At 72.6% G+C, this 57,123-nt stretch carries 55 protein-coding genes and 1 pseudogene (2 of these 56 only partly in view); 25 read left to right on the forward strand and 31 right to left on the reverse strand.

The genetic code is table 11. From position 1 onward, the window contains the following. Positions 1-821: the 5' portion of a PP2C family protein-serine/threonine phosphatase gene (locus C569_RS0110745; RefSeq protein ID WP_018785785.1), read on the reverse strand. It extends 448 nt beyond the left edge of the window; only the first 821 of its 1,269 coding nucleotides appear in the window; the start codon lies at positions 819-821; the stop codon falls past the left edge of the window. Positions 822-1,019: 198 nt separating this feature from the next. On the opposite strand from C569_RS0110745, the gene C569_RS0110750 reads away from it, so the two are divergent. The 6 genes from C569_RS0110750 (at position 1,020) to C569_RS0110775 (ending at position 6,560) form a co-directional block, all read left to right on the forward strand. Beyond that, complete coding sequence (locus tag C569_RS0110750) at positions 1,020-2,618, forward strand: ABC transporter substrate-binding protein (protein ID WP_026267979.1); 1,599 nt, start codon at positions 1,020-1,022, stop codon at positions 2,616-2,618. Beyond that, the gene (locus C569_RS0110755) at positions 2,600-3,619 is read left to right on the forward strand and encodes an ABC transporter permease (protein WP_231394756.1); all 1,020 of its coding nucleotides are present in this window, start codon (positions 2,600-2,602) and stop codon (positions 3,617-3,619) included. Before C569_RS0110750 ends, C569_RS0110755 begins: the two co-directional genes overlap by 19 nt. Continuing rightward, the gene (locus C569_RS0110760) at positions 3,612-4,478 is read left to right on the forward strand and encodes an ABC transporter permease (RefSeq protein ID WP_018785788.1); all 867 of its coding nucleotides are present in this window, start codon (positions 3,612-3,614) and stop codon (positions 4,476-4,478) included. Before C569_RS0110755 ends, C569_RS0110760 begins: the two co-directional genes overlap by 8 nt. After that, positions 4,475-5,473: an ABC transporter ATP-binding protein gene (locus C569_RS0110765; protein WP_018785789.1), complete on the forward strand. Its 999-nt coding sequence runs from the start codon at positions 4,475-4,477 to the stop codon at positions 5,471-5,473. Before C569_RS0110760 ends, C569_RS0110765 begins: the two co-directional genes overlap by 4 nt. After that, positions 5,470-6,180, forward strand: a complete 711-nt coding sequence (locus C569_RS0110770; protein WP_018785790.1) for an ABC transporter ATP-binding protein — start codon at positions 5,470-5,472, stop codon at positions 6,178-6,180. Before C569_RS0110765 ends, C569_RS0110770 begins: the two co-directional genes overlap by 4 nt. A gap of 206 nt (positions 6,181-6,386) precedes the next feature. After that, positions 6,387-6,560, forward strand: coding sequence for a hypothetical protein (locus C569_RS0110775; protein WP_231394757.1), 174 nt, complete (start codon positions 6,387-6,389; stop codon positions 6,558-6,560). Positions 6,561-6,649: 89 nt separating this feature from the next. Here the strand turns inward: C569_RS0110775 and C569_RS0110780 are convergent, their stop codons facing one another. Continuing rightward, positions 6,650-7,942 carry a GAF domain-containing protein gene (locus C569_RS0110780; RefSeq protein ID WP_018785792.1) on the reverse strand — a complete coding sequence of 431 codons (1,293 nt, stop codon included), beginning with the start codon at positions 7,940-7,942 and terminating at the stop codon, positions 6,650-6,652. Between the two features lie 210 nt (positions 7,943-8,152). On the opposite strand from C569_RS0110780, the gene C569_RS0110785 reads away from it, so the two are divergent. The 3 genes from C569_RS0110785 to C569_RS0110795 all read left to right on the forward strand — a co-directional run bounded on the left by C569_RS0110785 (position 8,153) and on the right by C569_RS0110795 (position 11,552). Continuing rightward, positions 8,153-9,538, forward strand: coding sequence for a glycoside hydrolase family 6 protein (locus C569_RS0110785; protein WP_018785793.1), 1,386 nt, complete (start codon positions 8,153-8,155; stop codon positions 9,536-9,538). Between the two features lie 164 nt (positions 9,539-9,702). Then, entirely contained in the window at positions 9,703-10,635 is a 933-nt protein-coding gene (locus C569_RS0110790; protein ID WP_026267981.1) for a LysR family transcriptional regulator, read from the forward strand. Continuing rightward, positions 10,632-11,552: a serine hydrolase gene (locus C569_RS0110795; RefSeq protein ID WP_018785795.1), complete on the forward strand. Its 921-nt coding sequence runs from the start codon at positions 10,632-10,634 to the stop codon at positions 11,550-11,552. Before C569_RS0110790 ends, C569_RS0110795 begins: the two co-directional genes overlap by 4 nt. 94 nt (positions 11,553-11,646) lie before the next feature. On the opposite strand, the gene bla is transcribed toward C569_RS0110795, so the two are convergent. The 5 genes from bla to C569_RS0110820 form a co-directional block, all read right to left on the reverse strand. Beyond that, positions 11,647-12,552, reverse strand: a complete 906-nt coding sequence (gene bla / locus C569_RS0110800) for a class A beta-lactamase (RefSeq protein ID WP_026267982.1) — start codon at positions 12,550-12,552, stop codon at positions 11,647-11,649. A 240-nt stretch (positions 12,553-12,792) separates the two neighbouring features. Beyond that, positions 12,793-14,166, reverse strand: a complete 1,374-nt coding sequence (locus tag C569_RS0110805; RefSeq protein ID WP_051090476.1) for an acyltransferase — start codon at positions 14,164-14,166, stop codon at positions 12,793-12,795. A 47-nt stretch (positions 14,167-14,213) separates the two neighbouring features. After that, positions 14,214-16,046 carry a long-chain fatty acid--CoA ligase gene (locus tag C569_RS0110810; protein ID WP_018785798.1) on the reverse strand — a complete coding sequence of 611 codons (1,833 nt, stop codon included), beginning with the start codon at positions 16,044-16,046 and terminating at the stop codon, positions 14,214-14,216. A gap of 229 nt (positions 16,047-16,275) precedes the next feature. Then, complete coding sequence (locus C569_RS0110815) at positions 16,276-17,064, reverse strand: ABC transporter permease subunit (RefSeq protein WP_018785799.1); 789 nt, start codon at positions 17,062-17,064, stop codon at positions 16,276-16,278. After that, positions 17,057-17,971: an ABC transporter ATP-binding protein gene (locus C569_RS0110820; protein ID WP_018785800.1), complete on the reverse strand. Its 915-nt coding sequence runs from the start codon at positions 17,969-17,971 to the stop codon at positions 17,057-17,059. Before C569_RS0110820 ends, C569_RS0110815 begins: the two co-directional genes overlap by 8 nt. Positions 17,972-18,055: 84 nt before the next feature. On the opposite strand from C569_RS0110820, the gene C569_RS0110825 reads away from it, so the two are divergent. Together C569_RS0110825 and heR are read left to right on the forward strand one after the other, a co-directional pair. Then, complete coding sequence (locus C569_RS0110825; RefSeq protein ID WP_026267983.1) at positions 18,056-18,508, forward strand: GbsR/MarR family transcriptional regulator; 453 nt, start codon at positions 18,056-18,058, stop codon at positions 18,506-18,508. Between the two features lie 71 nt (positions 18,509-18,579). Then, positions 18,580-19,347, forward strand: coding sequence for a heliorhodopsin HeR (gene heR / locus C569_RS0110830; RefSeq protein ID WP_018785802.1), 768 nt, complete (start codon positions 18,580-18,582; stop codon positions 19,345-19,347). Between the two features lie 348 nt (positions 19,348-19,695). On the opposite strand, the gene C569_RS0110840 is transcribed toward heR, so the two are convergent. Further along, positions 19,696-20,139, reverse strand: coding sequence for a MerR family transcriptional regulator (locus tag C569_RS0110840; protein ID WP_018785804.1), 444 nt, complete (start codon positions 20,137-20,139; stop codon positions 19,696-19,698). After that, positions 20,139-21,638 (reverse strand): SulP family inorganic anion transporter, encoded by a 1,500-nt coding sequence (locus tag C569_RS0110845; protein ID WP_026267984.1) that lies wholly within the window; start codon positions 21,636-21,638, stop codon positions 20,139-20,141. Before C569_RS0110845 ends, C569_RS0110840 begins: the two co-directional genes overlap by 1 nt. A gap of 460 nt (positions 21,639-22,098) precedes the next feature. Between C569_RS0110845 and C569_RS30080 the strand changes: the two genes are divergently transcribed. The 3 genes from C569_RS30080 to C569_RS30085 all read left to right on the forward strand — a co-directional run bounded on the left by C569_RS30080 (position 22,099) and on the right by C569_RS30085 (position 23,954). Then, positions 22,099-22,644: a hypothetical protein gene (locus tag C569_RS30080; RefSeq protein WP_018785806.1), complete on the forward strand. Its 546-nt coding sequence runs from the start codon at positions 22,099-22,101 to the stop codon at positions 22,642-22,644. Positions 22,645-22,771: 127 nt separating this feature from the next. Further along, positions 22,772-23,272, forward strand: coding sequence for a sigma-70 family RNA polymerase sigma factor (locus C569_RS0110855; protein ID WP_026267985.1), 501 nt, complete (start codon positions 22,772-22,774; stop codon positions 23,270-23,272). Beyond that, the gene (locus C569_RS30085) at positions 23,265-23,954 is read left to right on the forward strand and encodes a hypothetical protein (protein WP_018785808.1); all 690 of its coding nucleotides are present in this window, start codon (positions 23,265-23,267) and stop codon (positions 23,952-23,954) included. The genes C569_RS0110855 and C569_RS30085 overlap by 8 nt, the downstream gene beginning before the upstream one ends. Positions 23,955-24,170: 216 nt before the next feature. Here C569_RS30085 and C569_RS0110865 read toward each other — a convergent pair whose 3' ends face one another. Further along, positions 24,171-24,548: a helix-turn-helix domain-containing protein gene (locus C569_RS0110865; RefSeq protein ID WP_018785809.1), complete on the reverse strand. Its 378-nt coding sequence runs from the start codon at positions 24,546-24,548 to the stop codon at positions 24,171-24,173. Positions 24,549-24,626: 78 nt separating this feature from the next. Between C569_RS0110865 and C569_RS0110870 the strand changes: the two genes are divergently transcribed. Next, complete coding sequence (locus C569_RS0110870) at positions 24,627-25,037, forward strand: RidA family protein (RefSeq protein ID WP_018785810.1); 411 nt, start codon at positions 24,627-24,629, stop codon at positions 25,035-25,037. Between the two features lie 57 nt (positions 25,038-25,094). Here C569_RS0110870 and C569_RS0110875 read toward each other — a convergent pair whose 3' ends face one another. Genes C569_RS0110875 through C569_RS0110920 form a run of 10 tightly spaced genes read right to left on the reverse strand, consistent with a single transcriptional unit; the run spans position 25,095 to position 35,819 of the window. Next, positions 25,095-25,475: a DUF4913 domain-containing protein gene (locus tag C569_RS0110875; protein ID WP_018785811.1), complete on the reverse strand. Its 381-nt coding sequence runs from the start codon at positions 25,473-25,475 to the stop codon at positions 25,095-25,097. Then, positions 25,469-26,908, reverse strand: a complete 1,440-nt coding sequence (locus C569_RS0110880) for a glycoside hydrolase family 19 protein (protein ID WP_018785812.1) — start codon at positions 26,906-26,908, stop codon at positions 25,469-25,471. The genes C569_RS0110875 and C569_RS0110880 overlap by 7 nt, the downstream gene beginning before the upstream one ends. Before the next feature lie 6 nt (positions 26,909-26,914). Next, complete coding sequence (locus C569_RS0110885; RefSeq protein ID WP_018785813.1) at positions 26,915-28,663, reverse strand: type IV secretory system conjugative DNA transfer family protein; 1,749 nt, start codon at positions 28,661-28,663, stop codon at positions 26,915-26,917. Continuing rightward, the gene (locus C569_RS0110890; RefSeq protein WP_018785814.1) at positions 28,660-30,423 is read right to left on the reverse strand and encodes an ATP/GTP-binding protein; all 1,764 of its coding nucleotides are present in this window, start codon (positions 30,421-30,423) and stop codon (positions 28,660-28,662) included. The genes C569_RS0110885 and C569_RS0110890 overlap by 4 nt, the downstream gene beginning before the upstream one ends. Then, positions 30,420-31,919 (reverse strand): SCO6880 family protein, encoded by a 1,500-nt coding sequence (locus C569_RS0110895; protein WP_018785815.1) that lies wholly within the window; start codon positions 31,917-31,919, stop codon positions 30,420-30,422. Before C569_RS0110895 ends, C569_RS0110890 begins: the two co-directional genes overlap by 4 nt. A gap of 20 nt (positions 31,920-31,939) precedes the next feature. Further along, complete coding sequence (locus C569_RS33660; protein WP_018785816.1) at positions 31,940-33,472, reverse strand: hypothetical protein; 1,533 nt, start codon at positions 33,470-33,472, stop codon at positions 31,940-31,942. 1 nt (position 33,473) lies between these two features. Continuing rightward, a complete protein-coding gene (locus C569_RS0110905) occupies positions 33,474-34,187 on the reverse strand; it encodes a hypothetical protein (protein ID WP_018785817.1) in 714 nt (237 codons plus the stop codon). A gap of 23 nt (positions 34,188-34,210) precedes the next feature. Next, a complete protein-coding gene (locus C569_RS0110910) occupies positions 34,211-34,573 on the reverse strand; it encodes a hypothetical protein (protein WP_018785818.1) in 363 nt (120 codons plus the stop codon). Positions 34,574-34,629: 56 nt separating this feature from the next. After that, positions 34,630-35,319 carry a hypothetical protein gene (locus C569_RS31735; RefSeq protein WP_018785819.1) on the reverse strand — a complete coding sequence of 230 codons (690 nt, stop codon included), beginning with the start codon at positions 35,317-35,319 and terminating at the stop codon, positions 34,630-34,632. Then, positions 35,316-35,819, reverse strand: coding sequence for a hypothetical protein (locus tag C569_RS0110920; protein ID WP_051090473.1), 504 nt, complete (start codon positions 35,817-35,819; stop codon positions 35,316-35,318). Before C569_RS0110920 ends, C569_RS31735 begins: the two co-directional genes overlap by 4 nt. A gap of 288 nt (positions 35,820-36,107) precedes the next feature. Here C569_RS0110920 and C569_RS0110925 point away from each other — a divergent pair, with 288 nt between their 5' ends. Beyond that, on the forward strand, positions 36,108-37,055 hold the full coding sequence (locus C569_RS0110925; protein WP_018785821.1) for a hypothetical protein: 948 nt from the start codon (positions 36,108-36,110) through the stop codon (positions 37,053-37,055). A 62-nt stretch (positions 37,056-37,117) separates the two neighbouring features. Here the strand turns inward: C569_RS0110925 and C569_RS0110930 are convergent, their stop codons facing one another. The 3 genes from C569_RS0110930 to C569_RS0110940 form a co-directional block, all read right to left on the reverse strand. Further along, complete coding sequence (locus tag C569_RS0110930) at positions 37,118-38,275, reverse strand: ricin-type beta-trefoil lectin domain protein (RefSeq protein WP_018785822.1); 1,158 nt, start codon at positions 38,273-38,275, stop codon at positions 37,118-37,120. 263 nt (positions 38,276-38,538) lie between these two features. Further along, positions 38,539-39,567: a zf-HC2 domain-containing protein gene (locus C569_RS33665; RefSeq protein ID WP_196806711.1), complete on the reverse strand. Its 1,029-nt coding sequence runs from the start codon at positions 39,565-39,567 to the stop codon at positions 38,539-38,541. A 99-nt stretch (positions 39,568-39,666) separates the two neighbouring features. Further along, a complete protein-coding gene (locus C569_RS0110940) occupies positions 39,667-40,233 on the reverse strand; it encodes a sigma-70 family RNA polymerase sigma factor (protein ID WP_026267988.1) in 567 nt (188 codons plus the stop codon). Between the two features lie 406 nt (positions 40,234-40,639). Here C569_RS0110940 and C569_RS0110945 point away from each other — a divergent pair, with 406 nt between their 5' ends. Next, positions 40,640-42,232: a ricin-type beta-trefoil lectin domain protein gene (locus C569_RS0110945; RefSeq protein WP_026267989.1), complete on the forward strand. Its 1,593-nt coding sequence runs from the start codon at positions 40,640-40,642 to the stop codon at positions 42,230-42,232. A gap of 67 nt (positions 42,233-42,299) precedes the next feature. On the opposite strand, the gene C569_RS0110950 is transcribed toward C569_RS0110945, so the two are convergent. Further along, entirely contained in the window at positions 42,300-43,787 is a 1,488-nt protein-coding gene (locus C569_RS0110950) for a S8 family serine peptidase (protein ID WP_018785824.1), read from the reverse strand. Positions 43,788-43,927: 140 nt separating this feature from the next. On the opposite strand from C569_RS0110950, the gene C569_RS0110955 reads away from it, so the two are divergent. Beyond that, positions 43,928-46,024 (forward strand): hypothetical protein, encoded by a 2,097-nt coding sequence (locus C569_RS0110955; RefSeq protein WP_231394760.1) that lies wholly within the window; start codon positions 43,928-43,930, stop codon positions 46,022-46,024. Here the strand turns inward: C569_RS0110955 and C569_RS31740 are convergent. Continuing rightward, positions 45,985-47,712 (reverse strand): hypothetical protein, encoded by a 1,728-nt coding sequence (locus C569_RS31740; RefSeq protein WP_155945522.1) that lies wholly within the window; start codon positions 47,710-47,712, stop codon positions 45,985-45,987. The genes C569_RS0110955 and C569_RS31740 overlap by 40 nt on opposite strands. A 349-nt stretch (positions 47,713-48,061) precedes the next feature. On the opposite strand from C569_RS31740, the gene C569_RS34210 reads away from it, so the two are divergent. The 3 genes from C569_RS34210 (at position 48,062) to C569_RS33125 (ending at position 49,072) form a co-directional block, all read left to right on the forward strand. Next, positions 48,062-48,223 carry a hypothetical protein gene (locus C569_RS34210; RefSeq protein ID WP_018785826.1) on the forward strand — a complete coding sequence of 54 codons (162 nt, stop codon included), beginning with the start codon at positions 48,062-48,064 and terminating at the stop codon, positions 48,221-48,223. 182 nt (positions 48,224-48,405) lie between these two features. Next, positions 48,406-48,693, forward strand: coding sequence for an IS110 family transposase (locus tag C569_RS34215; protein WP_231394759.1), 288 nt, complete (start codon positions 48,406-48,408; stop codon positions 48,691-48,693). Between the two features lie 175 nt (positions 48,694-48,868). Then, positions 48,869-49,072, forward strand: a complete 204-nt coding sequence (locus C569_RS33125) for a hypothetical protein (protein WP_155945523.1) — start codon at positions 48,869-48,871, stop codon at positions 49,070-49,072. A gap of 27 nt (positions 49,073-49,099) precedes the next feature. On the opposite strand, the gene C569_RS0110975 is transcribed toward C569_RS33125, so the two are convergent. The 3 genes from C569_RS0110975 to C569_RS0110985 form a co-directional block, all read right to left on the reverse strand. After that, positions 49,100-50,347 carry an ATP-binding protein gene (locus C569_RS0110975; protein ID WP_026267991.1) on the reverse strand — a complete coding sequence of 416 codons (1,248 nt, stop codon included), beginning with the start codon at positions 50,345-50,347 and terminating at the stop codon, positions 49,100-49,102. Between the two features lie 189 nt (positions 50,348-50,536). Continuing rightward, entirely contained in the window at positions 50,537-50,659 is a 123-nt protein-coding gene (locus C569_RS33130; RefSeq protein ID WP_018785829.1) for a hypothetical protein, read from the reverse strand. A 96-nt stretch (positions 50,660-50,755) separates the two neighbouring features. Beyond that, positions 50,756-50,950: a hypothetical protein gene (locus C569_RS0110985; RefSeq protein ID WP_018785830.1), complete on the reverse strand. Its 195-nt coding sequence runs from the start codon at positions 50,948-50,950 to the stop codon at positions 50,756-50,758. Positions 50,951-51,980: 1,030 nt separating this feature from the next. On the opposite strand from C569_RS0110985, the gene C569_RS0110995 reads away from it, so the two are divergent. Continuing rightward, positions 51,981-52,178: a hypothetical protein gene (locus C569_RS0110995; RefSeq protein WP_018785832.1), complete on the forward strand. Its 198-nt coding sequence runs from the start codon at positions 51,981-51,983 to the stop codon at positions 52,176-52,178. 39 nt (positions 52,179-52,217) lie between these two features. On the opposite strand, the gene C569_RS33670 is transcribed toward C569_RS0110995, so the two are convergent. The 3 genes from C569_RS33670 to C569_RS0111010 form a co-directional block, all read right to left on the reverse strand. Then, entirely contained in the window at positions 52,218-52,778 is a 561-nt protein-coding gene (locus tag C569_RS33670; protein ID WP_018785833.1) for a hypothetical protein, read from the reverse strand. 342 nt (positions 52,779-53,120) lie between these two features. Beyond that, positions 53,121-53,768, reverse strand: coding sequence for a nucleotidyl transferase AbiEii/AbiGii toxin family protein (locus C569_RS0111005; RefSeq protein WP_018785834.1), 648 nt, complete (start codon positions 53,766-53,768; stop codon positions 53,121-53,123). 2 nt (positions 53,769-53,770) lie between these two features. Next, positions 53,771-54,337: a hypothetical protein gene (locus C569_RS0111010; RefSeq protein WP_026267992.1), complete on the reverse strand. Its 567-nt coding sequence runs from the start codon at positions 54,335-54,337 to the stop codon at positions 53,771-53,773. A 316-nt stretch (positions 54,338-54,653) separates the two neighbouring features. Between C569_RS0111010 and C569_RS31745 the strand changes: the two genes are divergently transcribed. The 3 genes and pseudogenes from C569_RS31745 to C569_RS34220 form a co-directional block, all read left to right on the forward strand. Beyond that, the gene (locus C569_RS31745; protein WP_026267993.1) at positions 54,654-56,525 is read left to right on the forward strand and encodes a DUF6531 domain-containing protein; all 1,872 of its coding nucleotides are present in this window, start codon (positions 54,654-54,656) and stop codon (positions 56,523-56,525) included. Beyond that, positions 56,414-56,665: pseudogene (locus C569_RS35010) on the forward strand (RHS repeat domain-containing protein); the annotation flags it as partial. The gene C569_RS31745 and the pseudogene C569_RS35010, both read left to right, overlap by 112 nt. A gap of 43 nt (positions 56,666-56,708) precedes the next feature. Next, positions 56,709-57,123: the 5' portion of an RHS repeat protein gene (locus tag C569_RS34220; protein WP_018785836.1), read on the forward strand. It continues 1,121 nt past the right edge of the window; only the first 415 of its 1,536 coding nucleotides appear in the window; the start codon lies at positions 56,709-56,711; its stop codon lies off the right edge, out of view.

Consider the following 57,123-nt stretch of genomic DNA (forward strand, 5'->3'; position numbering starts at 1 on the left):
CCCAGCACGGCGGTGACGTACGCGCCGCGTACGTTGGCGTGTTCCGCGACGGCCCGGTTGGCCTCCTCGGCCTGGGCGACCAGGCCGGCGCCACGCCGACGGGTGTTGCGCAGGCTGCCCACGCCGAGGGTGGCGGTGAGCGCGCTCGCCACGCCGTGGCCCATCGCGTCGGTGACGCTGAGGTGCAGCAGGTCCCGGGCCAGGCTGTAGTCGAACGTGTCACCGCCGACGCTCGCGGCGGGTTCCAGCCAGCCGGAGAGGGCGAAGGCGCCGGCCTCGCAGGTGAACGAGGCGGGCAGCAGGCGGCGCTGGATCTCGGCGGAGAGGGTGAACGGGGTGGTGCGCTGTCCCCACTCGAACAGGTCGGTGTGCCGGCGGTTGGCGATGACCACGAACGCCAGCGCGTGGGCGGTGCGGGCGACCCAGTTCACGACGTCGCCGTCCGGCTCGTCGGGCAGGTCGACCTCCAGCAGGCCGATCGCCTCGCCGCGGTCGGTGACCGGCGCGAGCACGGTCCACGTGCCGTCGCCGGGGACGACCTCGGGGGCCTGCTGCCGGAGGGCGCGTTCGTGGGGACCGCCGTCGAACGGGAGAACCTCGGCTTCCTCCTCGTCGTGGCGCCGGCCGGGACCGCCGCCGGCCGGCCGGTGGGTCAGCCGGACCAGCGCACGGCCGCTGAGGTCGGCGATCAGCAGCGAGATGCCGAGCGCGTTCAGCGCTGTGGCGATGACGCCGGTGACGGCCTCGACCGCCTCCACGGGTGCGGCGTTCTCGGCCGACTGCAGGATCCCGGCCAGCACCGCCTGCTCGCTGTCCTCCACCTCGTGAGCATATTCAGGTCGCGGCGCGGCCGCCTTGCGAGCGACGCCGGGGCCGGCGGGCCATCGGTCCGCCCTTATTGCATATAGTTGGCAACTGCAGAATAGTGGTGGTAGTGGGCGCTCGGGCACGCGATGATCGATCCTCGCCGGAGCGCCCGCCCTACTGCCACCCGCCGACGAGTGTTCGAGGGGTTGCCGGTGGCGATCAGAATCAAGCCCGTACGCGTTGCCGCGGTGCTTGCCGCCGCCCTGCTCGCCGCCGCGGGCTGCTCATCGCCCACCGCGTCGACCGGCGGCACGGACAACGCCGCAACGCTGGTGGTCGCCACCGCCGGGGAGCCGGACACCCTCAACCCGGTGCTCAACTACGGCGTCGACGGCGCTTCGCTGATCTTCGACGGGCTGGTCGCCCGGGACGTCCGCAACGAACTGGTGCCGGCCCTGGCCCGTGAGCTGCCGACCGTCTCGGCGGACGGGAAGACGGTCACCGCCAGGCTGCGCGAGGGCGTGCTGTTCCACGACGGCAGCCCGCTCACCGCGCCGGATGTGGTGTTCACCTACCAGGCGGTGCTGGACCCGGCTGTCGACTCGACGCTGCGCTCCGATCTGGACATGCTCGCCTCCGTCACCGCGCCCGACCCGGCGACAGTGGTGTTCACCCTCAAGTACGCGTACGCGCCGTTCCTGCAACGGCTGGCACTCGGGATCGTTCCGGCGAAGGCGTTCGCCGGGCAGGACGTCAACAAGGCCGCCTTCAACCGTAAGCCGGTCGGCACCGGCCCGTACCGGGTGACCTCCTGGACCCCGGGTGACCGGCTGGTGCTCGCCGCGAACGAGAAGTACTGGGGCGGCGAGCCGGCGAACTCCGGCGTGGTGGTGGCGTTCGTCGCCGACGACAACGTACGGGCCCAGCGGATGCGCGCCGGCGAGTTCGACGCCGCGGAACTGGCCCCGAAGCTCGCGTCCGGGTTCGAGAGCCGCAACGGCTACCGGGTGCACAAGGTGCCGACCGCCGACTACCGGGGCGTCATGCTGCCGATGGGCAACCCGGTCACCGGTGACCTCGCGATCCGCACGGCGCTGAACGCCGCCGTGGACCGGCAGGCCATGGTGACCGGCGTGCTCGGCGGTGCCGGGGAGCCCGCGTTCGGGCCGGTGCCGCCCACGTCGCCGTACGCCGATCCGTCCGTCGCCGGCGAGCCCGCCGCCGACACCGCCGCGGCGACCGCCGTGCTGGACGCCGCCGGGTGGCAGCCCGGCCCGGACGGGATCCGGGTCAAGGACGGACGGCCGGCCACGTTCACGCTCATGTACCCGGCCACCGACAGCCTGCGCAAGGAACTGGCCCTGGCCGTCACCGCGGACGCGAAGAAGGCCGGCATCACTGTCACGCCGGAGGGCCTGACCTGGGACGCGATCACCCCGCGGATGAAGAACGACGCCCTGATCATGGGCTACGGCACGCCGTACGATCCGGATTTCGTCTCCTACAAGCTGTTCAGCTCGGCCTTCGCCGGCCAGGGCTTCTTCAACCCCGGCTCGTACCGGTCCGCGGTCACCGACGCCGCGTTGCAGAAGGGCCGGGACAGCGCCGACCCGGCCGCCCGCAAGGCCGCGTACGCCACGTTCCAGCAGCAGCTCGCCGCCGACATGCCGTGGGTGTTCCTCACCTACCTCCAGCACACGTACGTGCTGAAGGACACCGTGACCGGTGTGACGCCGCGGGTCGAGCCGCACGAGCACGACGTCGCCAACAGCGTCTGGTGGAACGTGCACACGTGGACGAAGAAGTCGTGACGGCGCCCGCGACCGGCCGGCGGCGGCTGGCCGGGGCGGGCGCGGTGGTCCGGCGGCGGCTGCTGGTGGCCGTACCGGTGCTGGCCGCGACCAGCATGGGCATGTTCGCGCTCGGCGCCGCCTCCCCGATCGACCCGGCCCAGCAGTACGCGGGCGCGGCGGCGTTCACCACCAGCGAGGAGAACCTCGCGCAGATCCGTGCCAACTGGGGCGTCGACGACCCGCTGCCCGTGCAGTACGCCCGCTGGATCGGCAACCTGCTGCGCGGCGACCTCGGCTGGTCGACGAGCCGGCACGAGCCGGTCACCTCGGTGCTCGCGGCGCGGGCCGGCTGGACGCTGCTGCTCGTCGGCACCGCGCTGGCCCTGGTGCTGGTGGCGAGCGTGTTGCTGGGCACGCTGGCCGCGTACCGGCGCGGAGGCTGGTTCGACCGGGCGCTGCGGTCCGTCGCGTACGCCGTGCAGTCCATGCCCGTGTTCTGGATCGGCCTCGCGGCCATCGCCGTGTTCGCCCTCAGCCTCGGCTGGCTGCCCGCCGGCGGGCTCACCGACATCACCGCCACCGGTACCGACCCGTTTGACGTGGCCCGGCACCTGGTGCTTCCGGTGACCGTGCTGGCGATCTCCCAGGCGCCGTGGTTCGTGTTGTTCGTCCGCGACGCGGTCGCCGAGAGTCTGCGCGACGACCACGTCCTGGCCGCCCGCGCCCGGGGGCTGCCGGGCCGGGTCGTCCTGTTCGGGCACGCCCTGCGTACCGCGCTGCTGCCGTTCCTCACGCTGGTGGGCACGCACCTGCCCGAACTCGTCGGCGGCGCGGTGCTGGTGGAGACCGTGTTCTCCCTGCCCGGCCTCGGCGCGGTCACCGTCGAGGCCGCGCTGGGCGCCGACTTCCCGCTGCTCGCGGCCACGACCCTGGCCACCACCGTCGTGGTCCTGACCGCGAACCTGCTCACCGACCTCGCCTACGCCGCCGCCGACCCCCGGGTACGCCTCGATGACTGATCTCGCCCTTCCCGCGCGCGTCCGGCGCCTGCGCCGTACCGGCAGCGCCGGCACGATGGTCGCCGTCGTCGTGCTCGGCGGTGTCGTCGCCGCCGCGCTGCTGGCCCCGGTCCTGTGGCCGCTGGACCAGAGCGCCGTGGACCTCTCCCGTACCCGGCTCGCGCCCTCGCCGGAGCACCTGGCCGGCACCGACGACCTCGGCCGCGACGTGGCGTTGCGCAGCCTCTACGGCCTGCGCGTCTCGTTGCTCGTCGGCGCGGTCGCCGCGCTCGTCGCGGCGGTCATCGGCGGCGTGGTCGGCGCCGTCGCCGGCAGCGTCGGCGGCTGGGTCGACCGGGCGCTCATGCGCGTCGTGGACACCGTCGCGGCGCTGCCGCACCTGCTGCTGGGCATCTTCGTCGTGGCGATGCTGCGCCCCGGCCTGGGCGCGGTGATCGCCTCCATCGCGCTGACGCACTGGCTGTCCACCGCCCGGATCGTCCGCTCGGAACTGCTCAGCCTGCGCAACCGGCCGTTCGTCGACGCCGCGATCGCCGGCGGCGCCGGGCGCGTCCGGGTGCTCACCCGGCACCTGCTGCCGCACGTGCTGCCGCGACTGGCGCTGGCGACCACGCTCATGGTGCCGCACGCCGTCTGGCACGAGACGGCGCTGTCCTTCCTCGGCCTCGGCCTGCCCCCGCACCTCGCCTCGATCGGCAACATGATCAACGACGGGCAGCGGTCGCTGCTCACCGGTGCCTGGTGGGCCAGCATCGTCCCCGGTCTCCTGCTCGTGACCGCCACGCTGGCACTCGCCGTGCTCACCGGCCGCTGGCGCGACCGCCTCGACCCGCGCGTACGAGCGGAGCTGCAACTGTGACCACCACCGCGCTGCCCGCCGGTACCGCTCTCACCTCGCCGCTGCTGGCCGTCGACGGGCTGACCGTCCGCTTCCGGCTGCGCGACGCGGTCGTGCACGCCGTCACCGATCTGAGCCTCACACTGCGGCCCGGCGAGCTGCTGGCGGTGGTCGGTGAGTCCGGGTGCGGCAAGTCCGTCCTCGCGCACGCCCTGCTCGGCCTGCTGCCGGGCAACGCCACGGTCACCGGACGGGCCCGCCTGCACGCGCCGGGACGCCGGGAGGCCGACCTGATCGGCGCGGGGGAGCGGCACCTCGCCCGGCATGTACGCGGGCGGGGCGTCGGCCTCGTCCCGCAGAGCCCCGCCACCGCACTCACCCCGGTGCGGACCGGGCGGAGGCTGCTGGAGGAGACGCTGCGCGCCCACGGGCACACCCGTCGCGACGCGCCCGCCGCCGCCGTCCGGATCGCCGCCGACGTGGGTTTCGACCCGGCCGACCTGGACCGGTACCCGCACGAGATGTCCGGCGGCATGGCCCAGCGGCTCGCCACCGCGCTCGCGCTCGCGCCAGACCCGCCGGTGCTGCTCGCCGACGAACCCACCACCGGCCTGGACCGGCCGCTGGTCGACCACACGCTGGACCTGCTGCGCCGCCGCTGCGACACCGGCGCCGCCGTCCTGCTCATCACCCACGACCTCGCCGCCGCGCGCCGCGTCGCGGACACCGTCGCCGTGATGTACGCCAGCCGCATCGTCGAACACCGTCCGGCCGAGGCGCTGTTCGACGATCCGGCCCACCCGTACACCGCCGGTCTGCTCGACGCCCTGCCCGACCGTGCCTTCGTTCCGGTGCCCGGGCACCCGCCCAGGCTCACCGACCTGCCCGGCGGCTGTGCCTTCGCCCCGCGCTGCGCCCGCGCCACCGACGCCTGCGGCACCCTGCCCCGCCTCGCCGCCGACGGCACCGGCCGGGTCGCCTGTCACCACCCGCTGCGTGAGGAGGCACCGGCATGACGGCCACGGTTCCCGGCGCGGCCGACGCCGTTGCCCCGGGCGCCGCACCGGCCGGCGGGCTCGCCGCGCACCAGGTCTGCGTCGCGTACGGCGGGCAGCGCGTCCTCGACCGGGTCGACCTGCACGTCGCCCCCGGCGAGACGGTCGGACTGCGCGGGCCCTCGGGCAGCGGCAAGTCCACGCTCGCCCGCGTCCTCGCCCTGCTGCACGCCCCGGACAGCGGTCACGTCACGATCGACGGGGAACCGCTGGGCGGCGTCCGCCACCGCCTGCCGGCGCAACTGCGCACCCGCGTCGCGATCCTGTTCCAGAGCCCGCGCGCCGCCACCGATCCGCGGCTCAGCCTCGCCGACGTCATCGCCGAGCCGCTGCGCGCCACCGGCACACCGCGTGAACAGGCCGCCGCCCGTACGGCGGAGCTGGCCGACCTGGTCGGACTGACCCCCGACCTGCTGACCCGCCGCCCGCACGCGGTCAGCGACGGGCAGCTGCAACGCGCGTGCCTCGCCCGCGCCCTGGTCCACCGGCCGGACTACCTGCTCTGCGACGAGGCCACCGCGATGCTCGACGCCTCCACCCAGGCGCACGTCGCCGCCGTCGTCACCGACTACCAGCGCCGGCAGGGCGCCGGCGTCCTGGTCATCACCCACGACCCGGCGCTGATGAAGCGCTGGGCCACCCGGGTGGTGGACCTGCCGGCGGCGTGACGTCGCGTCACCTCTCGGCCGGGCGGCTGACGGCGCCGAGTGCTCCGGCGACCACGGCCCCGAATCCGACCGCAGGTTGACGGCGGCTGCCGTACTAGGCTGTCGAAGCGGGGTACCGAATGATCGCTGCCCCTTTCCTCTCCCACGGTCTCCCCGCCGCGACGACCGAGTCGAGCGCCGCCGTGCAGAACCCCTTGGAGCACCTCGTGCCCGACGACACGTTCGTCCCGAACCCCTTCCGTGTGGAAGGGGCCGGGGCCACCGACGACGAGCGCAGTCCGATCGCGGACATCAGCGCCGAATCCATGACGCGCCTGCGGAGCCCGTTCACCGCGGCGCACCCCGCTCGCGAGCCGGCCGGCGAGCCCGCCCGGCGTTAGGCCTTCGCCCCGGCGCCGGACCCGGCCGCGCAGGTCCGCCGGCGGCGCACCGGCCCGCGACACTCCCGTCCGGGGGTGTGGTCGGGCGGTCAGCGGTTGAGGTAGGCGGCCAGGCCGCCCAGCTCCTCGCTGGCGATGAAGACCGAGCGGACGTTGATGATGACCTCCTCGACATGGACCGGGCAGCCCCACGCCGAGTCGCCCCACGAGTCGGCGACCTTGATCTCGGCGGTGGCGGCGCAGCCGTCGCTGCCGCCGAGCTGACACTGCCCGGGGCGGGGGGAGGCGGCCTGCGCGGCGGCGGCGGCACGCAGCCGGGCGGTGAGTTCCGCGGCGGCGGCGGCGCGCTGCTCCGCCTCGGCCCGTAGTTCCCGCTCCGCCCGCACCACCCGGGCCAGCTCGTCGTGGGCGGCTCGGGCGCGGGCGTCCGCGGCGGCCTTGGCCTCCTCGATGTGGTGGCGTTCGATGGCCAGCGCGGCGGTGCCGGTGAAGACCCGGGCGAAGGCCAGGTCGGTGTCCCGCGGGACGCGCGGCGTGCGGTGGTACATGGCGAACGTGCCGAGCAGGCTGCCGTCCCGGGCCAGGATCGGCGTGGACCAGCAGGCGGCCAGCCCGGCCCGCGCGGCCAGATCGCGGAAGTCGGCCCAGAACGGGTCGGTGGCGATGTCGGTGACGACGACCGGTTCCCGCCGGTGCGCCGCGGTGCCGCACGAGCCGACACCCTCGCCGGTGGCGATCCCGTCGATGGCCTCGTTGTAGAAGTCGGGCAGGCTCGGCGCGGCGCCGTGGCGCAGGTGCCGGCCGTCGGCGTCGGCGAGCAGGACGGAGACGAGCACCTCCTGCGGGGCGAGATTCTCGATGCAGCGGGCCATCCCTTCGAGCACCTCGGTCAGGGGCGCCTGACGGGCGATCTGCTCCACCATGGCGCGGTGTTCGGCCATCAACCGCTGGGCGTGCTTGACCTGGGTGGTCTCCACCCCGATCACGCGGATGCCGGTCACCGTGCCGGCGGCGTCGCGGCGCGCCTCGTAGGTGAAGTCGAAGAACGTTTCGCGCGCCTGCGATCCGGTGCCCAGCACGACCCGGGCGTCGTGGCCGGTGTAGGACTCACCCGTGCGGTAGACCTCGTCCAGCAGGGCGATGAAGCCCTGGCCGTCGAGTTCCGGCATCAACTCGGCGAGCGGGACCCCGGTGCGTGCGCGTTCCTCACCGATCGCGGCGAAGAACGCGGGGTTTGCCGTCTCCACCACGTGCGTCGGCCCGGCGAGCGCCGCGAAGACGGCGATGGACTGCCCGAACAGCGTCCGCAGATCCTCGTCCGCGGGCCGTCCGGCGGCCGGCGAAATCGCCGTGGTCGGACGCTGACCTGGTAGTGCCGTCATGCCTGGTCCTCCTCCCACGCCGGCTTCGCCGGTCGGCCTGCGGGCCCTCGCCCGGTGGCGATCGCCAGATTACGGGGAGGGCCGCGCGCCCGCCGCGCGGTGTACCGGTTGACGCCGTTCACATCTTGGCATCGACGCCCGCCTCCGCTACCGTCGTGGGAACGCTCCCATGAACTTAGATACATCTATGTGATCAGGAGGAAACACAACGTGGCTATCCTCTCGTCCCGTCGCAGATCAGCGGCCATCAGCACGGCGGCCGTCGCGGGCCTCGCCGCGGCCGGCGTCTGCTTCGCCGTCGGCGGCGCGTCCGCCGGCACCGTGTCCGGATCGCTCTACCGCGACCCGGGTTCGGCGGTCGTCCGCTGGGTCGCCGCCAACCCCGGCGACTCGCGCGCCGCCGTCATCCGCGACAAGATCGCCAGCCAGCCGCAGGCCCGCTGGTACGCCAACTTCAACCCGTCGACCATCCAGTCCGAGGTCTCCGGGTTCGTCGGCGCCGCCAACGCGGCGCAGCAGATCCCGGTGCTGTCGGTGTACGAGATCCCCAACCGGGACTGCGGCGGCGCCAGTGCCGGTGGGGCGCCGGACCTCAACCAGTACCAGACCTGGGTGTCCAACTTCGCCAGAGGACTCGGCAACCAGACCGTCCTGATCATCCTGGAGACCGACTCGCTCGCGCTCCAGACCTGCCTGAGCCCCAGCGAGCTCAGCGCGCGCAACCAGGCGCTCACGACGGCGACGCAGACCATCAAGTCGGCGAACCCGAACGCCAAGGTCTACCTCGACGGCGGTCACTCCACCTGGAACAGCGCCAACGACACGGCCAACCGGCTCCGGGCGGCCGGCGTGCAGTACGCCGACGGTTTCTTCACCAACGTGTCGAACTTCAACCCCACCTCCAGCGAGGCGAGCTTCGGCCGGGCGGTCATCTCCGCGCTCAACGGCATGGGCATCTCCGGCAAGCGCCAGGTCATCGACACCAGCCGCAACGGGGGAGCCGCGGGGGACTGGTGCGCCGACGACAACACCGACCGGCGCATCGGGCAGTTCCCGACGACGAACACCGGCGACGCCAACATCGACGCGTACCTGTGGGTGAAGCCGCCGGGTGAGGCGGACGGCTGCCGCTACACGGCCGGATCGTTCCAGCCGGACCTGGCCTTCAGTCTCGCCAGCGGCGCGCCCAACCCGCCCACCACCGCGCCGCCGACGACCAACCCGCCGACGACCGCGCCGCCGACCACGGCGCCGCCGACGACCGCGCCGCCCACCACGGCGCCCCCGACCACGCCGCCGCCGACCGGCAACGGCTGCTCGGCGGCGGTCGCGATCAACCAGTGGAACGGCGGTTTCACCGCGAGCGTGAACGTCACCGCCGGCTCCGCGGCCATCAACGGCTGGACCGTGACCGTCGCGCTGCCCGGCGGCGCCGCGATCACCGGCATCTGGAATGCCCAGGCCAGCGGCACCAGGGGCACCGTCCGGTTCACGAACGTGGGCTACAACGGGCAGGTCGGGGCCGGCCAGACGACCAACTTCGGTTTCCAGGGCACCGGCACCGGCCAGGGCGCGACAGCCACCTGCGCCGCCTGACCGAACCGGACCTAGGGCCCGGCGCGGAGGATCGCCCTCCGCGCCGGGCCCCCGGTGCTCTCCGCGCCGGGCCCCGAAGGAGAGAGCTCCCGCCGGCGTCGGCCGGCGGTGGTCGGCTCACGAGAGCGTCGATCGTCCGTGCGCCCCCGGTATAGGTTCGGTGGGTGGATGTGGTCGCCGCCTGCCGGGCCTTCGTCGCGGTCAGCGGTCACGGCAGCTTCACCTCCGGCGCCGCCGCCGCGGGCATCCCGCAGTCCGTCGCCAGTCGCCGCATCGCCGCCCTGGAGGAATACTTCGGGGCCCGGCTGTTCGACCGGTCGTCCCGCGCGGTCCGGTTGACGTCGTTCGGGCAGGACATGCTGCCGTCGGCGCGCCGCCTGGTCGATCTCACCGATGCGATGGTCGACGACGCCGAGCGGGCCCGGTTACGTCCGCTGCGCGTCGCCGTACCCGAGATCTGCCCACCGCGCCGCCTCGCCGACCTGGTCGTGGCGGCGCGGCGGCAGCAGGTCCACCTGGAGGTACGGCCGGCCGGCCCGCAGGAGCGTGCCCGGCTCTGCCGGACCCTGGAGGTGGGGGGCGGAATCGTGGCCGTTCCGGCGGCGTCGGCGGCCTGGCGGGTGCCGCTCGGGCTGGCCGCCCGGACCCCGTTCCCGGCGCCGGCGGTGTTCCTGGAGACGTTGCGCGGCGGCCGGGCCCGCACGCAGGCACGGCGGCGGATCCTGATCCAGCCCGAGGACGACGTCGCGCACCTGCGGGACCCACTGACCCGTGCCGGCCAGGCGGCCGGGCTGGCACCGGCCCAGGTGACTGTCGCGTCGTCGGTGGTCGACGCCGCGGCGGCGGCTCTCGGCTCCCCCGACCTGCTGCTCTGCTCCCGGCAACAGGCCGAGGAGTACGACCTGCACTGGCGGCCCGTCGCCGGCCCACGCCTCCAGCGAGGCTACGACGTGGTTGCCGGCGTGCGCGAGGACCTCGATCAGCTCAGGACGATCCTGTACGCGGACATCGCACGATGCCTGGGCGCCTCCGACGGCCACTCGGAGGCGACCGATGCCTCCCCGCCCGGCAACCCCGCCACCGGAGATCCGACGTGAGCGCCGCCGCCGTGGTACGCCACGCCCAGGACCTGCTCGAAGAGGCCGGACTGCACGGTGCCTTCCTCGTCCGCAACCTCGACACCGGCGCGGAGATCGGGTTCGACACGGAGACCCCGTACCCGGCGGCGTCGCTGGTGAAGGTGCCGCTGGCGGTCGCCGTGCTGGAACGGGTCGGGCGCGGGAAACTCGATCCGGCGATACCTGTCGATGTCGAGCCCGGCCGGATCGCCACACCCGGCCCGACCGGGCTGAGCCGCTTCCGTCACCCGGCACGGATCGCCGTGGACGACCTGCTCTACCTGAGCACCTGCATCAGTGACTCGGTCGCCGCCGACGCTCTGTTCGACCTCGTCCCGCCGGCCACGGTCGCCGCCGAACTGCGGCGACTACGCCTCGACGGCATCGCCGTCCGGCACCGGGCCGGCGTCCTCGCCGACACACCGGCGGAACGTCTCGGCCCCGCCGACGTGCACCTGGCCCATTCCCTCGCCATCGGCGCGGCGACCCCCGGACAGGGGCACCCCGTCGCCCAACTCGACGTCACCCGCGCCAACGCCGGATCGGCCCAGGCTTTCGCCGACCTGATGCACGCGCTCTGGCGGCCGTCGACGATCCTGTCGAGCACCGCCGAGCGGGTACGCGCCCTGATGGGCGACAACCTGCACCGGCAGCGGCTCGCCCCCGACTTTTCCTCCGACGCCTCCCGCTGGTCGTCCAAGACCGGCACCCTGCTGCACCTGCGCCACGAGGTGGGCGTGGTGGAGCATGCCGACGGGCAGTCGTACGCCGTCGCCGCGCTGACCGCCTCCCGGGTGCCCGCCGCCACCCAGCCCGGCAGCGAGGCGACGATGGGGCAGGTCGCCCGGAGCCTGCACGACTACCTGCGGACCGGCACCCTGCCCTGGTGGGGTTGACCGCCGTCGAGACCGAGTTCTCTGCCGGTCCTGCCGGCGACGTCCAGGTCACCTCGACGCACAGGGAGCGGGGCGAGTGGTTACCGAGCCCCGGTCACCAGCCGGCCGTCACCACCCGGGTCGCCTCGGCGATGAGCGCGTCGTCGTAGTCGGCGTCCTTCTCGTCGCGGCTGGACAGCACCGCGAGGACGATCGGCGCGCGGTCCGGCGGCCAGATCACCGCGATGTCGTTACGGGTTCCGTACCCGCCGGACCCGGTCTTGTCCCCGACGACCCAGCCGTCGGGAACACCGGCGCGGATCAGCGCGCCGCCTGTGGTGTTCCGCCGCAGCCAGTCGTTGAGGGTGGCGCGGTCCGGGGGTTCGAGGGCGTCACCCACGGTGTACGCCCGCAAGGATCCGGCCAGCGCCCGCGGGGTGCTGGTGTCCCGCCGGTCACCCGGCCTGGCCTCGTTGAGCTCGGTCTCGTAGCGCTCCGGATCGGTGACCTTGTCGCCGATCCCGCGTAGCTCCCTCTCGAACCGCTGCGGTCCGCCGAGGTGACGCAACATCAGATTGGCGGCGGTGTTGTCGCTGTACCGGACGGCGGCGTCCGTGATGGCGCGCAGCGTCATGCCCGTGGCGACGTGCTGCTCCGTGATCGGCGAGTAGGTCACCAGATCGTCCGCCGAGTAGCGCACCACCCGGTCCAGTTCGGCGTCGGTGGTCTCGTCCAGGATCTCGGCGGCGGCCAGCGCCTTGTAGGTCGAGGCGTACGCGAACCGCTCGTCGGGCCGGTACGCGACGGTGCGGCCGGTGCCGGTGTCGATCGCGTAGACCCCCAGCCGCGCGTCGAACTTCTCCTCCAGTAGCCGGAACGCCTGCCCCCGGTCGGGTGCGGACGACGTGGCGGCCGCAGCCGAGCCGTCCCGCGTCGGCTGGTCGGCGGCACCGGCGGGACCGCAGGCGGCCACCGACACCACTGCCGCCACGGCCACCAGGCGGCGTGTCGGAAAAGCCATCGTCACTCCTCGTCTCTGCGTGACCGGGCACTGGACGGTGCCGGCCGGGACAGGACTCGACCCTGCCAGCGATCCGGTATGCGGTCGAAGACAGAAGTCGCGGGGTTGATGCCGATCGGACATCGATCCCGCGGGCCGTCGAGGCGGCGTCCATATGGGCGGGGAGGGGTCCGGACGGCGGACCCGGACCGAGGCGGGACGAGCCGTGGCTGGAACAGCCACGAGCGGCGTCGCCCACCGTCACCCTGCCGAGGGGTGGCGAGCGTCCGGCGACGGCGCGGGCACGGAGCGCAGCACGCGGAGCAGGAGCGCGCCGGCGAGGTAGGCGGCCAGGGCGACGGTGGGGAACCCGAGCGGGGCGGGCCGGGTGCGGGGCAGCAGGCTGTTGTCGAGCAGCCCGAAGGCCACGGCGGCGAGCCCGGTGACCGCGAGGACCAGGCGGGGTGCCGGCCGGGCCAGCAGGTCGGCCGCGGGGGTGGGGAGCAGGCGGGGGCGGTGGCGTGGCGTTCGGGTGCCGCGTGTCTCGACGGCGCCGAAGACGGCGACGAGGGCGGCCAGGACGGCGGTGAGCATGGCCAGCCAGGGCAGCCGCCAGGCGAACCACGCGGCGCTTCCGGCGGCCGGGGCGGGCAGGACGCCGAGGGTGTGCAGGACGGCGGTGAGCAGGATCGCGGCGGTGATGTGCCACAGGAAGACGGTGAGGACGACGGCGTTGACGGCGATGACCGCCATCCACGGGCGGGTGCGGCGCAGCCACCGTTCGGCCCGGCGGCGGACCAGGAGCGCGACGGCGAGCTGGCAGGTGAACAGGGCGATCAGCGCGAGACTGGGCGGGGACATGTTGTGCAGCCGCTCACCCGGCACGTTGATCATGCTGATCGGGTACGGGCCGGGCACGGTGAGCAGCAGCAGAACGGTCGCGCCACCGGCCAGCACGGCCCACTGGACCCGGCGGCGGGTGGGTAGGCGGTCGTCACGCCAGAAGAAGCCGATCTGGTGGATGGCCAGCCAACCGAACAGGAAGCTGCCGTTGCCCCAGGCCTCGTCGCCGTGAAGGCGGGCGAGGTCGCCGGCGGCGACCAGGACGAGCAGGACGGCGGGTACGGCGATGCCGTACCGCCGGTGCAGGACCCACATCACGGGGGTGAGGGCGACGACGATGAGATAGACCGCCAGGAACCACAGGGGGATCGCGGCGAACCACACCACCAGCCGGGTGCGCGACCCGTCGGTGTCGAGCAGCCGGGCGATCCCGGCGCCGGCGGCGAGGACGACGACGAGGGCGGTGGTGGGGCGCACCAGCCGGGCTGCGCGGTGCACCAGCCAGTCCCCTGCGCGCCGGCCCTTGCGGCGGGCGGAGGTGAGCGAGGCGGCGTTGGCGTAGCCCCCGACGAGGAAGAACACCGGCATGACCTGCACGAGCCAGGTGAGCGGATACGCCCAGCGCAGGTCCGGCAGCGCCGACCGGCCGGTCAGCTGTCCGTCCTGGTACCCGACGACGGTTACCAGCCAATGCCCGAGCACCACGGCGGTGATCGCGATAGCGCGCAGCAGGTCGACGAAGCGTTCGCGCCGCGGCGGCGTCCGATCGGCCAGCCGCCGTAATCCGGCCAGGGGTTTCAACTGTGGCGCCGGCGATCCATCAGGTTCCTCCGCCGCGGTCAGTGACCGCGGTAGAGGGCGTCGATGTCGCTGGCGTAGCGGTCAGCCACCACGTCGCGTCTGACCTTCAGGGTGGGGGTGAGTTCGCCGTCGGCCTCGGTGAGGTCGCGGGGCAGGATGCGGAAGGTCTTGATCTGTTCGGCCTTGGACACGGTGCGGTTGGCGCGGTCCATCGCCTGCTGGATCTCGGCGCGCAGTCGCGGGTCGTCGCGCAGGTCGGCGAGGGACGCGTCCGCCCGCCCCGCCCTGGCGCGCCACCGCTGCCAGGCCGGCGGGTCGATGGTGACCAGCGCGGCCACGTAGGGGCGTCCGTCGCCGACGAGCATGCACTGGCTGACCAGCGGATGCGCGCGCACGGCGTCCTCGATCGGGGCGGGGGCGACGTTCTTCCCGGCCGCCGTCACGATGACCTCCTTCTTCCGGCCGGTGATCCGGACGAAGCCGTCGGGGTCCAGGCTGCCGAGGTCGCCGGTGCGCAGCCAGCCGCCGTCGGTGAAGGTGGCGCGGGTGGCGTCGGCGTTGTTCCAGTAGCCGGCGAACACGACCTCCCCGTGCGCCTGGATCTCCCCGTCGTCGGCGACGCGGATCCGCACGCCGGGCAGGGGCCGTCCGACGGTGCCGATGCGTTGCGCGTCGGGCCGGTTCGCCGTCAGCGCCGGGGAGGTCTCGGTCAGGCCGTAGCCTTCCAGAACCGTGACGCCTGCGCCGCGGAAGAAGTGCCCGAGACGGGCACCGAGCGGCGCGCCGCCGACGATGGCCATCCGGCACCGCCCGCCGAGGGCGGCACGCAGCTTGCGGTACGCCAGCAGGTCGAGCAGGGCGTGGGCAGCCCGCAGCAGGATGCCTGGGCCGCCGGTGCGGTCGAGGGCGCGGCTGTAGCGCACGGCCACCTGCTCGGCGGCTGTGAAAAGCCAACCCCGGTGGGCGTCCTCGGCCTTCTGTCGGGCCCGGTGGTACATCTTCTCGAACACCCGCGGCACCGCGAGGATGAACGTCGGCCGGTGCCGGCGCAGTTGTTCGAGCACTCCGGCGATGTCGGCGCTGTGCACCAGCGTGGCCCGGGTCTGCACCGCCCCGACCTGGATCAGCCGGGCGAAGGCGTGGGCCAGTGGCAGGAACAGCACCGTGGACGCCCCCGCGTGCAGCAGCCGGGGCAGCACCGACACGGCGGCGGTCACGTCGCAGAAGATGTTGCGGTGGGTCAGCACGCAGCCCTTCGGCCGTCCGGTCGTGCCGCTGGTGTACACGATCGTGGCCACGTCCGCCCCGCTCACCCGCCCACGCCGGGTCTCGGCGTCGGAGTCAGGGACCGTTCGCCCCTGTGCCGCCACGTCGATCAGTCCACCGGCGTCGATCTGCCAGGTCCGCCGCAGCGCCGGTGCTCGCTCGCGCAGGCCGGTGACGGTGGCGGCGTGCCCGGCGGTCTCCACCACGCAGCCGACCGCACCGGAGTCGGTGAGGATCCACTCGATCTGGTCCGTGCTGGCGGTGTCGTAGATCGGCACCGTCACCGCCCCGATCGCCCACAGCGCGTAGTCGACAAGCGTCCATTCGTAGCGGGTACGGCTGATCAGCGCGACCCGGTCGCCGTGCTGCACCCCGGCGGCGATGAAGCCGCGGGCGAGCGCGTGCACGTCGTCGCGGAAGGCGACGCAGCTCACCAGGGCCGTTCCAGCCCGGCGGCCCCGGGAGACCGGCCAGGACCGCGGATCCGGATCAGGGCGTACGAACTGCACCGCCTCGGGATCCTGCCGCGCGTTGTCCCACACCACCTCGGCCAGCCCTGGCACCCGCTCACCGGCGAGCACCGGCTCCACCGCGACGTCCTGCATGCGGCACCCCCGTCCTGCCACGAGCCGGCGAGGTGCTTCGGCCCATGCGGCCATCATGTCGTGATCAGGTGCGGCGGCGAGGCGGTTCGACCAGACGGGGTCACCATCCGGTGTCCCCGATGACGAACCGTCGGACGGGTGAGCTGCCGGCAGCGGCCGTACCCGCGGCTCGTCGTGGACGACGATGCCCAGGGTGATCGTCGCGACGGCGCGCATGGGCCGTTCGAGCTCAGCTGGTCAGGTCGCGGCGGTTGAATGCCGCTACCGCGACGGTCAGCAGGATCGCGGTGGTGGCGGTCAGGATGCTCAGGTCGGCCCATTGGAAGCCGTTACGCAGGGGTTCTCCGCCGATGTAGTAGTGGAAGGGGGAGGCGTAGCGGAGGATGTCGGCGCCGATCTGGCCGGCGAGGGTGCTGGCGGCGTAGGTGAGGACGGCGATGCCCGCGGTGGTGGCCAGGGCAGTGGGTCGGCTCCCGGTGGCCGCACCGATCGTGATGGCGATCGTCCCGAAGACGATGATCAGCAGGGCCAGGGCGAGACACTGGGCGGTGAAGTGGCCGACGGTGATGCTGTCGAGTCGTGCGCCGGGCCGGACGGCGAGCATGGCCAGCAGGACCACCGCCGCGATCAGGATGGCGCCGGTGGTGAGTGCGGCGAAGCGGTGCAGTAGCAGTCGGGTCCGGCTGACCGGGTGGGCGAGGAGCAGGTCGAGGTAGCCGGCTTCCTCGTCGCCCGCGATGGCGCGGGTGCCGGTGGCGATGCCGAAGATGACGGCGACGAGAGGGACGATGATGCCGAACACGCTGGAGCCCAGGTAGCCGGCGGCGGAGGCCAGATCCTCCATCCGTAGCGCCTGTCGTAGTGCGGGGGAGAAGCCTTCGACGGTCTGCCCCATCGCGCCCTCGGCGACCTGAGGGTAGAAACCGGCATACATCGCGGCGAGCAGGGCAGTGCCGGCGGTGAAGGCGGCCAGGGCGCGCCGGCCGTCCCACAGCGTCTTGGTCAGCAGGTCAGGCATGCGTGGTCTCCTTGCTCGCCGAGTCGGCCTGGTAGTAGGTGAGGAACAGCTGTTCCAGGTCGGGTTCGGTCGCGCGGAGGCTCGCGACCCGCTGCTGGGCGAGTACGCGGATGAGCCGGTCGGGGCTTCCGGCGAGGCGGAACCTCGCGGTCGGGCCGTCGATGGTCAGGCCGGTCACTTCTGGCAGGGCGGCGAGTGCGGTTTCGTCGACCGGCTCGGCGAACGTGACCTGGAATTCGTGCACGCTGCGGTCGCGGAGTCGAGCCACCGTGTCGAGTGCGACGAGCCGGCCGTCGCGGATGATGCCGACCCGGTCGGCGACCGCCTCGACCTCGCTCATGATGTGCGAGGACATGAACACGGTCTGCCCGTCGGCTCTGGCTTCGCGGACCAGGTCGAGGAAGGTCTGCTGCACCAGGGGGTCCAGGCCGGACGTCGGCTCGTCGAGGATCAGCAGCTCGGGGCGGTGCATGAATGCCTGGACCAGGCCGATCTTCTGCCGGTTGCCCTTGGACAGGGTCTTGATCCGTGCGGTCAGATCCAGATCCAACCGTCCGGCCAGCTCGCCGATGCGTGCCTTCGGTACGCCTCCGCGCAGTTCGGCCAGGAACGTCAGGCACGCACCGACGCGCTGCCGGGGGTCGACCACGAACTCACCGGCGAGGTATCCGATGCGCCGGTGCAGCGCCACCGCGTCGCGGCGGGGGTCGTGCCCGAACACCAGCGCGCGTCCGCTGGTCGGCCGGATCAGGTCCAGCAGCACGCGGATGGTGGTCGACTTGCCGGCCCCGTTCGGGCCCAGGTAGCCGAACACTTCTCCCTCGGCGACTGACAGGTCCAGGTCTCGCAGACCTCGGCGGCGGCCGTAGGCCTTGGTCAGTCTCTCCAGCTTGATGACGTCAGGCATGTCTTGCAGAGTATCGAGCTTTCAAAGATTTCTGAAGACTGCAAGATGTTAGGCTTCCGGATGATGGAGCACGGGAGGGCGCGGATGGCTTTGAGTGGCCCGGCGGAGAAGCTGGCACTGACCCTCGCCGAGGGCGGACTGCAACGGATGACGGCGCGTGTCCTGGCGGCGTTGTTGTTCACCGACCAGGAGACGATGACCGCCGGCGAGATCGCGGACACCCTGGCCATCAGTTCCGGCAGCGTGTCCACCGCCATCAAGTCCCTCGCGACCGTCGGGTTGATCGAGCGGGTACCCGCTCCGGGCAGCCGCCGCGAGCACTTCCGGCTCCGCGAGGGTGCCTGGGCCACCCTCATGTCAGGCCAGAACGCGATGATCGGAAGCCTGCGGGAAGCCGCCGAAGAAGGCATCACCGTCGCCGGCGCGGGCAGCCTCGCCGGAGCCCGCCTCGCCGAGATGCGCGACTTCTACGACTACCTCTGGCGCGAACTACCGGCGCTCATCGACAGGTGGCGGGACGACAAGGGCGATCAGTAAGCCTCCACTGCGCGCCGGGGATGTGCCCAAAATCCGGCGGACGGCTCCATCGGTTACCTAGGGTGGCGCGCATGGGGCACCACGCGGCGGCGGACAGTGACCGTTACCGGCGGTTGCGCGGGTTCAACGTGCTCGTCGGAGTGTTGCTGGCTGCCGAGGGCGTCTGGATGTGGGCGGCCAGCAGCGACCTGTCCCTGCCGATCACCGCGTCGTACCTGACGGCGGACCCGGTGACGTTGCGGGACGCCACGCTTCCGGAGGTGGCCTTCCGGATCGCCGTCGGACCGGCGGTGGCGGTGTTCCTGCTCCTCGCCGCACTGGACCACTTCGTCACCGCCGCGCCGGGCGTGCACCGCTGGTACGAGCGCAACCTCGACCGCCGCGCCAACTACGCCCGCTGGATCGAGTACTCGGTCAGCGCCTCGATCATGATCGTGCTGATCGGTCTGTTCGTCGGGATCCGCGACCTCGCGGCGGTCATCGGGATCTTCGCCGCGAACACCGCGATGATCCTGTTCGGGCTGCTGATGGAGCGGCAGCAGACGCCGGGGCGCGCCGACTGGAGCGCCTTCTGGTTCGGCACGCTGGTCGGCCTGGCCCCCTGGCTGGCGATCGGCGTCTACGTCGCCCAGCCGCCGGAGATCCCCGGCTTCGTGTGGGCGATCATCATCGTGCAGTTCCTGCTCTTCGCGAGCTTCGCGGTCAACATGGCCCTGCAGTACGCCCAGCGTGGTCGGTGGCGCGACTACCGCTACGGCGAGGTCTCGTACATCGTGCTCAGTTTCGCGGCCAAGTCCGCTCTGGCCTGGCTGATCTACGCCAACGTGCTGCGCACCTGACCGGCCGAGCCAGGTCGAGGTCTCGCTGCTCAGCCGGCTGGCCGGGCCCGACGCCGTGATTCGCCGCCGGGCGCCGGGCGCGGCAAGACGCAGGCCTGCTCCGGCGGGGATTGGCGCTCCCCGGGTACGCCTGTGACGTACACCGCCCGAACGGAGTGCCGGGCGAACGTGGACACTGCCGCTCGGTCGAGACGTTCGTCGACGTGTTACTCCACGTGGCCGATGTCGCGGGCTGCCGGATTGACCGCATCCGCCGAACCCGGGGTGTGATCGAGGGTGCCCGCTCCGCCGTCGGCACCACGGTTGCCGACGGCGACTGATGACCCTGGTATTCGGCAGCGGCGGTGCTCAGCCTGCCGGGCTCCCATGATGGTCGAGTTCGTCGCGGAGGGTGTCGGCGAAGCCTTCAGCCACGGCGAGTTCGTCGCGCAGCGCGGTGACGCGGGTGGTGGCGGCGGTGTGGAACATGCCCAGCCGGTCGAGCAGCTCGGCGCGGTCGGTGCCGGTGGCGGTGTCGAGGGCGTCGAGGACGGTGAGCAGGTCACGCATCTCATCGAGGCTGAACCCGAGGGGTTTCATCCGCTTGACGACGGCGAGGCGGTCGAGGTCGGGTTCGGTGTAGAGGCGGAAGCCGCCTTCGCTGCGGGTGGAGGGCACGATCAGGCCCGCGTCCTCGTAGTGGCGGATCGTCCGGATGCTCAGCCCGACGCGCTCGGCTGCCTCGCCGATCTGCATCAGGCGGCCGGTGGCGTGTTGCTCCGGCCCGGTGTTCCGGCTGGTGGCGGCGGCCATCAGTGACCGACGCCGAGCTGCCCGGCGAGGGTGTCGTGGATGCGGGCGCTGGGCTGGTTCAGCTCGATGATTTCCACGGACTTGCCCCGCGTGGCGTACTTGGTGGTGATCGCGTCGAGGGCGGCGACGGAGGAGGCGTCCCAGACGTGAGCGTGGGTCATGTCGATGACCACTGTGTCCGGGTCGTTCGCGTAGTCGAACTGGCCGACGAGGTCGTTGCTGGAGGCGAAGAACAGCTCCCCGTGCACGGAGTAGATCCGGGTGGTGCCGTCGGGGTCGAGGACGCTGGTGACCTCGACGAGGTGGGCGACCCGGCGGGCGAAGATCACCATGGCGGCGAGGACGCCGGCGACGACGCCGATGGCCAGGTTGTGGGTGGCCAGGGTGGTGCCGACGGTGGCGAGCATGACGATCGTCTCGCCGTACGGCATCCGCTTGAGCGTGGCCGGGGTGACGGAGTGCCAGTCGAACGTCGACACCGCCACGATGATCATCACGGCGACGAGGGCGGCCATCGGGATGACGGCGACCACGTCACCGAGCGCGACGACCAGGACCAGCAGGAACACGCCCGCCAAGAACGTCGACAACCGGGTACGGGCGCCGGAGGCCTTCACGTTGATCATCGTCTGGCCGATCATCGCGCAGCCGCCCATGCCGCCGAAGAACCCGGTCACGATGTTGGCCACACCCTGGCCCCAGGACTCGCGGGTCTTGTTGGAGTGCGTGTCGGTGATGTCGTCGACGAGCTTGGCGGTCATCAGCGACTCCATCAGTCCGACCAGCGCGATCCCCAGGGCGTAGGGAGCGATGAGGGTGAGGGTGTCCATGGTCCAGGGGATCTGCGGCAGGCCGAGGGTGGGCAGGCTGTCCGGCAGGGCACCTTCGTCACCGACGGTCGGCACCGCCACGCCGGCGACGACGGTGACCACGGTCAGCACCACGATGGCGACCAGCGGCGCCGGAACGGCGCGGGTGAGCCGGGGCAGCCCGACCATGATCGCCAGGGCGACGGCGACGAGGGGGTAGACCAGCCAGGGCACGCCGAGCAGGTGCGGAACCTGCGCGGCGAAGATCAGGATCGCCAGGGCGTTGACGAAGCCGACCATGACGCTGCGCGGGATGAACCGCATCAGCTTCGCCACCCCGAGCGCCGCGAGCAGGACCTGGATCGCGCCGCCGAGGATCACCGCCGCGATCAGGTAGTCCAGCCCGTGCTCCTTCGCCAGCGGCGCGACCACCAGGGCGATCGCTCCGGTCGCTGCGGAGATCATCGCCGGCCGGCCACCGCAGATCGCGATCGTGACGGCCATGGTGAACGAGGCGAACAACCCCACCCGCGGGTCGACCCCGGCCAGGATCGAGAAGGAGATCGCCTCCGGGATCAGCGCCAGCGCGACGACCAGGCCGGCGAGTACCTCGGTGCGGAACACCTTCGGCGACAGCCACGAGGGACGGGACAGGCGCGGCCGGACGACCGGTGACAGCACGGGAGACATAGAGCCATTTCCACTCGGGCGTCTCGTGGACGCGCACAGATCCGGCCCCGAAACAAGGGGCGCGGCTTTTCGCGATTCAGCAACAGCCGGCCGGCGGCTTGAGGGCGTCGTTGCCCGGACGCATCACAGGCACCCCAGGTGTCACCCGGGCCACGCCTCGGTCATCGGCACCGAACCTACCCTTCCGTCGGGGGAGAGTCTGCCGAGCGTGGTGATCGTCACCATGCCGTACTGAGGAACGACCTGCGGGCGAGTTCAGTCTGCTGTCGGGGGCGGGCAGACGTGGATCGGCTCCACGGCGTCCGCGCGGCCGATCCACGTCTGCGGAGTCGCGGCCGGCGATCGCCGCACACGCCCACCCGACCCGCGACCCCGGCGGGTAGCAGAATTTCCCGGACCGCTGAAACCGGCGAGCGGGTCGTGGGCGTGTTGAGGGCGTCCAACTACGTGAGGAGCTCACATGTCCACATCGAAGGGGGCGATCGGCGCGGCAGTGCTCGCCGGTGCCGTCATCCTCGCCCCGGCCGCGCCCGCAACCGGGGCGCCCAGCGGCGTCCTCTCGGGCAAGCGCGAAGTCACCATCGTTCGGGTGCAGGCGTTCGAATCTGTGGTCTCCCTCGACGGGGGTTGGTTGACCGAGGTCGACGACGACAGTGGCCGTCAGCACTTTGTCCCGACCCCGCTCGGTGGCGGCAAGTACCTGATCAAGTCCTACGGCAAGCGCGACGGCCACCCGGCCAATGACGAGCCGGCCTGCTGGGAGGTCTACCACGAGACCAGCCAGCCGCTGACCGTCCAGGGCGCGGTCTGCGACGCCACCAACCCGCACCAGCGGTTCACCATCACCTCGCAGGGCCGTAGGGAATACGCGATCAGTAACAGCTGGGCGTACCTCCAGTACTCTCCCGCGCGGGGCCTGATCCTGGAGGAACTGGGCGACGCACCACTGCTCAGCACCTTCCGTCTCGTCGACGCCGGCCCCGCCCGTACTCCGGCCGGCGGCTGAGTGCCGTTCGGGGAGGTGGCCGGCGGCCCGGTGTTCCGGCCACCACGTGAGTGAGGGCCGCGCCGGGCAGACCGGTCTCACCTCCCCGAGCGGTGCCGGGTGCCTGATCCTTCCGGCCAAGGGACACATGCGCAGCACAGAGGAATTTGACGACTTCTATGCCAGCTCTTCTCGGCGGGTCCTCGGTCAGGTGTATGCCATGGTCGGTAACCGCGCCGACGCCGAGGACGCCGTGGCGGAGGCATACCTACGAGCATGGGACCGATGGAGCGCCGTACGCGACTGTGACAGCCCTGAAGCCTGGGTGCGCCGGGTCGCCTACCGCATCGCGGTCTCCGCGTGGCGTAAGGCGGTGAACCGGATGCGCGCCCACCACCGCGAGACGGTCGACGACCACGTCGCCGCCATCAGCCCCGACCACGTGGTCGTGGTGCAGGCCCTGCGTCTCCTCCCCGCCGAGCAGCGGCGGGTCATCGTCCTGCACCACCTCGTCGGGCTCAGCGTCGCCGAGATCGCCGCCGAGACCGGCCGGTCCGCCAACACGGTCAAGACCTGGCTCGTCCGGGGCCGACGGGCACTGGCCGGTCACCTGACCGGAAACGGGCATTGCGTGGGTCACGATGCCTGACTCCCGCATCGAGGACGCGCTGCGCTCGCTCGCCGGGCAGGCCGAACGCTTCGGGCAGCTACCCGAACTCACCGAAATCCACGAACGTAGCCGCGCCCGCCGTCGGCACCGGCGGGTCGCCACGGCAACGCTGGCGGTTCTGCTCGCCACCGGAGCAGTTGTCGTCCAGCCGGGCAACCGGCCGCGGACCTTGCCGACCATCCCTGCCACGCCCCCGACGACGTCGTCCCCGACTCCTGATCCGGTCCTCGCCGGGGAACGTGAGGTGGCGATCGTGCGGGTCACCGGATCCGCGCTCTCACTCGACGGCGGCTTCCTCACCGAGGTCGACGACGACAGCGGCCGTCAGTCCTTCGTCCCGACTCCACTCGGTGGCGGCGAATACCTCATCAAGGCTTACGGCAAGCGTGACGGCCACCCCGCCTCCGACGAGCCCACCTGCTGGCGGGTCTACCGCGAGACCGGCCAGCCGTTGACCGTTGAGGGTGTCGTCTGCGACCCCGACGACCCGGACCAGCGTTTCACCATCACCCCGCAGACCCCGCAGACGTACGCCATCAGCAACGACTCGGCGTACCTGCGCAGATCCTCCGGCGCCGGCCTGGTCCTGGACGACGCGCCACAACCCGACACATTCCGATTCACCGACCGGGGGCCCACCCGCAAACCGGCCGGCGGCTGATGCTCGGAACCTCTCCGGTTCCGGCGCGGGTTCGGCCGGCGGGACTGCATCGACGGGCTGAACCGCCCGGATTCTGTGGAGACCGGACGACAGGGCGCGTGGAGCGCCGGCGACCGCGGGCATCCATCCGGCAGCCCGCCCATGTCGTACTCCTGTGTCGCGGGCCGCACGTGGGTCTCGATGCCACGCTGCAGGACGCGGTGCGGCCCGCACTCGTTACTCGATTCCCGCGTCGAACGCCTTGCGGGCGTGTTCGATCTGTGGCAGGTAGGTGTCGGCCCACTCGAGGAGGGCGTCGACTGGTGCGCGCAGGGTTTTTCCCAGCCGGGTGATCCGGTACTCCACTGCGATCGGGCGGGTCGCCACGACGTGCCGTTCGATGATCCCGTTGCGCTCGAGTCGGCGCAGGGTCGCGGTGAGCGATTTCTGCGTCACCTTCGGAACCGCCCGGCGTAGCTCGTTGAAGCGGCAGGGACGCTCGCACAGTTCGTTGAGAACGCTCAGCGACCACTTGTCCAACACCTGGTCGAGCAGCTCGCGGTGCGGCGCGTCGATACGCATCTCCTCGGCAGGGGCGGTGGTGGTATCGCGCATGAAACCAGGCCTCCTTGAAGTGCCCTCCGTCAACTAGGTATCAATGGTAAACCTAGTTGGTTCCGCAAAGGAGAAGCGATGCCCGTCACCCGCATCAGCCCTGACGGCCTTCAGCCGAACACGCCCTACCATCACGTGGCGGTGGCAACCGGGTCACGTCACATCCACGTCAGCGGTCAGATCGCCCGACTGGCAGATGGCTCACCGGTCGCGCCGGGCGATCTGGCCGGGCAGGTCGCGCAGACGCTGCGCAACACCGGCCGTGCCCTCGCCGGAGCCGACGCCTCGTTCGACGACGTGGTCCGGTTGACCTTCTACGTCACCGAGTGGGCACCCGAGAAGATCGGGCCGTTCATGGCCGGGATCGAATCGGTCGTCGAGGAGCTCGGCCTGCCCTGGCCCCTTCCGCCGGCGTCACTGATCGGAGTGGACCACCTCTTCGAGCCCGACGTGCTCGTCGAACTGGAGGCGACCGCAATCGTGCAGTAATGCCTTCTGCCCGGTCGCGGGATTGAGACAGCGGTCCGCATCCTCCCGGCGGGCCGCTCAGTCGTCGCGCTCGACCCAGGGCCGCTCCTTCGGCCGGTGCCCCCCGGGTTTGCAACCGGCGAACGGGCCGTTGGGGTCGCGCAGCGCGGTCATCGTCGGCCAGAGATGGTTCTGGTGCCACAGCGCCGGGTCGGACGGCGCCGCGCTCGGCGAGGTCCGCTCCTGCCAGGCGAGCCAGAGCCCGTGCAGGTAGGCGATCGCCTCCGGGTGCTCCCACCAGCGGGGGCACCACGGCGCGCCGGAGGTGACCTCGCCGCCGTAGACCGGTAGCAGCAGGCCCTCCACCCAGGAGGTGAGCCGGCGCAGCTCCTCGACGTACTCCGGACCGTCGAGGTAGAGGATGAAGAACGGCCGGGGCGCCGGCTTGTCGGTCAACATCTCAATGTCCCCTCGTCCCCGGGGTCGACGTCGAGCGCGGCGGTGATCCGCCGGTACGCGTCGACCCGCTTGTCCACCTGCCCGGCATTGCCGCCGCCGCACTCCAGCGCGCCGTTGATGCTGCGGATCGTGCCGCCGAAACCCGCGCCGCCGGTGATCGCCGCGTGCGGAGTGGTGGTGCCCGCGCCGCGCTGGGTCATCCAGAACCAGAGCGCGGTCCGCCAGGCCACCGACGGGTCGGTGGACACCAGATCCGGGTTGCCGAGCAGGTCGAGCCCGAGCGCGTCGCCGGCCGCCTTGTAGTTGCTGTTCCAGCTCAGCTGGATCGGCCCCCGCCCGTGGTAGGCGGTCCGGCCGGCCGGGCACCCGTAGGGCTGAGCGCCGTCGCAGTAGGTGCCCCAGGCCGCCCGGTCGATCTCGTCGACGTGCCCCAGACCGCCGGTCTCGTGGTCGACGTTGGCCAGGAACGCCGCCAGCTCCCGCCGGCGGGTCCGTTCGTCGCCGGTGGCGGCGAACGCGGGGAACGCCGCCATCGCGTCGGTGAGCCCGGCGTACGTGTAGAAGGGGTTGCGGCCGGGGAACACGGCGTCGAACGTCGACCCGGTGAGCAGCGTGCCGTCGTCGTCCGGCGCCGTGCGTTTCCTCGACCCGGCAGCGGGGGACCCCGACGGGGACGGTTCCGGTGTCGCGGTCGACGTGTCCGTGCCGCCGATGGTGTAGCGGGCGAACAGGCCGCGCACCCGGAACGGGTAGCTGTCCAGCACGATGACCGGCATGCCGCCCTGCGCCTTCACCGCCTCCACACCCTGGTCCCAGGCCAGCAACGTCAGCGTGAGGTGGTCACCGACGACGCTCTCGCTGTCCAGCAGCCGCTGGGCCTCCCCGGCGAGGTGGCAGAACCACCGGGCGTGGGCGTGGATCGAGTCCTCCGGGTCGAGCGCCGAGGCCTCACCGCTGTCGTCGTCGTCCTCGCCGTAGCGCTCGAAGACGTCGGGAGTGAGCTGGGACAGCCCCTTGCGGCCCTGCTGACCCTCCTTGTCCGCGTCGAAGTCCGACGCGTACTCGATCTGGGCCGCGAGGATCACCGGGGTGAGCAGGTCGCACTCCCGGGCGGCGGCCCGGATCGGCGCGACCAGGTCCGGGTCGGGCACGCCCGACTCCTGGAAGCCGCCGCGACCGTCGCCACCGGCGAGTTCGGTGAGGACGCTGCCGGCCGCGCCCGGCCCGAGCGTGCTGGACGGGTCCGGCGAGTAGGAGGTCATCTGCGAGCCGCTGAGCAGGATGACGATCACCAGGACGACCAGCGCCAGCGCCGCCATCGCCGCGAGGGGCAACATCCCCACCGTCGAGATGATCAGCCAGGTGATCTCGGTGGCGCCGAACCGGTTCGTGGTCGCCTGGTGCGCCGCCCGCGCGGCCCCCAGCTTCGACACCGTCGCTCACCCGCCCCGCTGGCGCCAGGCCGCCGCCGCCCGCTCGGTGACCGCCTGCGCCTCGGCCTTCGCCGCCGCCGCGATGGGGGCCGCGTCCGGCTCCTTGAACCAGGGGCGCAGCCGGATCACCGCCGGGCGCACGCCGGTCGCCAGCAGCAGCGCCGTGCCCTTGGGCAGCGCCCGGATCCGGTCCGCCGGCAGCACCTGCTCCTGCCGGTACGACACCGACCGGGACGAGCCGTCGCGGGACCGGGAGTAGGTCGGGGTCCGCACGTCGTGCTGACCGACCAGCCGGGCCACCTTGTCCACGAAGTCGGCGTCGTCCAGCCCCGCGCCCAGCAGCTTGACCGTGGCCGCGCTCCACAACGCGTCCATCCCGGCGTCGCCCCAGACCCGCACCCCCTGCCGGTAGCTCTGCAACAGCGTGACCACGCTGATGCCGCGCGAGCCGAGGTGGCTGTAGAGGTCGGGCAGGTCGGCGATGCGGCACACGTTCGCCGCCTCGTCCAGCACGGCGGTCATGGGCGGGTCCAGCCGGCCGCCCATCCGCTCGGCGGCCACCACGCCGGCGCGTACCACGGCGTCGGCCAGCCCGGCGATCACCCCGGCGGCGGACCCGCCGCCGTCCTTGGACAGCAGGTAGAGCGTGTCCCGGCCGAGCACGTGCTCCTCCGGCACGAACTCCGGGCGGTTCGGGTCCGGGCTGACCCAGGCCAGGATCTCCGGGTCGAGCAGGCAGGCGACGCACTGCCGGGACGTCTCGTAGATGCCGTCGCGGGTCTGCACCGCCCCGCGCACGGTGCCCTGGAGCTGGTCGGCCATCGCGTCCAGGCCGGCGTCGCGGAGCAGGTCGATCGGGGTACGGTCGCCCGGGTCCGCCAGCCAGGCCAGTATCTCGCCGACCGACGCGCCACCGTGCGCGGCGGCGAGGAAGAGCGCGGTCAGCGTGTTCTGCGCGGCGGCGATCCAGAAGTCCTTCTTGGACGCGTCGTCGTTTACCGAGCTGACGAAGTGGCCGGCGAGCCGCCGCGCCCCCTCCAGGGTGCGGCAGCCGCCGAGCATGTCCCACCACATGTCGCGCTCGGAGTAGACGATGCCCTGCGGGTCGAACGTCCAAACCCGACCGACGCGGGCCCGTTCCTGTCGGGTGACCAGGTAGACGTCCGACTTGTTCGAGGTGAGCAGCACCGGGCCGGGGGCGCGCAGCACCCGGGGCACGGCGATGCCCGTCGACTTGCCGGCGCGCGGGGCCATCAGGTCCAGCTCCACGTCCTCGTACGAGGAGCGCAGCTCCGGCCCGGACGGCAGCAGGTCGCCGAGCAGGTTCCCGGTGTCGTCGGGGCGCAGCCGGGCCACGTCCTTCAGCGAGGGACGCAGCTCGCGGGCCCGCGCCTCGGCCGCCCGGCCGGTCATCGCCCGCAGGTCGTCCACGCCGGCCAGGTTCGACGGCTGCGCCATCCGACGCAGGACCGCGCGGGTCGCCGTGACCACCGGCGCGGCGACAAGCGGTACCAGCGCCGCCGCGCCCGCGTACACCAGGGCCGGGGGTACGCCCGGCCAGACCGCACCGGGGCCGCCGCCGAGCAGGCTCAGGTAGACCTCCAGGCGGAACGGCGGTGGCCGCCAGCCGTACCCGCCGAGCGCGGCGGCAAGCGTGCCGCCGAGCCACAGCAGGGCGAAGACGGTGAGGTTGACCAGCGCGAGCACGGGGATCAGCCAGGCCAGCAGGTCACCGCCGGCGCCGCCGCGCCTCACCGCTGCCCCGTGCCGGGCAGGTCGCCGGCCGTGACGGCGCGTACCACCGCGGCCCGTTCCGCGAGCATCCGCTCGGCATCGCCGTTGGCGATCCACCGGGTGTTCGTGTCGTGCAGGTGCCGCTCGGCGTCGGTGATCGCGACCCGGATCGGGATGCCGGGCCGCCCACCCACCTTGATCAGGAAGCGCCCCCGGCCGGGTGGCTCCTCGTTGCCGCCGTCCTGGGCCCAACCGGCCGGCGACGACCACGACGAGACCAGGTCGATCTCGCGCCGGGACAGCCCCACCACGCGGGCCAGCTCCTCCATCTCCGCCCTCGGCAGGCCGGCGCAGGCGACCATGCCGGCGCGCTCCACGAAACCCCGCGCCTTGGCCTTGTCCGCCTCGCTGCCCAGCGCCTCCGCGTCCTTCAGGGTGTGGGTGATCTTCGCGTCGGCCAGGCCGAGCGAGCGGTTCAGGCGGGTGAGGGCGTCGATCCGGTCGACGATGCCGGAGGCCGCCCGCAGCGGGCGCCACAGCTCGTCGAGCACGGTGAAGAACCAGCGCCGGGGCGCGATTCCGGCGTCCGCGAGCGCGTGCGAGGCGGAGACCGTACCCAGGCCGTCCGACCACGCGGCGAGCATCGCGGCGGCGGTCAACTGGCCGTCCGCCTCGCCGATGCGGGAGATGTCGATGCAGACGGCGGTGGCGTCCGGGTCGATCCGGGTGGCCGTCTCCGCCGCGAACGTGTCCCCGAGCGGGCCGTCCACGATGCCGAGCAGCGACCGGTGCAGGGGGTCGACGGCGTCCCGGTACCGGGACTCCTGCCCCCGGTCCAGGGTGACCTGGCGGACCTGCGGCGGCCCCTCCTCGAGCACCGCGAGCAGGTCGGGCAGCCGGTACGTGCGGCCCGGCGCGGTGCGCTCGCGCAGGTGCCGCAGGCAGGCGGAGAGCACCGACTGCTCGTGGTCGCTGATCGGCGCGCCGCGCACGATGGTGAGCAACGCGGCCACCATGTTCAGCACCCGACCGTGGGACTCGGCGGCCAGCGCCTCGCCGGCCTGCCCGCCGATCCGCGCCGCCGCCGCGCCCATCGCGCCCGGGTCCAGCACGTTGAGCCCGCCGACGCCCCGGGCGATGGAGATGACCTGTCCGCCGAGCGCCCGGACGGTGTCCGCGTAGTCGGGCTTGAGGTCGCCGAGCACCAGCGGGACGACGCCCTGCCCGGCCAGGCCGATCAGCATCCGGTTGATCAGCGTGGACTTGCCGAGACCGGGCATGCCGAGCATGAACAGCGACGGGTTGGAGATGTAGCGGGCCCGGGTGAACCAGTTGAGCGGGTCACCGCAGACCGTGGCGCCGGTGCTGATGTGCTGACCGAGCGGGACCCCGGTCATCGGGGCACCGGAGCCGGACGCGAACGGCCAGAGCCCGCACGCCTGCACGGTGGTGGCCCGCCACATGGCGGGCGGGTCCAGCGCGGCCACCCGGCCACCGCCCACCCCGGGCGCGCCCCGGTGCGGGACCGCCTCGGCGCTGTTCTGCCGGGCCAGCCGCTGCCGGTACCGCTGCTCGGCCGCCTCCTGCGCGGCCCGCCGCCGGCGGGCCCGCCGCAACGCCCGCGGGGTCTGCCCACCCGTCTCGTCGGGCTCGCGATCCTGTGCCTCGACGGCCGGCACCGCCAGGCCGGACATCGCGGTGACCGGCCCGGAGGTCAGGCGTGGCCAGCCCGCGCCGAGATCCAGCACCCGGGCGCCGTCCGCGCCCACCCCGGCGGTCACAGCGCCTCCTGGAGGTCCTGCGGGACGATCGACTGCTCCCAGGGCAGGATGCCGACCGGCAGGGCGCAGGTGAACGCCGCGGCCTGCATCCGGTCCGCCGGCCGCATCGCGATCCGGGTGGCGCCGAGCAGATTACGCATCGTCACGTTCGCGTCGCGTACCTCGGCGGCCGAGTCGACGGTCAGCGTCACCAGCATCGAGAACTCCACCAGGCCGGCGCCGGATGCCTCCTCCGTCGCGGTCTGCTCGGCCGCCTGGATCTCGGCGACCGCGCGGGCCCGGACCAGTCCCTTGGTCGAATTCGCCATGAACTGGGCGGAGCGGCGGTCCGACTCGACGATCCGGGCCGAGGTGGCCGGGTCGATCGGGCGGTAGACCAGCGCCACCCGCTTGCGGCGGATGCCGGCGGCCGGGTCGAGCAGGCTGCGCAGGATCCCCGAGCGCACCACGCCGCGCGGGGCCATGGTCAGCAGCCAACTCCGGGACACCCCGGAGTCGTGCTGGTAGGAGGTGACCGTCTCGACCGCCGCGGCCGGCCCGGCGTCGTCCCACTCCAGCCCGGTGCCGCCGTGCTGGGCCCGGACGTCGAGCACCTCGGCCGCGGCGGCCGGGTCGTACGCGACCCGGACGACCTCGGCGATCCGTTCCGCCGACAACGGCTCCGCCGACCCCCCGCCGGCGGCCACCAGCCCGTTGAGCACCCCCTGCAACCGCAGCGCCAGGTCGGCGAGCATCGTGTCGTCGTCGCGCCGCACGCCGCCCGGCGCCGAGTAGGTGAGCGTCAGGTAGGTGTTCATCTCCGACGACGCGTCCGGGTAGGAGCGCGCCACCTCCTCCATCACCGCCCGCGCGGCGGGCGGCGCGTTCGGGGAGAGCCGGCCCAGCACCTCGGTGGCGAGCCGGGTGCCGGGGTCCGGTGCGGTCTCCACCACCACCGACGCGCCGCGCAGCCCCGGCTCGTGCGCGAGCCGGGACAGCCACTCGCCCCACAGCGCCACCCACGTGTCGACCTGGTCCGGATCGACGAGCGAACCGCCGTCGGGCTCGCAGCTCAGCACGATCGTGTACTGGTGGCGGTTGCGGTGGTGCAGCACGCCGAACGGCCGGTCGTACGGGTCGCGGCCCTCCAGCATCGTCACCCGGCTCAGCAGGCCGGGCGGGCGGAACCGCCCACCGGGTCGTGCCGACAGCGGACCGGACACGTAGAGGTGCTGGCGCTTCGACTTGCGGCGCAGCCAACCGATCCGGACCCCGGCCATCTGGAAGACGTTGCGGCCGTCCTGGGTGCGGATCGCCAGCGGCGCCAGTGTCAGCGCGATCGGCAGCCCCACCACCAGGGCCGCGTCCAGCGAGACCATGGACGCGAGCAGGACCAGCACGAGCCCGCCGAAGAGGCCGAAGGTCCCGATCAGGCCCAGCGAACCCAGGCCGGCCTTGCGGGGACGGCGCCAGTTGCCGTACGTGGGTGTCTTGATCTGTTCGAGTGCGGTGCTCATGGACGTCCTCCTGGGCCGGCCTAGTCGCGGTCGGGGTCGGGCAGCGCGCCGCGGGCGATGCCGGCGGCGTGCCGGTGGGTGCCGGCGACGGCGTCGGCGCCCTTCTGCACGGTCCAGGCGGTGGCCCCGACCGCGCCGCTGACGACCCGCCCGGCCGTCGACACGAAGCGGCGTCCGCCGTCACCGGACGAGTCACCACCGCCCGCCGGGTCGCCGCCGGACGGCGGGCTGCTCGCGGGCGTCGGCTCGCTGGGCGGCGCCGGGGTGCTGCCGGACGCCGACTCGCTTCCGGACGCCGGCTCGCTGGGCGGCGCTGGGGTGCTGCCGGACGCGGACGTGGACGTGCTGCCGGACGTGGATGCACCGTCGGCCGTGGACGCGCCATCGGCGACGGACGCGCCATCCGCCGTGGACGCGCCATCCGCCGTGGACGCGCCATCCGCCGTGGACGCGCCATCCGCCGTGGACGCGCCATCCGCCGTGGACGCGCCATCCGCCGTGGAACCGCCGTCTGCAGTGGACCCGCCGTCGGCCTTCGACGCGCCGTCCGACTTCGAGGCGCCGTCGGCCTTCGACGCGCCACCGCCCTGGACCACCGCGCCCGAGGGCGAGCCGCTACCCGACCGGGGACCGCCACCGCCCCCGCCGTGACCGCCACCGGCGATCCGCTTGGCCCCGCTCGCCACCGCGCCCGCCGCCGCCACACCCGCGCCGACGCCCGCGCCGACGCCGTCCGACGAGCCGAGCGCCGCCATGGCCGGTACGACCAGCCGCATCAGCGCGGGCAGCGCGACGGCGGCCATCAGCAGGATGGCGGCGCCGGCCAGCTTGTAGTGCTTGGCGTCACCGTCGACCGAGCCGATCATCGCCGCCCCGGAATACATGATCAGCCCGACCACCGGTTTGAACGCCAGCCACGCCACCATCCAGGCGATGTGCTTGCGCCACCACCCGCCGCCCGACTCGGTCATCGACGCCGCGGCGGCCAGCGGCAACGTACCGGTGAGCAGCACCATCGCGCCGAGCCGCACATACATGAGGATCACGTGGATGCAGCCGGCGATCAGCAGCAGCAACCCGATGATGATCAGCAGGAAGGCGGTCAACCCGTCGGTGCCGCAGTTGGCGATCAGCTTGAGCTGCGCCTTGATCCCCTGGTCGTAGAGATGGTCGCTGTAGCGGTCGGCCTCGGTGGCGAGCAGGTTGAGCACGGTCCACGCGGCGCCCACCGTGAGGATCATGCGGACCAGGCCCAGCAGCGCCGTCCACAACGCCTGCCCCCGGCGCAGCAGGGCCATCCGGAACGCCGCGGCCAGCAACGACGCCACCGCGATGGTCACCACCAGCCAGTTGGTCTGTAGGTGGATCTGGTCGTTGATCTTCTCGTCGCCGAGGGTCGGCACGTCGCCGAGGTTGGCGAACAGTTCCACCGCCGCGCCCATGATGGCGCCGGCGATGTCGCTGAGGATGCCGTCGATCCCCCGCTCGAAGAAGCCGACTACCTGCCCGATCTCACCGATGTAGACGGCGTCGCCAGTCGCGCACTCGGCCATCTCAGCCCTTGTCCCACAACACGAAGCCCGCCAGCGACAGGACCGGGGTGACCGGACCGTAGAGGCCGCCGGAGTTCAACGGCCGCAACCGCCAGTCCACGCCGTTCCAGTCCGTCGTGTAGTCGACCGAGAAGTACCGCGCCGTCGCCTGCCGGACCAGCACCCGGACCACGGCGGTGCGGGGCGAGTAGCGCACCACCAGGAACCCCGCCAGCCGGTTGGAGGTCTGCGGCGGGCCGCCGTCCTCCATCGACTCGCGCATCGCGTCGAAGTAGTCCCGTCCCAGGCCGGGCACGAGCTGCTGACGGCTGACCACCCGCCAGTCGGGGCCGCTCATCTGGCGGGAGATCGTGTGCGCCGCCATCACCGCGCCCATCGGGGTGTGCGCGAAGCACCACCGCAGCGGGCCGGTGGTCCGCAGCGGCCCGGCCGAGGCGGAGAACGGCGACTGCGCGCCGTTGACCGGCCGCCAGGTGACGTCGTCCGGCGCCGCGGTCGGGATGGGCTGGGCGGTGTCCACCGTGCGGCAGCCCTGCGGTCGGGACCCGTCCGGCGCGAGCCCGCCGATCGTCGGGCCGGCCGGGGGCGCGGCCCGGGATCCGCCGTCCCCGCCGCCGTAGAGCACCGCGCCGACGCCGGCGCAGAGCGCCAGGACGAGGAACGCCGCAGACACCTGCCACCGGCGGTGCCGCCAGAACGGCCCGTCCTCGGGCACGGATGCGTGTCGCGCCCGCACGGTCAGTTGCCCCCCGTGCCGCCGCCGTTGCCGAAGACCCAGGTCACGATGGGGCCGGCGGTGGCGACCAGGATGCAGCCGCCCAGCACCATGCCGAGGCGGCTCATGTGCTCGGAGCCCTCGCCGCGCTTGTGCGAGATGGCCATCACCGCGCCGGTGACCAGGACGCCGAGCACGCCCGCCGCGGTGCCGCCCCAGGCGACCAGGCCGAGCGCCTGCTCGACCTTCGTGGCGAGCTGGCCGGGCACCACGTTGCCGCCGGTCTTCGGCTGCGGCACCCCGCCGCCGGGCTCCGGGTTGGGCGCGAGAGGGAAGCCGTGCGGGATCCGTACCAGACCGGAGTAGTAGAGGTCGGAGAGGGCCATGGGTGCTCCTTCGGAAGTGGAGGGGTCGATCGGCCGGCCGGGGGCCGGGCGGGTGGTCACTGGCTGAACCCCAATGCCTGGACGATGGGACCGGCGGTGGTCGCTAGCAGGCACGCCGCCATCACGAACGCGATCTGCTTGGTGTACTCGGTCCGCTCCTCCAGCGCACCGCGGCGCAACTGCGACGCCAGCGTCATGCCGCTCAGGAGCAGGCCGGCCACGGCGGCGGCGCTCACGCACCACGCCATCAGGGTGAGCAACTGCACCACCGGCGCGTTCGGATCGTCCACGGCCACCTGGTACGGATCGATCACCGGCGGGGTGAAGCTCGTCTTGTTGATCACGTTCTCGCACTGGAACTTGCCGGCGTAGAGGGCGCCCTTGAGCGTGCACGAGTGGGATCCGGTGATCTCCACGTTGTCCTTGGTCCGCGAGTGGCCGCTCAGGTCGACGAGCATCTCGACGTCCATCCAGACCGTGTCGCCCTCGGTGTACTCGGCGGTCAGGTCGAACGATCCGTCCGTCGAGCCCTTCTTGCCGGAGCAGACCCGGTCGCCGCCCCCGGCCGGGTAGGTGTTGACCGTGGTGGTGGTCTTGAGGCAGATCTTGTAGAGGAAGCCGGCGCCACCGCCGTCCACCGTCACCGTGTAGGTGCCCGCGGCCACCGCCGGGCCCGGTGGCGCGAGCGCGAGCAACGCCAGCACAAACGCGACGAGCGCCGCCCCGGACCGGACCGGCCGGCTCACCGCGACCCCCGCCCGGGCCGCGCCTCGGCGAGGGCGGCCAGCCGGGCCAGTTGGCGCGGTGGCCGCTGCGGCTCCACCCCGACGCGGTACGACGGGACCCACGGCACCCGGTGCACCGGGGCGACCGAGCGCAGCATCCGGATCCGGCCGAGCAGCGGCCCCGGCAGCCGGCCCGGGGCGTCGGCGATCAGCACCACCCCCACCAGCCGCATCCCCGCCGGGTGCCGGCCCTCCCGCATCGCGTTGAGCGCCCGGGAGACCGCCCGCAGCCCGTCCATGTTGGTCCGCCCGACCAGCGCGACCCGGGCCGGCTCACCGATCGCCGGGTCCGGCCAGCGGCAACCGATGTCGACGCCGCCGAGCAGCCGGGTCAGCGTGCTGGCGCCCGCGCCGCCGTGCGCCCCGATCCAGCCGATGCCCTCGTCGGAGAGGACGTCGCGGCTGTGGACCGGACGCTCGTCCCGCTCCCGTGGGCGCCCCAGCACCATCGGTCGGCTCATCGCCCGCCCCGCCTCCTGTCCCGGTCCTCCGTCGCGCGCCGACCGCGGCCGGGCGGCCCGGCCGCAGCGGTCGACGGCCGCACTACGACGCGGCGGCCCCCTCGGTTCGACCGGGATCCCGGGTTTTTTCCCGCGGGCCGGGCGGCGCAGAAAACGCCGACCGGCGCTGAACCACGGTCCCCGCCGGCCCGTAGTCGGTGCACCGCGATCCGTGGAAGGAGGCGGCACCCCGAGCCGGCGGCGGACCGCCGGTCGACCCAGCCAGGAACAGCGCTCGAAGGAGTGACAATGTCCGATCTGAGGTACGGCTACGAGCCGGATCCGCTGGATCCGTCGCAACGCGCCCAGACCTTCTCCGCCGTGGACAACGAATACGAGATGGAGGCCACGGACCGGCACTACAGCCTGCCGGTCAACCCGTACAGCCAGCCGGCGTACGGGTACCCGTCGTCGTCCACCGACGTGGCGCCGCCGCAGTTCACCGACTCGTTCAACGACGGGCGGCGGGTGTCCCCACCCGTTCCGACGCGGTCCAGCAGGCAGAGCTCGGCCGCGGCCCGCCACTCCGCCGCCGCCAGTCACCAGGTGGACCGGCTCCGCCGCCGGTCCACCTTCGTCGCCAGCGACCCGGACCGGCTCGTGCAGACGGCCATGCAGGTGGGGGCGGTGACCACGCCGGAGCCGGTCGAGCCCCGGCGGAGCAGCCAGGTGCGTCCGGCGAACCCGAACCGGCCGACCGAGAGCGAGGCACGGAGGGGCGCCCAGAACGCCGGCTTCAAGGGCCTGACCGACTTCAAGAACTGCATGAACAGGTACCTGCCGCCCGGGACGGAGTTCACCGCCAGCTCGTTGAGCGCCATCTCCGGCGTCCTCGAGGGGTGGGCCGCGCGCGGCACGCAGATCGGCGCGGCCAGCGTCACCGCCCTGAAGTCCGGCGTGGAGTTCATCGACGCCGCGCAGAAGGGCGACTGGACCAAGGCCGCGGTCCACGCCGGGAACCTCACCGGCATGGGCTTGAGCATCGCCGGCACGGCGACGAACATCACGCACCTCACCGCGGCCGGCGGCATGGTCGCCGCGGGTTCCGCGTTCACCAACGCGGCGGTCGACCAGCGGCGGACCGCGATCCAGCAGCAGTCGCAGAACGTCGACCTGGAGCGCGGGCGGACCAGCCCGAGGTCGAGCACCGCCCCGGCGGCGGGCCCGGCGCAGCAGGCGCCGGCGCGCGGTCGCTGACCGAACCCGTACGACACGGCGGGCCCGGGTGCTCCCCACCCGGGCCCGTCCGCGTCCGTCGGTCAGCGGGCCTCGCGCCACTTCTGGTTGCTCTGGCTCGCCGCGCACTCCCAGATCTGCAACGGCGCGCCGTCGTCGGAGTTCCAGTCGCGCACGTCGAGGCACTTGCCGGAGTTCGGGTTGCGCAGCAGCCCGCGCTCGGCCACCCACACCTGCGCCGGGCCGCCGGTGCACCAGGCGAGCTGCACCTTGGCCGCGTTGTCCCGGGACGCCCACGCCACGTCCATGCACTTGTCCAGCACCTTCAGCGTGCCGCCGGGGCCCCGGGTGAAGTGCTGGGCCGGGGTGCCGTTGCACCGCCAGAGCTGCAACCGCACCCCGTCGGCGGACTTGCCGTCCGGCACGTCGACGCACTTGTCCGCGTACCCGCGCAGTGCGAAGCCAGAGCCGGAACGGTCAGCGGTACGCTTCACGGGCGTAGCCGACGGCGCGCCGCCGCCGCGGAACGTCACCACGACCTCGTCGCAGCCGGGGCAGTTGTAGACCGTCTCGTTGCCGGCCACCCGGTCGTGGGTGGACCAGAGGTAGGCGCGCGGGCCGAACGGGAGCAGCGCGGCGGTGTAGGCGCTCTCCGCATCCCGGTTCGGGTTCACGCAGTTCACCCGGTCACCCTTTGCCGGGTCCCGGACGGCGTGCGCCTCCGGACAGGCGGCGAGCATCTGCCCGCCGGAACAGTCCCACCGCGCGCAGCTGCCCGCCTTCTCCGGCCGGGGAGCGCCGGGCACGTCGATCGTGATCGTGGTCGACAGCGCGTCGACGTAGCTGACGTTGTACCAGGGCGCGCCCCCGTTGTTCCGGTCGAAGTTGAACTCGGCCAGGCTCACCGGCTCCGCGCCCCGCTCGCACCGGTCCGCGAAGGCGCCGCAGTCACCGACGAGGCAGCGGAACCCGCCGTTCGGGTCGCCGCCGCAGCGCTGGCGGGCGAAGAACCGGCCGCGCCAGTGGCCCGGCGCGCCGTCGTTCGGGATGACGATCGTGCGCGACTCGCCGGGTTGCAGCGTGGGCAGGCCGGTGATCGGCCGGGAGCCGTCCGCGCTCTCGCCCGCGCCGACCCACAGCGTCTCCGCGGTGCCGTTGACGAACGTCACCCGTTCCCCGGTGGCGGCGTTCGCCGGGCTGCCCGGCACGCCGACAGTCAGCCCCAGCGCGAGCAGCGCCACGGCTAGCAGCGCGGCCCCCCTGCCCGCCCCGCGTGTCGGGTCGGGGCCTCGGTCGACGCCCCCGTCCGTGGCGGGGCCCCCGCCCGACACCCCGGCCCGCATCCCGCGGGTCGAAGACGATCCGGTCCTCACAGCCATGTAGCCCTCCCTTGGCCTGGCGGGGACGCGCCGCGTCCCCCGACGAGTGCGGCTGGCGCACGACCACACGACGATCCGGGAGGGTCTCCGGTTCAACGGGAAGTGAGGCGGATCGGCGAGCGCGGTCAGCGCGAGATCGGCGCGGTGACGATGGAGGTGCCGTCGGTCAGGCCCACGCCGACGAAGGAGAGCTGATCGAGCGGTGGCGACAGCTCGCCGGTGACCTCCTGCGGCCCGTTCGAGGCGGTCCAGTCCCGCACGGGATGGGTGACCCCGTCGCGGGTCACCGCGAAGAGCCGGTGGCGTAGCCCCGGTCGCAGCCCGGTGGCGGTGATCCGGATGGTGGAGCCCCGCCCCTCGTGGGTGGTGATCGACACGGACAGGCTCGCGCCCTGGCCGGGCGCCTCTCCGGTCGCGGTCAGCACCACGTCGTCGCGTCCACCGCCCCCGACCGTGGCCACGATCCCGCCGGTGAGCACGGCCAACGCCAGCGCCGCCGCCCCGCCCCACAGCAGCAGCCGGCGACGGGCGGACAGCGCCCGTGGCCGACGTCCCCCGGGCCGGTCACCGGGTGTCCTCCCCGGGCCAGTCGGGCCCGCACCACCCGGCGCTCCGCCCGGGCGGTTGCCCCGCCGCCCCGCCGGCCCTCGACCGGTCCCGGCACCCGGGGCCGGTCCCGCATCGTCGGTACGGGGACGACCGGTCCCGGTGCCGGGGGTCGTCGTACCCGCGACGTCGGTACGGGACCCGCCCTCGTGCCCAGCCGCCGACGCGAGGTCCGGCGCGTCGGCCCAGGGCTCAGCCGCGGGCACGTCCTCCGCTCCCGACGCGGAACGCGGCGGCGGAACGGAGGCCGGCGGCGGAACGGAGGCCGGCGGCGGAACGGAGGCCGGCGGCGGAACGGACGGTGGGGGCAGGACGGATGCCGGGGGCAGGACGGACGGTGGGGGGAGGGCGAACTCCTTCCAGTCCGCCGCGCTGAGGCCGCCGAGCCCGCTGGTCACACCGCCCAGGTCGCTGGCGACGGAGAGACACTCGTCGCAGCCGGCGAGGTGCGCCTCGAAGGCGACGCGGTCGGTCTCGTCGAGCGCGCCGAGCAGATAGAGCGCCAGGGACTCGTGCTCGGACGTCGGATTCTCACCGCCGGTACGCATCACGCCCCCTTCCCGACCCGACAGAGGGTGCGCCAGAGCGATGATCCGGGCCACCGCCTCGGTGCCGGGCATCGGACGAGGACTCGCCGGGAGGTGACATCAGGCCGACTCGATCGGGCCGATCGCCGCGTGCAGCGCCCGCACCGCGTAGTACGTCCGCGACTTTACCGTACCCTCGGGGATGCCGAGCCGCTGCGCGGCCTCCGCGACCGAGGCACCCTTGTAGTACATCTCGATGAGGACGTCGCGGTGCTCCGGCTTGATCTGCCGCAGCGCCAGGCGGACGGTGTGGGCGCTGACCACCCGGTCCATCTCGTCCTCGGCAGTGGTGAGCCGGTTGAGGTCGGGCAGGGCGACCTCGACCGGCCGGGCCTGCCGGGCCCGGCCGGCGTCGACGGCCACGTGCCGGGCGACGGTGTAGAGCCAGGGCGCGATCCGGCGCGGCTCCGCGGCCAGCGTCCCCAGGTTTCGCCAGGCCCGCAGGAAGGTCTCCTGGACCAGGTCCTCGGCCAGTTCCTGCCGCCCGAGGACGAGGCGGGTGACGAAGCGCAGCAGCGGTTCACGGTACTGCTCGTGGATCCACCGCATGAGACTCTCGGGCGAGCCCTGCGCGACGGCGTCGCCCGGCGTCCCGGGCTGCACCGCCTCGTTGGGCACTGCCGACACAGAACGCCTCCCCCTGACGCGTGGGGCGTGCCCGCCCGGCCGGCCCGGCGCGTGGGCGCCGAGCCCCTCTGAGCGAGAAGGATAGCCGTACCGATCGGACAGTGCTCCCGGCCGGCGGAGGGCGACCAGGGTCCCGGCGCTCATCGGGCGCGGTCCATGGCCGCCCTGCCCACGACGACGCGGGTCGGCCCCGCAACTGCCGGGTGGTAGCGAGTCGACATCGAACACTCCGATCGGTGGTCGGCTGCCGGGGGCCGGTCCTCCCGGCGGCGTCCACATTGACGGGTCGGTACGCCGGTCGGTTCAATGACGGCCGGACTGGAATCGGATCCGATTCCAGTCGGGTGAACCGAGGACGTCGCGCATCCGTCACTCCTCGCGACGCCATCACCGGAAGGGAAGCCCCGTGACACCCGATCTTCCTGGCATCCGATCCCGGCTCGCCCGGATCCCGCGTCGTGTCGTCGCCGCCATCGCGGCCGGCCTCTCGGTGCTGTGCATGGTGGCCGCCTCCGTGAGCTGGGGCATCGCCACCGCTCGCGACGACAGGCTGACCGGTCGTAGCGTCTCCGCCGCGCATCTGACCGCGATCCGGGCCGCCGCCCGGTCCTGCCCCACGCTGAACCCGGCCCGGCTGGCCGGGCAGCTGATGGCCGAGTCCGGCCTGGACGGTCGCGTGAAGGAAACCACGTCGGGCGGTCGCGGCTTCGCCGGGCTCAACGACGACCGGTGGAAGTCCTGGGCGCCGTGGCCCGGCGCCGACCGGACCGACACCGCCGCGAACATCCTCGCGCTGGCGCACCAGATGTGCGACCTCAGCGGGCAACTGCGGCTCGCCGGCGTCCCCGGCGACCGGTGGCGGCTGTCGCTGGCCGCGTTCCACACGGGGCTCGACCAGGTACGCGAGGCCAAGGGCGTGCCGTCCGCCGCGGTCGCGTACGTCGACGACGTGAGTCGCTACGCGGCGTACTACGGCGAGCTGGCCGCGTTCGGCGGCTCCGGCACCGCCCGCCCGGACCCGGAGCGCCAGCAGCCCAGGGCGGTGCCCGCGGGCTACGTACGCCTCGTGGTGCGGGCCGGCTCGGTGTGCCCGGAGGTGCCGCCCGCGGCGGTGGCGGCCCAGCTCATGGCGCTGTCCGGCTTCGACGCCAACCTGCTCGGCGACGACGGCCGACGGGGGATCGCCCAGTTCCTGCCCGAGGTGTGGCGGGCACACGGCCCGGCCGGCGCCTCACCGTGGGACCCGCAGGTGGCCGTGCCAGCCGTCGGCGCCGCGGTCTGCGCGTTGCGGCGGGACCTCGCCGGCCTCGACGGCGACCCCGGCCTGCTCGCGCTGGCCGCCTACCGTAACGGCCCCACCGCGGTCCGCCAGACCGGCGGCGAGCTCGACGACGCGACACAGGCCTTCCTGCGGCAGGTGCAGGAGTTCACCGACTTCTACGCGCTCGACAGCCGGCTGCGGGTCGCCCCGGCCAGCCCGTCCCCGTCGGCGCCCTCGTCGCCGTCGCCGTCCCCCTCGCTGTCGCCGACGGCCGCATCCCCCGCGCCCCGACCCAGCGTGTCGCCCTCGACCAGCCCACCGGCCGTGCCGCCGAAGCCGGCCCCACCGAAGCGCCCGAGCGGCGCGAAGCAACTCGTCGGCATGGAGACCGGGCTCTGTGCCAGCGGCGGCAGCGGGGACGGCGTTCCCGTCGTTCTGCGCCCGTGCCGGGAGGAACGCCCGCAGTGGTGGACGTTCGGGTCCGACAGCACCGTCCGGGTCAACGGACTCTGCCTGGACGTGGCGTGGGGCGAGAAGCGTGACGGTGCGCCGGTACAGACCGCCCTCTGCAGCGGCAACCCCGCGCAGAAGTGGGAGTGGATCGAACGCGACGGCCGGCGGTCGCTCTTCAACCGGGAGACCGACCGCTGCCTGGATGTGGACGGTCACGGCACGGGCGCCCCGCTGAACGCCTGGACCTGCGTGTTCAACCCGAAGCAGACCTGGTCGCTGCGTTAGCCGCACACGTGGGGAGGGGCCCTGGCCGACAGGCTTCTGTCGACCAGGGCCCCTTCTGCGTCGCGGGTCAGGCGGCGTAGCGGCGGCGCATCCGAACGGCCAGGAAGCCGCCCGCGCCGAACACCAGCGCCAGACCCAGGAGTACGGCGATCAGCGTGCCCGCCCCGCCGCGGTTCGCCTCGGCGGCGGCCGGGTCCCGGCCCTCCACCGACGGCGCCACCGAGGCAGCCGGGTTGATCATGCCCGAGCCGTACCGGGGATCGCCCTCGGCCACCTGCCCGCCGACCGGGTCGGCGGTGCTGCGGATGCGTTCCTCGACCTGGGCGGCGGTGAGGTCGGGCTGGGCGGCCCGGATCAGCGCGGCCTCGCCGGCCACGAACGCCACCGCGAACTCGGTGCCGGTGTTGCCGACCACCTTCCCCCCGCCCACGCCGAGCGTCGCCACCTCGATGCCGGGCGCGACCACCTCGACCGCCCCGTCGAGATACTTCTCGGCGAGCTGGCCCCCGGCGCCGACGCCGCCGGTGAGCACCAGCGCCCCGCGGCGGGAACCGCCGTTTGGCGACGGAAGCGTGGTGGGCTTGACCGGGGCGCCCGCCACCACCACCACGTCGTGCTCCAGCACGGTGGCCAACGACGCCGCCACCGCCGGGTCGGCCAGGTCGACCCGGGAGCCGAGCGCGACCACCGAGGCGCCGGTGCTGACCGCCACCTCGAGGGCCGTCGCGGCGTCGGCCGGCCGGGCGTCACCCGAGGATCGGACCATCCGCACCGGCACGACGGTCGCGTCCGGCGCGAGCCCCACCGGGTTGCCCTCGACGCTGTCGTCGGCGGCGATGATGCCGGCCATCGCCGTACCGGATCCCAGGCAGTCCTCGTCGCCACGTCCATTGCCGACGGTGACGTCGGCGCCCACCGCGACCCGGCCGCTGAGCTGCTGGAGACCGGCGTCGACCCCGCTGTCGACGACCGCGACCTTGATCCCGTTGCCGCGGGTCAGGGTCCACGCGCTGTCGGCCGCCATCCGCAGTTGCGCCCATTCCGACCGGCTGCTCGACGCGGTCGTTGCGGTGCAGCGCGCGGCCGGGCGGCCGTCGGCCGGTGAGCGGGACGCCGTCGGGCTCGCGCTCGGCGACGGGCTGCCGTTCGGCCGTGCGCTCGGTGAGCGGGTCGGGGCCGGGCCGGGGGACGGCTTGCGGGCGGCCGGCAACTGTCCGTACTCGACTCCCGGGCCGACGGCGTCCCACGGCAGCACCAGGTACCACCCGGCCCGCAGCGTGACCGGGTCGGTCAGCCGGGCCCCGTCCGGCTGGACCCGGCCGGTGTTGAGCTGGTAGATCTCCGCGGACCGCTCGCCGCTGCCGAGGAAGCGCCGGGCGATCTCGGTGAGGTTCTCCGGCTGGCCCTGGTGGCGCGCCGTCACCACGTAGTACTTCACGTACGGCTCGGTGTCGGGCGCGGACCCGGCGGTCGAGGGACGGGGCGCGACCAGGATCGCGCAGCCAACCATCACCACCACGAGCAGCCGAGCAAGGATGGAGTGCTTCGTCAGCACCGGGGCTCCCTTCCGTCACCGCGGCCCAGACCGACCGGCCGTCACCGTCTATTGCGGATCAGCGCCGACTTCGTTCAAATCAATCTGAACCAGATTTCCATGGCGTCCGTCATGGAGACCGCCGAGGGTACCGGCCCTCGATGTCGAGCAGCTCCGGCCGGCGCTGGGGCGTCGGTGGGACGAAGGCGGGGACGGCGGTGACAGAGCTGGCGCAGGCCGTGGGCGGCCGGGGGATCGACCGGGTGCCGCGCACCGGCCGCTTCGACCCGCGCCGGCACCGGCGGGTACCCGGCCTGCTGGATCTCTGGCTGGTGTGCGGCCCCCGGGGGCGGCCGGCGCTGCCCACCGAGCCGGACCGCCCGCTGGACGCCCCCGCCGTGGCGGATCTGGTGCGGCGTACCGGCGACGCCGCGGACGACGTGCGGATCCTCGCCGACGACGGCGCCCGCCACGCCGACCTGTTCACCGAGGTGGCCGGGCTACTGGGGCACGACGTGCTGGTCAGCCCGGACGGCGCGGACATCCGGCAGGTGCTGGCCGGCCGCGACTCCGATGCGGACGACGGCCCGCTGCACGCGCTGCCGCTGGACCGGGTCACCCGCCAGCCGATGGACTGGCTGGTGCTGCAACCACCCGACCTGGCCACGCCGCTGCCCGGCTGGTTCGCCATGGAGGACGGCCTGGTCCGGCCCCGGACCGGGGTGGTCAACCTGCCGCTGGCGACCGGTGTGGCGTTGGCGACCCGGGCGGACTTCGTGGCCCGCCGGGCCACCGCCCACCGGCTCGGCGCCTCCGTGCCCGAGCTGGTCACGGTCTCCGTCACGGCCCGCTTCGGCGGCTTCCTGATCGGCGACTACAGCGGCACCCAGCAGGTACGCGACGCCGGGCACCTGGCGGCGCTTCTCGGCGAGCTGCCGCTCTACGGCGCCGACCTGCGACTGTGGCTCACCTGGCCGTCCGAGCCGGACGAGCAGGTGAAGCTCGTCGCCCAGGCCGCCGACCTGGCCGAGATCACCGGCGCCACGGTGTGGACCCCGCCGCCGGGAGGCCGGGCGGAACTCGTCGGCGACCGTCGCGACCTGCGCGCGCTGGACGCGGCGGGCGGCGTGGCCGCGTGGCAGGCCCACCGACCGAGGTACGCCGACGGCCCGTCGGCGGTCGACGCGACAGCAGACGGCATGCTGGTGCCCCGCTCGTCGCGGCAGCGGATCGTGGTGGTCGCCGACGCACAGGCCACCGCCGCGCCTGCCGGCTCGACACCGGACGCGACAGGGCCGGGCGGCACCGCCTCGGCCGGCACCGTTTCGGCCGGCACGGGGGCGGACGGACGCGGGGCGGGCCGGCCGGCACCCGGGGCCCGTCCCACGCTGGCTGCCGAGTCCCGCCGCGCGGGCCGGTACGGGCCGCCCTGGCTGTACCCCGGCCAGCAGGTCAACGTCGCCACGTTCGAGGCGTTCGTGCCGGTCACCGGCGACCTGGAGCGGGCCGCGACGGAAGGCGTACCGACTGCCGAGCTGTGCCTGGTCGCGCACCTCGACCCACGGTCCGCGCCGCGCCGCACCGACCTCCTGCGCGTCCGGATCGCCCCGGGCGGCGCGATCCCCGTGCAGGTGTTGCGCTCGCACGTTCCGGCGCGCCTGCAGTATTTGCTCGGCGCCCCGGACACCTACCTGCTGCCGGCCGGTCGGCTGGATCGGGTGCAGGTGCGGGAAGCCTTCCGGGCCACCGACGAGGACGGGCTCCGACGGGTCGACGGGCTCGACGGCGGGGCGCTGCGCATCCGGTCCGCGCCCGCGAGCGCGTCGAGCACCGGGCTGCCGCACGACGTCACCCGGTGGCCGGCGCACGGCACCCGGCGGGCGTACGCGCTGCTGCCGGCGCGCTCCCGCGGCCTGGCGCCGGGCTGGCTGCCGCTGTCCCGCCGGCGACCGGCGCCCCGGGCCGGCCGGCTGCTCGTGGAGGTCCGGGTGCCGCGCGGCCGTACGGTCGACGTCGGGGCCACCGCCGACGCCCTCGCCGCCCTGCCGCTGGCCCGAGGTCGCGCGGAGCGCCTGCGGCAGGCGGGGGTCGACCTGATCCTCACCAGCCGCTCCTACGAGCGGGTCCAGGTGGACCGGGTCCACCGGGCGCGCGACGGGGTGTGGGAGACGGTGCCCGGGGCGGCGGCGGGGCCGCTGCCCGTGGTACTGCGCGGCCTTCAGTCCCCGCCGGTCGCCTCCCCGTCCACGTCGAGCTGAAGCGACCAGCGACCGGCCGGGACCGGGCCGAGCACCACCGGCACGCACCGCCCCCCGGTGGCGGCGGCGAGACCACGCGCCCCAGCCGGCGACGGGCCCTCGACGAACACCACGGACGGCTCCGGCAGCATCTCGCCCGGCCCCGGTGGCTCGGGCAGGCCGGGCAGCCGACGGCAGCCGGCCGGCGCCCCACCGCCGAGCGCCTCCCCCACGGCCGCCACACCGACCCCGGCGGCGGACAGCCCTCCGGCCAGGGTCGCAGCCGCGCGGCGGCAGACCGCCAGCGGACCGACGAGCGTGAACACGTCCGGCACCCGAGCAAGATCCACATGCAGCCGCCACGGCCCACTGCGCCCCAGCACCAGCGGCAGCACCGTCGGCGGTGCCGTCTCTCCCGGCCCCAACCAGGTGTACGGCGCGCCGCGCCCGGCCGCCACGCCGATCAGCCGGACCCGTGCCGGGCCGACGTCGGTGTTCAGCTCGGCTGTGAGGTACGGCGCCTCGTCCCCGGCCGGCAGCGACGGGCGCGGCACGTCCGGCGTGACCTCCCCGCCCACCGGCCCGGCGGCCCGGGACGTCGGCGCGGATCCAAGCTCCGACGTGGACCCGGAGGGCCGGGCGGACGTGGCGGTCTGGGTGGACGCGGCGGTCTGGGTGGACGCTGCGGTCCGGGCGGACGCTGGGGCCTGGGCGGCTCGGGCGGAGGTGGCGGCCGACACGGGCACGGAGTCCTGGGCGTACCCGGAGTCCTGGGTGGACGCGGCGGTCAACGCGGGCCCGGAAGCCTGAGCGGGCTTCGAGGTCTGCGTGGACTTCGAGACAAGGGCGGATCCCGAGCCCCGGACGGACGCGACGACCGCCGTGGGCTTTGCGCCCGGCGCGGACGTCGAAGCCGGCGCGGACGCGGGCGGCGGCGCGTCCGGTGCGGGCCGGGTGGCCGGCGGTCCGGCGGCGTCCTTCGTGGGAGGCCCGGCTTTCGCGTTCTCACCAGGGGCGGGCGTGTGGTGGCGTTCCGGCGGCCACGGCCCGTCGTCGCCCGCCACCGCCACCGCCAGCCCGCGACCGGAGCGGCCCGGACGCAGCAGCACGATCGCCACCACCGCGAGCAGCACCGACAGCACGCCCGCGCCGACCCGGATCACCAGCGGGTCGATCCCGCCGCCGCGCGTCGTCCGTCCCTGTAGCGGGGGTGCGGCGACCTCCGTGGTGGCCGGGGGCCGGGCCGCTTCCCCGGTGGTGGCGGGTGACCGCGCGGGGGTGGACGGCGGCATCCGGGTCGGCACGGCCGCGGCACGGGTCGGTGCGGACTGCGTGAGGGCCGGGGAACGGGTCACCGGCGGGGTGGTACGGGCCCGGACCCGGGGCAGCGGGCCGATGCGTACCCCTTGGCCCTTGGCGTCCCGGGGTAGGACGAGCACCCAGCCCGGGTTCAGCTTCAACCCGTCGGTGAACGTCTCGCCGTCCGGCTGGACCCGCCCGGTGTTCAGCTCGACGATCTCCCGGTAACGGTTTCCGTTGCCGAGCGTGCGAAGCGCGATGGCGTACAGGTATTCCCGCTGCCCGCCCACCGGCGGACCGACCATGTAGTACCGGCCGGTCTCCGCCGGTGCGGCGTGCGCCGGAGCGCCGGTCACCAGCCAGATCCCGACCAGCACCAGCACCGCCTGTACGGCTCGCCGCATCCGCACGCGTCGCCCTCCCTGTCCTCTGCCATCGTCATCCTGCCGTCCGGCTCACTACGGACCGGGTCGCCCGCGGTTCAATGGTGATCGTGGTCGGATCGCGGCACAGGCCGGCGAGTCGCCGTCACGGGGCGGTGGAGAGGGTGCTGGCCAGCACGACCCCTCCGCAGCGGAGCGGCAGGACGACGGCCATGCCCCGCAAGGATACGGAGCTGGTACCGATCGCGAGGCGGCAGACTGTGCCGAGCCGGACTCCGCCGGGTGCACCACTTTCACCCCTCGCGCCCGCAGCTCCTCGACCGCCGGCAAGGTCGGGTCGCTCGGGGCAACTCCGGAGGGGCGCCAGTTTTTCGCCTTGAACGCAACGGCCGCCAAGTTCGTCGAACTCACCGCCGCGCGGACGCAGGCCGTCACCGTCGCGGGAGAGGCCACCGCGGCTACGATCGTGGCGCAGACGGCCACCGACCTGGAAGCGGTCAACGACCGCATCACCGCCATCGAGGAACCATCACCGTAGTTGTCGCCGAGCACGAACTTGGGGAGGTCGTCACGAGTCTCCCTGGTGTCGGCACCACTCTCGCCGCCGAGTTCCTCGCCCACGCCGGCACCCTCGCCAGCTATGCGAGCCTCGCCGCACTCGCCGCACTCGCCGCACTCGCCGCACTCGCCGCACTCGCCGCGTACGCCGGCCTCGCACCGATCTCCCGCGACTCCGGCCGCCGCCAAGGCCACCAGGTTCGGCCCCACCGCTACCACCGCGGCCTACGCCGGGTGTTCAGCATGTCCAGCTTCACCGCGCTGACCCACTGCCCACGATCCCGCGCCTACTACGACAAGAAAACGAGCCGAAGGCAAGACCCACTGCCAAGCCACCGCCGCCCTGTCCAGACAACGCCTCAACGTCCTCTGGGCCTGCATCCGCGACAAGGCCCCTACCAGCCCAAACAACCACGATCAGCAGAGCTGGCGCCATGCGAACTCGCGTAGAGACCCGGACTACGTCGACCGGCTGTGGAACCTCGTCGACTGGGCCGACGTCGCCGCGCGCTTCGGCGCCGCCCGCGCCGCCGCGCCGAAGCTCTGACCGGCGTGACCGGTTCGGTCCCGGTCGCCGCCGACCTTGGGCGACGCGCCGCCGGGGTCATCGCCGCCCGCCACCGCGGTGACCTCGCCGGCGGAGGCGCTGCTGGAGTCGTTCAGCACCGACCAGGCCCGCACGCTCGGCTTCTACCTGCTGGCCGACCTCGACCTGGGCCTGGTCCGCGCGCAGGCCGGCCAGTCCCTGGACGACCTGGTCCGGAACTCAGCCTGCTCGTGGCCGCCACCCCGCCGCCCTCGCCCGGCTGAGGCATGCCCACTCTCATGACGGCTGAGGAGCGGCCTGCGAGCGAGGTCAGTCTGCTGTCGAGGCGGAAACCTGCCACAGGGCGCTGACCGGCATGGCGCGGAGTCTGTCGCCGAACGGCAGCGTGGCGGTCCCGGTATAGAGGACGATGCCGACGATGAAGTCGTCGCCGAGGCGGTCGGCCAGTCGGCGTAGGCCGCGGAAGTCGTCGGGTCCGACGGTGCTGGCGGCTTTGACCTCGATCCCGACCACCTGGCCAGCTCGGTTCTCGAGCACCGCGTCGACTTCGTACCTGCTCTGGTCACGGTAGTGGGAAAGGTCGACGAACTCCTCGGACCAGGTGAGCTGCCGGGAAAGCTCGGACAGGACGAATGACTCGAGCAGCGGGCCGAACGGTGCACCCGGCCGGAGCAGTGCCCGGGCGTCGGTCGCGATTTCGTTGGCAGCGATGCCCGAGTCGACGAAGATCAGCTTCGACGCGGCGGTGGCACGGGTGCCCAGGTTGCGGGACCAGCCGGGAATTCGTTTGATCAGGAAGATCTCTTCCAGGGCTTGGAGGTAGCGGGCGATCGTCGGCCGGCTCAGTCCGAGGGCGGATTCGAGGGAGTTCGCGGCGATGATGGTCGCGGATCTGGCTGCGAGGAGCCGTACCAGTTCGCGTAGCTCGCCCTTGTGCTGGATGTCGGACAGTTGACGGACGTCGCGGTCGATGAGCGCTTGGACGTAGGCGTCGAGGAATCGTTGGCGGCGGCGCGGGTCGGTGCGGGTGGTGGCCTCGGGTAGGCCGCCGCGCACGATTCTGGCCGCGTAGTCGGCGCGGGTCACGTCGGACTCGTGTCGCAGGTCAGGGCCGAGCGCGAAGATGGCATCGACGAATCCGTCCGGCGCTTGGTCGAGTTCGCCTTGAGACAGCGGCCAGAGTTCGACGGTTTCCATCCGGCCGGGCAGGGCGTCCGGGGCGGCCACCATGCCGAAGAGGCGGGACGAGCCGGTGAGCAGGTACCGGCCAGGGCGCGGGTCCTCATCGACGGCTGCTTTGATGGCCAACAGGAGCTCCGGAGCGCGCTGGATCTCGTCGATGACCAAGAGCTCGGAGGAGTCCACGAACCCGACTGGATCGGCGATCGCCGCCGCCCGGTCCTGAGCCCGATCAAGATCGCGGCGCTCGGCCAGACGATCGCCGGCGACGATGCGGGCCAGCGTGCTCTTGCCTGTCTGGCGTGCTCCGCTGATCAGCACGACGCGGGTGTCGGTCAGCGCCGCGTCGACCTGCGCGGCGGCCCGACGTGGAATCAGGTGCGGTGTCGGAACGACATCATGATAGCCAGCAAGGTTTCGATCTGCGAGGGCCTTCGCATTCGATTTGCGGCGAAGATGCGTTCGAAATGCGGCGGCCCGGTGTTCGATTTGCGCGGCCTCTGGGGCGTTCTTGCATGTGTGGGTCGGGTCTGTCAAGTTAAGGGCTGATCTTGGTTGTTGAGGTGGTCAGCCGTTGGTCAGGGTGAGCCGGCCCTCGAAGGCGATCTGGAAGGCGTTCAGGGGTGCCCTCCAGCGCATGGTCCAGCGTCGGCGTCCGGTCCCGGTGGGGTCGAGGCTCATCAACGCCATGTAGACGCACTTGCAGTATCGGCAACAAGGGAGAACACGGCAGCCAGTATGACGCAGCGGTGCGCCAGCGTCCGCTCGGGCGAGGTGGCCAGACACTCAGCGGCGGTACCAGAAGAAGGCGTGCACCGAGTTCCGCGTGTCGAACATGTAGACGAACTGACTGCTCAACAGGTCGTCGAGCGTCTTCTGCAGCACGATGCCGGCCCCGTCACCGACGGTTCCGACCCGATACGAGTACGACCCGTCGTACTTCCGCAACGCGTCGGCGAGTTGGCTGGCGATATCGTCCAATGCCGCATGACGGTCGGGGTGGGCCCGTGGTTCAGGCGGTACGAAGACCGATTCGGTCAACGCGGTGATCCGAGCGGCGGCTGGTGGGACCGGGGCGAGTCGGTCTAGGAGCCGGTTGACGAGGGCCGCGATGCGTGTGTTGCGCCGCCAGTGGCGTGGAGTCCGTTGATCGGAGCCGGAGTCGAACACCAGCCGGTCTTTGTGGCCGGGCTGGTGGGTCCGGACGAGACGCCCGACCAGCTCGGTGAACTCGGAGTCGCAAGCTTCGCAGCAGGAGCCGTACGGGGCGGTGCCGGGTAACGTCCCGCGTTCGTGGACCGGGCGGCCGGAGTCGGTTGCCCTGCCGCAGAAGGCGCAGACGGTTGCTTCGGATGCCATCTGCCCTGTCGCTCCCGGTGCTCGTGCTGCTGCCCGCGGTGACCTCGCGCGAGCGAGCATAGCCGCTCCACGTGGCGCAGACGGTGCAGGGTGACCCGGATGCCGTCGGCGTCCAGCACGGCGGCGCGCGTCAATTCGCGATCAGCCGGACGAAAGGCGGTACGGGCGGAATGTCGTCCAGGTCGGCGCGCAGCGTCACATGCTGATCGATGACGTGACCCGGCGCGGACCTGAGTCGCCCTACGGATCAGAAGGCTAGCGGTCCGAGTCCCTTCGGGGCTCGGACCAGCTCGGGCCGCCGTTGAGCGCCCGGACGTGGGAGCCGTCGATCACCGCCCGGGACATGTCCAACTGCACCCGTGGCGCGGTAGCCACCCGACGGTCCTCCGGGTGTCCGTAGGCCGATGACGTGCGGCTTTCCTATCGCCCACCATTTGGTTGCCGGTCGCTTCGTGGGCTCGCTGCGATCGCTTGCCGAAGATCAGCGGGCCACGCCTCTCGGTCTTCGGTAGCCCTGAGGGGCTGAGGAGCGACTTGTCAGCGGGCTCAGTTTGTTGTCGAGGCGGAAACCTGCCGCGTCCACCGGCTCGTACTCGACCACGGCGACGGTCACATCACCACAGCGCGGCTATCCGAAGGCGCGTTCGGCCTGATGACCAGCGACGCCAGACTCGAGGGCGGCGACGACCCCGAACTGGTCAGCTATGACGTCCACGGGACGGAGATCGACAGGCGTCCGCTGTTCCAGGCCGAGGACCAACTCGAGCACTGCTATGCGGGCCCGGACGGGAAGCGGATCTACGGCAAACCGACCAGCGACTGCCGTCCTGCCGAGAAGTGGGGGCGTTAGCGACGATCCGAGGCTGACCGCTGCCCGGGGCGTGGGTCGTCACTCACGGGTCAGCCCCGGCGGCAGCGCGTCCTCGCCGGGTCGGACCTGGCGGGCATTGGCCACCGGGTCACGTTCCAGGGTGTGAATCAGTAGTGTCGGGCCGCCGACGCAGGTCCAGGTGTCGTCCCAGAGCGCGGAGACCAGCCGTGACCGGTCGGCGGGGAAGAACAGGTCGGGTAGCGCTCCGTGAGGGTGGCGGATATGACCACCAGTGCGCCAGGTGAGGGCTTGCTCGGGTCCGGCCTCGACCAGCACGTACGGCCAGTTCCAGTAGAGCAACACCCGCGGGGCGTCGGGGAAGACGACGTCGTGGGCGCCGGTGTCGAGGTAGGCCAGCCACCAGGGCTGGTCGGGCGTGTGCGCGATGAGGTGCGCGATGAGGGCCTGCTCGTAGGCGGCGGCGGTGACGTCGTCGGTCTGGTACGTGGTGGCGTAGGCGTCGAAGACCGGCGGGATGGCGGTGCTGATCGAGAGGCCGGCACTGGTGTGCCCGGCGATCCAGCTTACGTCGGCGGCGGTGCCGACGCGCCAGTCCCGCCCGTCCTTGTTGACCTGCACACCGCTATTCAAGCCGCTGGGACGACGGTTGGCATGGGAATCAGGCCGGTCTCGGAGCGGCGGCCGGCGACCAGCCGCTGGGTGAACGTGGGCCACTCCCTGCCACCCCAGGTGAACCCGCAGGTCGCGAGACTAGGCCCTCGCCCCCTCGTCGCTCAGGGGATAGAGCATCGGTTTCCTAACCCGACGCTCCACCGGTCTCCATAGGCCGATGACCTGCGGCTTTCCTGTCGTCCCCCGTTGCGTGCTTGTCGCTTCGCGGGCTCGCTGCGATCGCTTGCCGAAGATCAGCTGGAACGTTGTGAGGCCTGAGCGTGCAGCTTGACGCTGCCACGAGTCGAGTCATCGTTCCTCGTCGTCGAGCAGTTCGCGGCGCCACTCTGCAAATCGGCTTCGGAGATCGTCCAGCGCTGGGCCGGTGACGCCGTACTGGGCGAAGTCGTCGGGATCGAGCTGGGTGGCTTGTCCGAGGGCGTCGGCGAAGATACGCGGGTCGAAGCCCCGGTCGGCGCGCTGCGCGAGGGCGAGGAGGGCGTCGCGGGTGTAGCGGCCGGATCGGAGGGTGGCGTCGATGTCGATGAAGTCCCGGGCGAACGCGCGTCCGTAGAGGGCGCTCATCTTGTTTGCGACCGCGTCGTCGGGGTGGAGGACGGGTCCGATCGCCATGAGGATCGGTTCGTTGGCGCGCCAGTCCACGCCGAGTTCGACCTTGGCGATCCGTACGCCGTCGGTGACGGCGAGCCGGGCGAAGGTGTCGTACTGGCGCTCGGTCTCTACGGTCAGGCCGTCGTCGCGGTAGGCGTTTACGACGGCGGTGACTGCGGCGGTGAACTCGTCGCGGCGGTCCCAGGCGGTGAACAGGTCGACGTCCTCGCTGGGCCGCTCCAGAAGCCCGGCGGCCTGGACCGCGTAGCCGCCGGCCAAGGCGAAGCCGTATCGATCGGCTGCCGCGAGTCCGGTGCGGGCGAGGCGTTCGTGGAAGGGGTCCACCGCTACGCCGCCTCGCTACGGGTTGCGGCGAGTTCGGGGATGGCATCCTCCCAGCGCTGGCGGAGTTGGGGTGGCAGCCAGAGGGTGGGCCAGAGCCGAAGGAGGAGGTCGGCGTCGAGCCAGGTGTGCAGATCCTCGGCCGTGCTGGCTTCGGTGAGCACGACCTTGTACATGCTGGCCGCGCGCGCGGGCCGGTTCAGGTCGTATTCGGCGTGCCCGGACCAGTCGAGATGATGCGGAAGCGTCACCGTGCCACCGGTTGGGCCGTGCAGTTCGGCGAGGGTTTCGGCCACGACGTAGGGCTTGCGGTCGCCGTAGGGCCGGTAGTCCGCCGGCGGTTGGGGGGATGTGCGGCGCCGGCTGAGGTTTGTCGCCCGCCGGACTTCCGGTCGCAGGGCCTGGCGGATCGTCTCCCGGCTGTATCCGGTGACCCGTTGCAGATCGACCGGTCGCCAGCCGGCGGCGTGAAACGCCCGTAGCTGCTCGTCCCGTTCGGTCAACGCCTGCGCCCGCGTCGCCTCATATTGGGAGACAACCGCCCGCAGGTCGTCCTCAGCAAACCGGCTCATGGCCCCAAGCCTACTACGCTAGGCCAAGCATGCTTGGCTTTCGGCGTGTACTCATCTGAAGTGCCTGGGCGGGGGTGAGGCGGGCAGGCGCCAAGAGCGGACCGGGGTCGGGGCCGGTGGAGGCGAGCCACCGAGCTGCCGGATCCGTCGGTTGGCCTGATCGGTCACAGAGAGTGGATTTGCGTGTACGTATAGCACGGGGTTGCTGCGGATGTAAGGCCTTACATATCTCCGGTCTTCGACGGGAGGCTCGAGGCTGGCTGGCCTTCAAGCGGCCGCATCGTCGATATCATCATCTGTCCACGGGGGACCGCCCATGCGTCGAACGAGACAGTTCAGCCTGCTCGCGTTTATGGTCGTGATGCTTGTCATGCTTCAACTCGCCGGTGTTTCGCCAGTTGGGGCTACCACCGGCCAGCACGGCTCGGTGGCCCGGCCGACCGCCGTGGTGCCGCCCGCCCGGCAGGTCCCGAGGCCGCCGAAACCGATGACGCCGACGGAGCGCCAGGCGCAGGTCGAGCAGCTGCGGGGCGCCGACCGGTCGGCACGACGGAACGAGGCATACAGCGCCACCGAGTGGGTGCGAAAGCGGCACGACGCTCCGGGCGGACACCGGATGACGGGGGTGCGGAAGTCAGGCCGATCCGACGCGACCACGTCATCCACCCCCGCCAGTGCGGCTATCGGCCCACCGTTCAACTTCCAGGTTCCCGGGGACTTCGAGGTGGCCCCCGGCACGATCTACTGGGGCATTGACTGGGAGCAGCCGGCCAGCACAGTGGCGTACCACATTACGGTCCATCGCGCGTCGGACAACGTCAAGATCGACGAGTACTGCTACGATGCCGGGTTTCCACATCCTGCCGCCTTCTATGAGTGGTACATGACCCCCGAGCACGGCTACGTGCCCGGTGTTGGCTACTACGGGAAGGTTGCCGTCACGGCGAGCGGCACCGCAGAGGAGTGGAGCCCGGATTGGAGCTGTGGGACGGACTGGAGCGCCGAGGCGATATCCCCGGTTGTCGTGGCGCGGGGCGGCGCGTCGGTCCTGCCCGCGAACGAGACCCTGGGCTGCGGGCTCAGCAACGCCAGTGGCCGCCCGTGCTTCCAGGCGTTCCGGGGTGACCCGGTCAATACGGCGACCGGTGGGCTGAGCGAGTCCGTCGTCGATGCTCACGTGCCCGCACCGGGAGTGGACTTCCGGCTGACACGGACCTACTCGTCGGCCAGCAACGTGTCGCTTTGGTTCGGTCCACGGTGGGCGCACTCGTACCCGTTGTGGGTGAATGTGTCATCGGGCCGGGCGAACCTGAGACTGGAGGACGGTTCGTACGCCGTCTTCAAGGACCTCGGCGCGGGCAAGTGGGAACCCGCCTCGGCGGGTGTGCAGGCCACCCTCAGCGGCACACTCGCCACCGGTTTGACGCTCACCACGGTCGACCAGAAGAAGCTGACCTTCGACTCGGTGGGCTACCTGGTGTCCTGGAAGGACCGGTCGGGCATGGGACTCAGCTTCAGCTTCACCGATTACAAGTTGACCGGTGTCACCGACGGGGCCGGGCGCACCCACACCTTCGGATACGACGCGGCGTCGGGTCGGCTGACCCGGGTCACCCTGGCCGACGGCCGGTACCTCGCCTACACCTACGACGCCGGCAACCGGCTCGCCACCGTGCGCGACCTCAACGGTGGCGTCACGAAGTACACCTATGACGCGAGCCAACGACTCAACAGCATCACCGACCCGCGTAACAAGCTAGTGATGCAGACCACCTATGACTCGTCCGGCCGGGTCACGCAGCAGACCGACGCGACCGGTCACACCATCCGGCCGACCTGGGACAGTTCGGTGGCGGACTTCCCGGACAACAACGGTGGCATCTGGACCGACATGTACACGGGCAGCGTGTTGACCGAGCAGATCGATCCGCTGGGCAAGGTGACAAAGTACGAGTACGACTTCAACAGCCCAAACCCGACGCTGCGACCGATCAAGATCACTGATCGGAACAACCACGTCACCACGATGACCTACGACGCGCGGGCAACATGCTCAGCCGGACGTCACCGTCGTCGGTGGGGATCGTCGAATGGTGGACCTATGACGCCGCGAACAACGTCACCTCGTACACCGATGGCCGAGGGAAGAAGACCAGCTACACCTACGACGGCCAGGCGCGTCTGCTGATCGAGACCGATCCGCTAGGCGGCAAGACCAGCTACACGTACACCACGGCCGGGGATGTGAAGACGGTGACCACCCCCGCCGGGCGGGTGACCACCTACGGGTACGACGGGGCCGGCAACGTGACGTCGATGACCACACTGGGTGGCCGCAAGGCGATGTACACCTACGACGCTGCCGGCCCGGATGCTCAGCAGCACCGACCCACGCGGCAACGTCACCGGCGCCGACCCCGCCAAGTACACCACCCGCTACACCTACGACGGCGCCGGACGCATGCTGACCAGCACCGACCCCGCCGGCCGGGTGTTCGCCTATGGCTACGATGCCAACGGCAACCAGACCAGCGTCACCGACCCGGACAACCACGTCACCACTTACGTCTACGACAACGCCAGCCGGCTGACCGACGTCACCAATCCAGCGGGACACACCCGGTCCACCCGATACGACAACGCCGGGAACATCACCTCGATCACCGAGGCGACCGGCGCGAAGACTACGTACCATTATGACGCCGCAGGTCGGCTGCACCACGTCGTCGGGCCGCGCGGCAACGCCACGGGCGGGGACCCGGCGACCGACACGACCAGCTACGGAT

The organism is Micromonospora sp. CNB394, from assembly GCF_000374985.1.
Classification (GTDB): Bacteria; Actinomycetota; Actinomycetes; order Mycobacteriales; family Micromonosporaceae; genus Micromonospora; species Micromonospora marina.

Coding starts and splice junctions, on each gene's coding strand:
- C569_RS0110760 (WP_018785788.1), top strand. CDS start 3,612: ATGACTGATCTCGCCCTTCCCGCGCGCGTCCGGCGCCTGCGCCGTACC.
- C569_RS0110770 (WP_018785790.1), top strand. CDS start 5,470: ATGACGGCCACGGTTCCCGGCGCGGCCGACGCCGTTGCCCCGGGCGCC.
- C569_RS0110780 (WP_018785792.1), bottom strand. CDS start 7,942: ATGACGGCACTACCAGGTCAGCGTCCGACCACGGCGATTTCGCCGGCC.
- bla (WP_026267982.1), bottom strand. CDS start 12,552: ATGGCTTTTCCGACACGCCGCCTGGTGGCCGTGGCGGCAGTGGTGTCG.
- C569_RS0110810 (WP_018785798.1), bottom strand. CDS start 16,046: ATGCAGGACGTCGCGGTGGAGCCGGTGCTCGCCGGTGAGCGGGTGCCA.
- C569_RS0110815 (WP_018785799.1), bottom strand. CDS start 17,064: ATGCCTGACCTGCTGACCAAGACGCTGTGGGACGGCCGGCGCGCCCTG.
- C569_RS0110820 (WP_018785800.1), bottom strand. CDS start 17,971: ATGCCTGACGTCATCAAGCTGGAGAGACTGACCAAGGCCTACGGCCGC.
- C569_RS0110825 (WP_026267983.1), top strand. CDS start 18,056: ATGGCTTTGAGTGGCCCGGCGGAGAAGCTGGCACTGACCCTCGCCGAG.
- heR (WP_018785802.1), top strand. CDS start 18,580: ATGGGGCACCACGCGGCGGCGGACAGTGACCGTTACCGGCGGTTGCGC.
- C569_RS0110840 (WP_018785804.1), bottom strand. CDS start 20,139: ATGGCCGCCGCCACCAGCCGGAACACCGGGCCGGAGCAACACGCCACC.
- C569_RS0110845 (WP_026267984.1), bottom strand. CDS start 21,638: ATGTCTCCCGTGCTGTCACCGGTCGTCCGGCCGCGCCTGTCCCGTCCC.
- C569_RS30080 (WP_018785806.1), top strand. CDS start 22,099: ATGTCCACATCGAAGGGGGCGATCGGCGCGGCAGTGCTCGCCGGTGCC.
- C569_RS0110855 (WP_026267985.1), top strand. CDS start 22,772: ATGCGCAGCACAGAGGAATTTGACGACTTCTATGCCAGCTCTTCTCGG.
- C569_RS30085 (WP_018785808.1), top strand. CDS start 23,265: ATGCCTGACTCCCGCATCGAGGACGCGCTGCGCTCGCTCGCCGGGCAG.
- C569_RS0110865 (WP_018785809.1), bottom strand. CDS start 24,548: ATGCGCGATACCACCACCGCCCCTGCCGAGGAGATGCGTATCGACGCG.
- C569_RS0110870 (WP_018785810.1), top strand. CDS start 24,627: ATGCCCGTCACCCGCATCAGCCCTGACGGCCTTCAGCCGAACACGCCC.
- C569_RS0110875 (WP_018785811.1), bottom strand. CDS start 25,475: ATGTTGACCGACAAGCCGGCGCCCCGGCCGTTCTTCATCCTCTACCTC.
- C569_RS0110895 (WP_018785815.1), bottom strand. CDS start 31,919: ATGAGCACCGCACTCGAACAGATCAAGACACCCACGTACGGCAACTGG.
- C569_RS33660 (WP_018785816.1), bottom strand. CDS start 33,472: ATGGCCGAGTGCGCGACTGGCGACGCCGTCTACATCGGTGAGATCGGG.
- C569_RS0110910 (WP_018785818.1), bottom strand. CDS start 34,573: ATGGCCCTCTCCGACCTCTACTACTCCGGTCTGGTACGGATCCCGCAC.
- C569_RS0110920 (WP_051090473.1), bottom strand. CDS start 35,819: ATGAGCCGACCGATGGTGCTGGGGCGCCCACGGGAGCGGGACGAGCGT.
- C569_RS0110925 (WP_018785821.1), top strand. CDS start 36,108: ATGTCCGATCTGAGGTACGGCTACGAGCCGGATCCGCTGGATCCGTCG.
- C569_RS33665 (WP_196806711.1), bottom strand. CDS start 39,567: ATGCGTACCGGCGGTGAGAATCCGACGTCCGAGCACGAGTCCCTGGCG.
- C569_RS0110955 (WP_231394760.1), top strand. CDS start 43,928: ATGTCGAGCAGCTCCGGCCGGCGCTGGGGCGTCGGTGGGACGAAGGCG.
- C569_RS33130 (WP_018785829.1), bottom strand. CDS start 50,659: ATGGCGTTGATGAGCCTCGACCCCACCGGGACCGGACGCCGACGCTGG.
- C569_RS0110995 (WP_018785832.1), top strand. CDS start 51,981: ATGACCAGCGACGCCAGACTCGAGGGCGGCGACGACCCCGAACTGGTC.
- C569_RS0111010 (WP_026267992.1), bottom strand. CDS start 54,337: ATGAGCCGGTTTGCTGAGGACGACCTGCGGGCGGTTGTCTCCCAATAT.
- C569_RS31745 (WP_026267993.1), top strand. CDS start 54,654: ATGCGTCGAACGAGACAGTTCAGCCTGCTCGCGTTTATGGTCGTGATG.